Annotated in this window: 43 protein-coding genes (2 of these 43 running past the window's edge); 14 read left to right on the top strand and 29 right to left on the bottom strand. The window is 71.0% G+C overall.

Annotated features, from left to right (window positions below; genetic code table 11):
* The 3 genes from cysI to RAB71_RS06285 all read left to right on the top strand — a co-directional run.
* Window positions 1-1,599, top strand: partial view of an assimilatory sulfite reductase (NADPH) hemoprotein subunit gene (gene cysI / locus RAB71_RS06295; protein ID WP_010341782.1) — the 3' portion only. 126 nt of this gene lie to the left of the window's left edge; 1,599 of the gene's 1,725 nt are visible here — the last part of the coding sequence; its start codon lies off the left edge, out of view; its stop codon occupies window positions 1,597-1,599.
* A complete protein-coding gene (locus RAB71_RS06290) occupies window positions 1,596-2,336 on the top strand; it encodes a phosphoadenylyl-sulfate reductase (protein WP_010341781.1) in 741 nt (246 codons plus the stop codon). The genes cysI and RAB71_RS06290 overlap by 4 nt, the downstream gene beginning before the upstream one ends.
* 391 nt (window positions 2,337-2,727) lie before the next feature.
* Window positions 2,728-3,699, top strand: coding sequence for an IS110 family transposase (locus RAB71_RS06285; RefSeq protein WP_353940090.1), 972 nt, complete (start codon window positions 2,728-2,730; stop codon window positions 3,697-3,699).
* Window positions 3,700-3,875: 176 nt separating this feature from the next.
* Here the strand turns inward: RAB71_RS06285 and RAB71_RS06280 are convergent, their stop codons facing one another.
* From RAB71_RS06280 to RAB71_RS06270, 3 genes are all read right to left on the bottom strand, one after another.
* A complete protein-coding gene (locus tag RAB71_RS06280) occupies window positions 3,876-5,324 on the bottom strand; it encodes a PepSY domain-containing protein (RefSeq protein WP_041500468.1) in 1,449 nt (482 codons plus the stop codon).
* Window positions 5,324-7,312, bottom strand: a complete 1,989-nt coding sequence (locus RAB71_RS06275) for a TonB-dependent receptor (RefSeq protein WP_010342784.1) — start codon at window positions 7,310-7,312, stop codon at window positions 5,324-5,326. The genes RAB71_RS06280 and RAB71_RS06275 overlap by 1 nt, the downstream gene beginning before the upstream one ends.
* Before the next feature lie 130 nt (window positions 7,313-7,442).
* Complete coding sequence (locus tag RAB71_RS06270; RefSeq protein ID WP_041500470.1) at window positions 7,443-7,847, bottom strand: DUF2946 family protein; 405 nt, start codon at window positions 7,845-7,847, stop codon at window positions 7,443-7,445.
* 365 nt (window positions 7,848-8,212) lie between these two features.
* Here RAB71_RS06270 and arsC point away from each other — a divergent pair, with 365 nt between their 5' ends.
* Window positions 8,213-8,638, top strand: a complete 426-nt coding sequence (gene arsC, locus RAB71_RS06265; RefSeq protein ID WP_010342781.1) for an arsenate reductase (glutaredoxin) — start codon at window positions 8,213-8,215, stop codon at window positions 8,636-8,638.
* Window positions 8,639-8,770: 132 nt separating this feature from the next.
* Window positions 8,771-9,970, top strand: coding sequence for a GAF domain-containing sensor histidine kinase (locus tag RAB71_RS06260; protein WP_029562061.1), 1,200 nt, complete (start codon window positions 8,771-8,773; stop codon window positions 9,968-9,970).
* Window positions 9,971-10,268: 298 nt separating this feature from the next.
* Here RAB71_RS06260 and RAB71_RS06255 read toward each other — a convergent pair whose 3' ends face one another.
* Together RAB71_RS06255 and RAB71_RS06250 are read right to left on the bottom strand one after the other, a co-directional pair.
* Entirely contained in the window at window positions 10,269-10,856 is a 588-nt protein-coding gene (locus tag RAB71_RS06255) for a phospholipid scramblase-related protein (protein ID WP_010342779.1), read from the bottom strand.
* Window positions 10,857-11,219: 363 nt separating this feature from the next.
* Complete coding sequence (locus RAB71_RS06250; protein ID WP_010342778.1) at window positions 11,220-12,203, bottom strand: LysR family transcriptional regulator; 984 nt, start codon at window positions 12,201-12,203, stop codon at window positions 11,220-11,222.
* A gap of 166 nt (window positions 12,204-12,369) precedes the next feature.
* Between RAB71_RS06250 and cobA the strand changes: the two genes are divergently transcribed.
* Both cobA and cysK read left to right on the top strand, forming a co-directional pair.
* Window positions 12,370-13,551: a uroporphyrinogen-III C-methyltransferase gene (cobA, locus tag RAB71_RS06245; protein WP_010342777.1), complete on the top strand. Its 1,182-nt coding sequence runs from the start codon at window positions 12,370-12,372 to the stop codon at window positions 13,549-13,551.
* A gap of 25 nt (window positions 13,552-13,576) precedes the next feature.
* Window positions 13,577-14,536 (top strand): cysteine synthase A, encoded by a 960-nt coding sequence (cysK, locus tag RAB71_RS06240; RefSeq protein ID WP_010342775.1) that lies wholly within the window; start codon window positions 13,577-13,579, stop codon window positions 14,534-14,536.
* Between the two features lie 356 nt (window positions 14,537-14,892).
* Here the strand turns inward: cysK and xdhC are convergent, their stop codons facing one another.
* From xdhC to RAB71_RS06165, 15 genes are all read right to left on the bottom strand, one after another.
* The gene (xdhC, locus tag RAB71_RS06235) at window positions 14,893-15,957 is read right to left on the bottom strand and encodes a xanthine dehydrogenase accessory protein XdhC (protein WP_104609597.1); all 1,065 of its coding nucleotides are present in this window, start codon (window positions 15,955-15,957) and stop codon (window positions 14,893-14,895) included.
* Window positions 15,947-18,277, bottom strand: a complete 2,331-nt coding sequence (xdhB, locus tag RAB71_RS06230) for a xanthine dehydrogenase molybdopterin binding subunit (RefSeq protein ID WP_010342771.1) — start codon at window positions 18,275-18,277, stop codon at window positions 15,947-15,949. Before xdhB ends, xdhC begins: the two co-directional genes overlap by 11 nt.
* Complete coding sequence (gene xdhA, locus RAB71_RS06225) at window positions 18,270-19,742, bottom strand: xanthine dehydrogenase small subunit (protein WP_104609596.1); 1,473 nt, start codon at window positions 19,740-19,742, stop codon at window positions 18,270-18,272. The genes xdhB and xdhA overlap by 8 nt, the downstream gene beginning before the upstream one ends.
* Before the next feature lies 1 nt (window position 19,743).
* Window positions 19,744-20,109 (bottom strand): hydroxyisourate hydrolase, encoded by a 366-nt coding sequence (gene uraH / locus RAB71_RS06220; protein ID WP_029561896.1) that lies wholly within the window; start codon window positions 20,107-20,109, stop codon window positions 19,744-19,746.
* On the bottom strand, window positions 20,073-21,494 hold the full coding sequence (locus tag RAB71_RS06215; RefSeq protein WP_029561895.1) for an FAD/NAD(P)-binding protein: 1,422 nt from the start codon (window positions 21,492-21,494) through the stop codon (window positions 20,073-20,075). The genes uraH and RAB71_RS06215 overlap by 37 nt, the downstream gene beginning before the upstream one ends.
* A 17-nt stretch (window positions 21,495-21,511) precedes the next feature.
* Window positions 21,512-22,003, bottom strand: coding sequence for a 2-oxo-4-hydroxy-4-carboxy-5-ureidoimidazoline decarboxylase (gene uraD / locus RAB71_RS06210; protein ID WP_010341518.1), 492 nt, complete (start codon window positions 22,001-22,003; stop codon window positions 21,512-21,514).
* The gene (gene hpxZ, locus RAB71_RS06205) at window positions 22,000-22,380 is read right to left on the bottom strand and encodes an oxalurate catabolism protein HpxZ (RefSeq protein ID WP_010341517.1); all 381 of its coding nucleotides are present in this window, start codon (window positions 22,378-22,380) and stop codon (window positions 22,000-22,002) included. The genes uraD and hpxZ overlap by 4 nt, the downstream gene beginning before the upstream one ends.
* Window positions 22,377-23,267 (bottom strand): allantoinase PuuE, encoded by an 891-nt coding sequence (gene puuE, locus RAB71_RS06200; protein ID WP_010341516.1) that lies wholly within the window; start codon window positions 23,265-23,267, stop codon window positions 22,377-22,379. Before puuE ends, hpxZ begins: the two co-directional genes overlap by 4 nt.
* Entirely contained in the window at window positions 23,264-24,460 is a 1,197-nt protein-coding gene (locus tag RAB71_RS06195) for an alanine--glyoxylate aminotransferase family protein (RefSeq protein WP_236614882.1), read from the bottom strand. Before RAB71_RS06195 ends, puuE begins: the two co-directional genes overlap by 4 nt.
* Before the next feature lie 52 nt (window positions 24,461-24,512).
* On the bottom strand, window positions 24,513-25,757 hold the full coding sequence (locus tag RAB71_RS06190) for an allantoate amidohydrolase (protein WP_010341514.1): 1,245 nt from the start codon (window positions 25,755-25,757) through the stop codon (window positions 24,513-24,515).
* A gap of 614 nt (window positions 25,758-26,371) precedes the next feature.
* Window positions 26,372-27,295 (bottom strand): LysR family transcriptional regulator, encoded by a 924-nt coding sequence (locus RAB71_RS06185; RefSeq protein WP_010341513.1) that lies wholly within the window; start codon window positions 27,293-27,295, stop codon window positions 26,372-26,374.
* A gap of 145 nt (window positions 27,296-27,440) precedes the next feature.
* Window positions 27,441-27,821 (bottom strand): tetratricopeptide repeat protein, encoded by a 381-nt coding sequence (locus tag RAB71_RS06180; protein WP_010341512.1) that lies wholly within the window; start codon window positions 27,819-27,821, stop codon window positions 27,441-27,443.
* A 26-nt stretch (window positions 27,822-27,847) separates the two neighbouring features.
* Window positions 27,848-29,428: a gamma-glutamyltransferase family protein gene (locus tag RAB71_RS06175; protein ID WP_010341511.1), complete on the bottom strand. Its 1,581-nt coding sequence runs from the start codon at window positions 29,426-29,428 to the stop codon at window positions 27,848-27,850.
* Window positions 29,428-30,885: an AtzE family amidohydrolase gene (locus RAB71_RS06170; protein ID WP_010341510.1), complete on the bottom strand. Its 1,458-nt coding sequence runs from the start codon at window positions 30,883-30,885 to the stop codon at window positions 29,428-29,430. The genes RAB71_RS06175 and RAB71_RS06170 overlap by 1 nt, the downstream gene beginning before the upstream one ends.
* A gap of 192 nt (window positions 30,886-31,077) precedes the next feature.
* Window positions 31,078-32,178 carry a nucleoside hydrolase gene (locus tag RAB71_RS06165; RefSeq protein WP_010341509.1) on the bottom strand — a complete coding sequence of 367 codons (1,101 nt, stop codon included), beginning with the start codon at window positions 32,176-32,178 and terminating at the stop codon, window positions 31,078-31,080.
* Window positions 32,179-32,435: 257 nt separating this feature from the next.
* Here RAB71_RS06165 and RAB71_RS06160 point away from each other — a divergent pair, with 257 nt between their 5' ends.
* Complete coding sequence (locus RAB71_RS06160; protein WP_010341508.1) at window positions 32,436-32,951, top strand: isoprenylcysteine carboxylmethyltransferase family protein; 516 nt, start codon at window positions 32,436-32,438, stop codon at window positions 32,949-32,951.
* A 22-nt stretch (window positions 32,952-32,973) separates the two neighbouring features.
* On the opposite strand, the gene RAB71_RS06155 is transcribed toward RAB71_RS06160, so the two are convergent.
* A complete protein-coding gene (locus RAB71_RS06155; RefSeq protein ID WP_010341507.1) occupies window positions 32,974-33,471 on the bottom strand; it encodes a hypothetical protein in 498 nt (165 codons plus the stop codon).
* A 125-nt stretch (window positions 33,472-33,596) separates the two neighbouring features.
* Between RAB71_RS06155 and RAB71_RS06150 the strand changes: the two genes are divergently transcribed.
* From RAB71_RS06150 to RAB71_RS06140, 3 genes are all read left to right on the top strand, one after another.
* On the top strand, window positions 33,597-34,139 hold the full coding sequence (locus RAB71_RS06150; RefSeq protein WP_010341506.1) for an O-acetyl-ADP-ribose deacetylase: 543 nt from the start codon (window positions 33,597-33,599) through the stop codon (window positions 34,137-34,139).
* 245 nt (window positions 34,140-34,384) lie between these two features.
* Window positions 34,385-36,082 (top strand): ShlB/FhaC/HecB family hemolysin secretion/activation protein, encoded by a 1,698-nt coding sequence (locus tag RAB71_RS06145; RefSeq protein ID WP_010341505.1) that lies wholly within the window; start codon window positions 34,385-34,387, stop codon window positions 36,080-36,082.
* 13 nt (window positions 36,083-36,095) lie between these two features.
* A complete protein-coding gene (locus RAB71_RS06140; protein ID WP_052471009.1) occupies window positions 36,096-42,092 on the top strand; it encodes an MBG domain-containing protein in 5,997 nt (1,998 codons plus the stop codon).
* Between the two features lie 197 nt (window positions 42,093-42,289).
* Here RAB71_RS06140 and RAB71_RS06135 read toward each other — a convergent pair whose 3' ends face one another.
* Complete coding sequence (locus RAB71_RS06135; protein WP_010341503.1) at window positions 42,290-44,362, bottom strand: sensor histidine kinase; 2,073 nt, start codon at window positions 44,360-44,362, stop codon at window positions 42,290-42,292.
* A 67-nt stretch (window positions 44,363-44,429) separates the two neighbouring features.
* Between RAB71_RS06135 and RAB71_RS06130 the strand changes: the two genes are divergently transcribed.
* A complete protein-coding gene (locus tag RAB71_RS06130) occupies window positions 44,430-45,113 on the top strand; it encodes a response regulator transcription factor (protein ID WP_041500428.1) in 684 nt (227 codons plus the stop codon).
* Between the two features lie 126 nt (window positions 45,114-45,239).
* Here the strand turns inward: RAB71_RS06130 and RAB71_RS06125 are convergent, their stop codons facing one another.
* From RAB71_RS06125 to RAB71_RS06095, 7 genes are all read right to left on the bottom strand, one after another.
* Window positions 45,240-46,244, bottom strand: a complete 1,005-nt coding sequence (locus tag RAB71_RS06125) for a class I fructose-bisphosphate aldolase (protein WP_010341500.1) — start codon at window positions 46,242-46,244, stop codon at window positions 45,240-45,242.
* 118 nt (window positions 46,245-46,362) lie between these two features.
* Window positions 46,363-47,772 (bottom strand): HD-GYP domain-containing protein, encoded by a 1,410-nt coding sequence (locus tag RAB71_RS06120; protein WP_010341499.1) that lies wholly within the window; start codon window positions 47,770-47,772, stop codon window positions 46,363-46,365.
* A gap of 104 nt (window positions 47,773-47,876) precedes the next feature.
* A complete protein-coding gene (pyk, locus tag RAB71_RS06115) occupies window positions 47,877-49,343 on the bottom strand; it encodes a pyruvate kinase (protein ID WP_010341498.1) in 1,467 nt (488 codons plus the stop codon).
* A 244-nt stretch (window positions 49,344-49,587) separates the two neighbouring features.
* Window positions 49,588-50,238, bottom strand: coding sequence for an HAD-IA family hydrolase (locus RAB71_RS06110; protein ID WP_010341497.1), 651 nt, complete (start codon window positions 50,236-50,238; stop codon window positions 49,588-49,590).
* Window positions 50,235-51,410 carry a phosphoglycerate kinase gene (locus tag RAB71_RS06105; protein ID WP_010341495.1) on the bottom strand — a complete coding sequence of 392 codons (1,176 nt, stop codon included), beginning with the start codon at window positions 51,408-51,410 and terminating at the stop codon, window positions 50,235-50,237. Before RAB71_RS06105 ends, RAB71_RS06110 begins: the two co-directional genes overlap by 4 nt.
* Window positions 51,411-51,614: 204 nt before the next feature.
* Window positions 51,615-52,979 carry a DUF3999 domain-containing protein gene (locus RAB71_RS06100; RefSeq protein WP_010341494.1) on the bottom strand — a complete coding sequence of 455 codons (1,365 nt, stop codon included), beginning with the start codon at window positions 52,977-52,979 and terminating at the stop codon, window positions 51,615-51,617.
* Window positions 52,976-55,720, bottom strand: coding sequence for a DUF2339 domain-containing protein (locus RAB71_RS06095; RefSeq protein WP_104609595.1), 2,745 nt, complete (start codon window positions 55,718-55,720; stop codon window positions 52,976-52,978). Before RAB71_RS06095 ends, RAB71_RS06100 begins: the two co-directional genes overlap by 4 nt.
* A gap of 256 nt (window positions 55,721-55,976) precedes the next feature.
* Between RAB71_RS06095 and RAB71_RS06090 the strand changes: the two genes are divergently transcribed.
* Window positions 55,977-57,053, top strand: a complete 1,077-nt coding sequence (locus RAB71_RS06090; RefSeq protein WP_029561892.1) for a methyl-accepting chemotaxis protein — start codon at window positions 55,977-55,979, stop codon at window positions 57,051-57,053.
* Between the two features lie 294 nt (window positions 57,054-57,347).
* On the top strand, window positions 57,348-57,671 hold the 5' portion of the coding sequence (locus RAB71_RS06085) for a hypothetical protein (protein WP_234006595.1). It continues 132 nt past the right edge of the window; 324 of the gene's 456 nt are visible here — the first part of the coding sequence; the start codon lies at window positions 57,348-57,350; the stop codon falls past the right edge of the window.

Raw genomic sequence — 57,671 nt, 5'->3', positions numbered from 1 at the left:
GGCAGCTACCAGCAGGACGACCGCGACCTGCGCGAGGAGCGGCGCCGGCAAAAACTGGAGCCGGCCTACCAGTTCATGATCCGCACGCGCACCCCGGGTGGGGTGGTGGAGCCGGCGCAGTGGCTCAAGCTCGACGCCATCGCCACCACCTACGGCAACCACTCGCTGCGCATCACCACGCGCCAGGCGTTCCAGTTCCACGGGGTGATCAAGCGCGAACTGAAGGCGACCATGCAGGCGATCAACGCCGCGCTGATCGACACGCTGGCCGCCTGCGGCGACGTCAACCGCAACGTGCAGGTCGCCGCCAATCCGCTGGCCTCGCAGGCGCACGCCACGCTCTACGCCGACGCCGCGCGCGTGTCCGAACACCTGCTGCCCAACACCCGCGCCTACTACGAGATCTGGCTGGACGAGGAGCAGGTCGCCGGCAGCGGCCAGGAGGACGAGCCGATCTACGGCAACGCCTACCTGCCGCGCAAGTTCAAGATCGGCTTCGCGCTGCCGCCGATCAACGACGTCGACGTGTTCGCCAACGACCTCGGCTTCATCGGGGTGCTGGACGCCGACGGCACGTTGGTCGGCTACAACGTCAGCCTCGGCGGCGGCATGGGCGCCAGCCATGGCGATGCCGAGACCTACCCGCGCGTGGCCAACGTGGTCGGCTTCATCGACCGCGCGCAGTTGCTCGACGTCGCCACCGCGGTGGTCACCACCCAGCGCGACCTGGGCAACCGCACGGTGCGCAAGCGCGCACGCTTCAAGTACACCATCGACGACCATGGCCTGGACACTGTGGTGGCGGAGATCGAGCGCCGCGCCGGCGTGCGCCTACAGGCCACGCGCGACTTCGCCTTCGAGCACAACGGCGATCGCGAGGGCTGGCAGGCCGGCGAGGACGGCCGCTGGCATCTGACCCTGTCGCTGCCGGCCGGGCGCATCGCCGACCATGCCGACGGCGCGCAGCACCTCAGCGGCCTGCGCGCGATCGCCACGCAGCTGCGCGATGCCGGCGACGGCGCGCACTTCCGCATGACCTCGAACCAGAACCTGGTGATCGCCGGCATCCCCGCCGCGCAGCGCGAGGCGATCGACGCCCTGGTGCGCGCGCATGCGCTGGACGCCGGCAACCGCGCGCCCACCGCGCTGGCGCGCGCGGCCATGGCCTGCGTGGCCCTGCCCACATGCGGCCTGGCGATGGCCGAGGCCGAACGCTACCTGCCGGCCTTCGCCGCGCAGCTGCAGCCGTTGCTGGCCCGCCACGGCCTGGAGGACGCGCCGATCCTGCTGCGCATCTCCGGTTGCCCCAACGGCTGCTCGCGGCCGTACCTGGCCGAGATCGCCCTGGTCGGCAAGGCGCCGGGCCGCTACAACCTGATGCTCGGCGGCGACCACCGCGGCCAGCGCCTCAACACCCTGTACCGCGAGAACATCGCCGAGCCGGAGATCCTCGCCGCGCTGGAGCCGCTGTTCGCGCGCTATGCCAGCGAGCGGGAGAAGGACGAGCGCTTCGGCGACTTCCTGCACCGCAGCGGCGTGGTCGCCCTGCCCGCCTATCCCACCCACCGCCACCTGATTCCGTCGGAACTGCACGCATGAGCGCTCTGCCCGCCGCCTCCCAAGACGCCTCCGCCAACGCACCGGTGCCGGCCCTGGATCTCGATGCCGCCAATGCGCTGCTGGCGACGCTCTCCGCGCCCGAGCGTGTGGCCTGGGCGTTGCAGCACGGCCCGGCCGAAGCGGCGCTGTCGTCCAGCTTCGGCGCGCAATCGGCGGCCACCTTGCACCTGCTGACCCGGCAGCGCCCGGACATCCCGGTGATCCTGATCGACACCGGCTACCTGTTCGCCGAGACCTACCGTTTCGCCGACGCGCTGACCGAGCGGCTCAAGCTCAATCTCAAGATCTACCGCCCGCTGGTCAGCCGCGCCTGGATGGAAGCGCGCCATGGCCGCCTGTGGGAACAGGGCATGGTCGGCATCGAGCAGTACAACAACCTGCGCAAGGTCGAGCCGATGCGCCGCGCCTTGGACGAGCTGAAGGTCGGCACCTGGTTCACCGGCCTGCGCCGCAGCCAGTCCGACAGCCGCGCGCAAACCCCGTTCGTGCAGAAGCGCGGCGAGCGCTACAAGATCAACCCGATCGCCGACTGGAGCGATCGCGACCTGTGGCAATACATGCAGCAGCACGACCTGCCCTATCACCCGCTGTGGGAACAGGGCTACGTCTCCATCGGCGACTTCCACACCACCCGCCGCTGGGAACCGGGCATGCGCGAGGAAGACACCCGCTTCTTCGGCCTCAAGCGCGAGTGCGGGATCCACGAGGATCTGTAAGGCACCCGGCACGCGTTCGGCCTTTCTGTAGCCGCGCCGCCAGCCGTGCCGTACGTTACCGACCGCACCGCGTCATTTTTCGTAGGAGCGGCTTCAGCCGCGACCGGGCAATCCCATGAACGCCCGGTCGCGGCTGAAGCCGCTCCTTGTATCTGGACATGTCGCCCCTAAACAGGCGTTATGTCTTCCGACTGATCATCGGAGGAGGTGCGGGAGGTCCAGTCGCTCCTAAAGCTTCGAGCTTGCATCGTAGATCGGCTCCGCCCTCCACATGCTGGCCCTTGTGTGTCCGAACGGTATCCAGAGTCCGCCCCCGGGCGTGAACTCGCATCGACAAGGCAGGACCGGGCTCAGCGCCGATCATGACCCTGACACGATGGAGGAATCGCGTATGTCTCCCGTCATCGGCATCGACGTCGCCAAACGCAGTTTCGATGTGGCCATCGATCTGACCAATGGCAAGCACCGTACCAAGGCCAAGTTGTCCAACGATGCCAAGGGCTTCCAGGCCCTGCAGGCATGGCTGCAGACGCATGCGCAGCCCGATAGCTGGATCGCCATGGAGGCCACCGGCACCTACCACCAGGCGCTGGCCGAGTTCCTCCACGCACGCGGCTATCGGGTGTGCGTGCTCAACCCGGCGCAGACGGCCGCGTACGCACGCAGCCAGCTCAGCCGGGTCAAGACTGATCGCAGCGATGCCAAGCTGATCGCCAGCTATGCCTTGCGTCACCGCGAACAGTTACGCCGTTGGCACCCTGATCCGCCGGCGCTCAAGCAGCTCAAAGCGCTGGTGCGCCGGCGCCAGGACCTGCAACAGATGCTGCAGATGGAGCGCAACCGGCTGGAGGTCGCTCCGGCCCAGGTAAAGGACTCGATCCAGGTCCATCTGGCCGATCTGCAACACCACATCGCCCAGATCGAGCAGGCCATCGATGACCATATCGACCAGGATCCGACCTTGCGTGGGCAGCGCGAGTTGCTGGTGAGCATCCAGGGGATTGCCGACACCAGCGCGGCCTTGATGCTGGCCGAACTTGGCGATGTGAGGCGCTTCGCCAATGCCTCGGCGGTGACCGCCTTCGCGGGCCTGAATCCGTGTCTGCAGGAGTCGGGCGAGCGCAAAGGCCACGTCTGCATCTCGCGCACCGGCTCGCCCCGCCTGCGCGCGGGCCTGTTCATGCCGGCCCTGGTGGCCATGACCCACAACCCGATCATCCGCACGCTGAAACAGCGGCTGAGCGAACGCGGCAAAGCCGGCAAGCAGATCGTGTGCGCCGCCATGCGCAAGCTCCTGCACCTGGCCTACGGGGTTCTCAAATCGGGCACGGCGTTCGATCCGAAAAGGGGCCTTGCCTGCTAGGGGGCAAGACGGTATCTACACGGATAACCCTTTGTCTCTGGCGCAAGTGCTGACACCAGCAATGACCGCTGACCCGCCCCTTGTGGGAGGGACTTCAGTCCCGACTGCACAAGATCGGATACGCCGATGACATCGCTTGTCGCAACGGAATCACCGTAGCTTCCGACCTCGATCCGCTAAGCCCCCACCACCGGCTCGCGCCGCAGCACCAGCGCCCAGTCCAGCGCCAACATCAGCAGCAAGGACAGACCGACCAACGGGAACAGCAGCCCACCCAGCACCAGCAACGCCACCACGCCGCGCAGCGTGCGCCGGTCCGCCGGCAGCGGCGGCACCCCGAGCCCACCCCGTGGACGCCGCTTCCACCACATCGCCGCCGCGCTGACGCACAACAGCACGATGCCCAGGCACGCGCCGATCAGCACGAGTTGGTTGAGCACTCCGTACTCCTGGCCCAGGTGCACGTTGATGCCCCACTCCAGCGCCTTGGCCAGCGGCCCGTAATCGGCATAGCGCATGTCCAGCAGCACCTGGCCGCTGTACTGATCCAGGTGGATCACCCGCTGCTGCGCCAGGTCCGGCGGATACACCGACGCGGTATAGACACCGCGCACGCCGCGCGGCAGCGCGACGCTGTAGCCGGGCGCGATGCCGCGCGACTGGAACCGCGCCACCGCCGCATCCAGGCCGATCGCGCCGGCTGCCGGCGCCGCATCCGCCATGCCGGCCATGCCGCCGTGGTCGCCGTGGTCGCCGTGGTCTACTTGGCCATCATGCGCGGCATGCGCCGCATGCGGATCCACGGGCAGCGACGACTGCGGCAGGCGCGCCTGCCGCAGCGACCACGCCGGCACCTCGCTGTCGCTCAGCCGCTGTGTCGACATCGGCACATCCACGCGCAACCCGGCCGGGTAGCCATAGTGGTGGCCATTGGCCAGGCGATTGACCTGCGCGCCCCAGAACCACGACCACGGCATCCCGGTCAGCGCCAGGAACAGCAGCGCCACGCCGACCAGGCTGCCGGTGAGCGCGTGCAGATCGCGCCAGAACACGCGCTGCGGCGGCCGTCCGCGCACCGTGGTCACGCCGCCGCGACGCCCGCGCGGCCACAACAGGTACACGCCGGTCAGCACCAGCAGGATCGCCCAGCCGGCGGCCACCTCGATCAGCGCATTGGCGAACCAGCCGACGTAGTCGAGGCTGTGCAGGCGGCGGATGGTCCAGGCCACGGTGCCGTGTTCGGGCAACCGGCCCAGCACCCGTGCCCGGTACGGATCCACGTACACCACGGCGTGACGGCCATCGGCGGTGGCGATGGTCACTTCCGCCGAGGCATCGCGCTGTGGCGGCGTGGTGTAGCGCAGCGCCTGGCCGGGTTGCGCGGCCAGGGCCGCGTCCAGCAACCGCTGCGGGCCCAGCGCCTGCGCGTGCGCCGGCACCGGCACGGTCTTCAGCGCATGGTGGAAGTAGCGGTCGATCGGCTGCTGGTAGACGAAGGCCGCTCCGGTCAGTGCCAGCCAGACCAGCAGCGGCAGCACCAGCAGGCCGGCATAGAAGTGCCAGCGCCACACCGCGCGGTAGAAGCGCGCTGGCGCCGCCTCGGCGGCAAGGGTGCGCGCGGCCATCACCAGCCCCAGCTCAGCGTGGCGTACAGCGCGCGGCCATCGCCAGGCGAGTAGCCGGACGACCCGCTGTCGTACCAGGCGTAGACGTAGTGCCGATCGGTCAGGTTCTTCAGTTGCAGCGAGACCTCGCGCTGCGGACGCCAGCGCCAGGTCGCGCCGAGATTGGCCAAGGCGTAGCCACCGTAGCGGCCCAGTGTGTTGGTGCGCTCCACGTAGTAGTCGCCCTGCGCGTTGCCCCAGGCCGACAGCGTCAGCCTTGGCGTGGCCTGCCAGCCGATGCCCGCCGTCGCAAGGTAATGCGGCACGTTCTCGATCTCCTTGCCGCGGGTAGCCGGCGCGCTCGGGTCGGGAGTGACGATCAACGCGCGTTGCCGGGAATAGGCCAGCCACAGCGTCCAGCGTTCGTCCGGACGCAGGTTCAGTTGCGCGTCCCAGCCGCGGCGCAGGGTCTTGCCCACGTTGCCGACCTCGCCGGTGCCGACGCTGCCGTTCACGCCGAGGATGGTGGCCACTTCATCGGAGGCGCGCTGCTCCCAGTAGGCCACGCGTGCGTCCCAGCGCTGCTGCGCGCCGGCGAACTTGAGGCCGCTCTCCCAGCCGTCGTTGTAGGACGGCGCCAGGTTGCGCGCCTGGGTGCGGTAGGCGCCGTTGCCGCTGCCGATCTGAAAGGTGCGACCAATGTTGGCGTACAGGCTGGCCTGCCCAGTGAGCGCGTACACCGCGCTCAACTTGGGTTGGCGAATCGTGCCGTAGGCGTAGGTCGGATAGCGCGCACCGCTGGCGAGGTCGCGGAACTGCCCGCCGACCCGATCCACCCGGTAGCCCGGCACCAGTTGCAGGCGCGCGGTCGGACGCAGCACCGCCTGCACGTAAGCGCCTTCGGTGTGCAAATCGAAGTCCCAGTCGCGCAGCGGCGCGGTGCGCACGCGCGCCACCGTGCGATAGCGCTGGGAGATGTTGTCCTGCCACTGCGCGTCGACCCCGCCCTCCAGCGCGAAGGCGTCGGCACGGGTCAACGCCGGGCGCCAACTGAGCTTGGCCAGCACGCCGCGCTGGCGCTCGTCGGTATCGCGCTCCTGCTGCGCACCGGCCGCGGTGAAGCGCACCCAGCGCTGATTGTCGTAGCGGTTCCAGTACGCCTTGGCGCTGCCCTGCACGGTCTCGGCCAGGCGCGCGTCCAGATGCAGCGACACCTGCGTGGTGTGGCGCTGGCTGCGGTCGTCGCGCGCGTAGTCGGGGGAACTGCGCGGCGCACGCTGCGCGGTCGCGTAGTCCAGGTATCCCGCCTCCAGCGCCGTGTTGCGGTAGTCGCGCGCGCTGAGTCCGGCACGCCAGCGCCCGTCCGGATCGGTGTAGAACCACTTGCCGGAGAACGCATGCTTGCGCGCGTCGGCGTGGTCGCGGTAGCCGTCGCTGTCGCGCCAGGCGGCGAAATAGTTCTGGCTCCAGGCACCGCGCTCGATGCCCTGCGTCGCCTGTATCTCGCGGGTGCCGAAGCTGCCGACGGTGACGCTGGCGCGGCCGTCGTTACCGCCGCTGCGGGTCAGCACGTCGACGCTGCCGGCGATCGCGTTCAGGCCGTAGCGCGGGTCGTTGGTGCCGCGCACGATCTCGATCGCGGCGATGTCCAGCGGAAACACCGCATCGAGGTACGGCATGGCGCCGGCATTGTCGTTGCTGGGCACGCCGTCGATCAGCAGCTTGACCGCATTGACCCGGCCCTCGCCGTTGAAGCCGCGGAAGGAGAAACGCCCGGCGTCGGTGCCCATCTTGAACTGGGTCACCTGCACGCCGGGCGCGCGCATCAGCAGTTCCCAGCTGTAGTCGACGTGCTGGTCCTGCAGCAGGTCGCCGCCGAGGATGTCGACGGAACTGAACACGCTGCGCGCGCTGGAACCGGCGGCGAGCGGCGAGGTGGCCTGGACCTTGCCCAGGGTCAGCACGGAATCGCCGGCGCCTGGCGGCGCATCGGCGGCCAGGGCAGGCATGGCCGCTGCGAGATACACACAGCAGCATGCCGCCACGGGCGGCATGGAAGAAAAGCGGAACATGGCGAAACTCCATCGGCACGAGGACATGCCGCAGCGATGCCGCGGCACGGAAACGGCAACCCGTGGATCAGGAGAACAGCGGTGGCCCGCGTGGCGGGTGTGCGCGACGTGCGATGGCCGTGACGACACGGCTGCGCAGCGCCGCCCTCGGCGCTGAAGGGCAGCACCAGGGCAGCAGCGCCAGCAACAGCGCCACCCACGGCAACAGACGCGCGGCGAGCAGGCAGTAATCGCAGGCCGGCGCGTGCGCCAGGCCGGCATCGTCGTGGTGGCCGCCATGCGCCGCCGAGACGGCTCCCGCCAGTGCCGCCAGGCGCAGGCCGCCGCTGGTGCACAGCGCCTGGTCCTGCAGTGCGGTCGCCTCGGCCCGTGCCTGGCGCCACTGGCTGATCGGCGGGGCCAGCAGCAACAGGCCGAGCGCCAGCGCGGCGAGCGCGGCCCAACACGACGGCAACTGGCGGAGACGGACCATCGGCGCATTCTAGAGGGTGCGCCGGCCATTGAAACGCGTGCGACGCCGTGTGCGGCGAAGTGACGCATGGCGCAGGACCGGCCGCGTCCTAAGTCGGCAGGCCGCAGCCCGCCATCGCAGTTGCTGCCTCCGTCCGACCATGGCCGCAGCACCGTCGCCTCGCCGCTGCCAGACGCCCGGCTAGGTGGTCCATCCGTTGCCCGGCCGCACCATGCCGTCTCCGCAGATCGAAGACAGACCGGCCGTTCCCATCCCGCGACGATCGCCGCCCTTGCATGCCGCCGCGATTGCGGCACCATCGGCCGCGGCCGCGTGGAGGATCCGCAATGGCCACCCTTGTTCCGTCCCACTCAGCGAGCCGCCCCATGCCCACGATCACGATCTACCACAACCCCGCCTGCGGCACCTCGCGCAATGTGCTGGGGCTGATCCGCAACAGCGGCGTCGAGCCGACCGTGATCGAATACCTGAAGACCCCGCCCGACCGCGCCACCCTGCAGACGCTGGCGGCGGCCAGCGGGCTGCCGCTGCGGGAGCTGATCCGTCAGAAGGGCACGCCCTACGCCGAACTGGGACTGGACGACCCGACACTGGACGATGACGCGCTGCTGGAAGCCATGCTGCAGCATCCGATCCTGCTCAACCGGCCGATCGTGGTCAGCCCGCTGGGCACCCGCCTGTGCCGGCCCTCGGAGACGGTACTGGAGATCCTGCCGTCGCCGCAGCGCGGCGCCTTCGCCAAGGAGGACGGCACACCGCTGGTCGACGCGCAGGGCCGCTGGGTGGGCTGACCAGGCGCGCCGCCGCGCCAGCCGATTCGCTAAGCCCGGGTGCAACCCACGCGAGCGCCATGTGAACGCCGCGTCGGCATAAACCGTGACAGGTACCATAGACTGCGTGCCTTTCCACCCGAGTCGCGCTGCATGTCCCTTGTTGAACCCGCCGCCGACCCGGTGTACTGCGCGGCCAAGCCGCGCAACGAAGCGCTGCGCCTGGACGCGCTGCACAGCTACGCGATCCTGGATACCCCGCGCGAGCCTGCATTCGATGACATCACCCGGCTGGCCGGCCTGATCTGCCAGGCGCCGATCGCGGTGGTCAACCTGATCGACAGCGAGCGCCAGTGGTTCAAGAGCGAGATCGGGCTGGGCACGCGCGAGACCCCGCTGGCGACCTCGCTGTGCGCGCACGCCCTGCTCGAGGACGACCTGCTGCTGGTGCCGGACACCCGCGAGGACCCGCGCTTCGCCTGCAATCCGCTGGTGACCGGCGACATGCGCCTGCACTTCTACGCCGGCGCGCTGCTGAAGACCTCCGACGGCCTGGCCCTGGGCACGGTGTGCGTGCTGGACCGGCGCCCGCGCCAGCTCAGCTACGAGCAGATCGAAGCGCTGCGCGCGCTGGCGCGGCAGGCCATGGGCCAACTGGAACTGCGCAAGGCGCTGCACCTGGCGCAGGAATCCAACCACTACCGCAGCCGCCTGATGGCCATCGCCGGCCACGATCTGAAGACGCCGCTGCGCACCGCGTCCTACGCACTGAGCAAGCTGCAGCGCCAGCACGACGCCGCGCAGGATGGTTCGCTGGAGACCGCACGCGCGGCCCTGAACCAGGTCGCCGTGGGTCTGGACCAGCTCGCCACCAATGCCGCCGCCGGCGAGCTGCGCCTGCCGGCGCTGCAGACCCTGGCCCTGGCCGACGTGCTGGCGCCGATTCTGGCCACCTGGCAGCCGCAGGCCGCGGCCAAGGGCGTGCAGCTGCGCAGCGTGCCGACCTCGCTGCGCGTGCGCAGCAGTACCGCCCTGCTGTCCACCTTGCTGGGCAACCTGCTGGGCAATGCGGTCAAGTACACCGCGCAGGGCAAGGTGCTGATCGGCTGCCGGCGCCGCGGCGACCAGGTGGCGGTGGAGATCATCGACCGCGGCATCGGCATGGATGAAGACGGCCTGCGCACGCTGTTCCAGGCCTTCCGCCAGGCCGACCCGCGCAGCGACGGCCTCGGCCTGGGCCTGTGGATCGTGCGCCGCGCCGCCGAGACCCTGGGCTGCACCGTGGAAGTGCGCAGCCAGCCCGGCCAGGGCAGCCGCTTCACCGTGCTGCTGCCGGCGGCCGCGGACGCCTGAGGCCTGAGCCTCGCTGGCGCAGGTGCACTTGTGCTGGCGCCCGCACCCTCATCCGCCCCTTCGGGGCACCTTCTCCCGAAGGGAGAAGGAAGAGGTCAATAGCAGCCGCGCAGCGTTGAGTGGCCAAGGCTCGGCAGGGACCCGTGAGGGACCAAGGTCTTCGGGCAGCCTGCCGTCGGGACTGAAGTCCCTCCCACAACGGGCTCTCACACTCAGTGCGAGGGGCCAGGGTGCAGCAGCCGCGGGAATCCAGCTTTTGCGCTTCCCCAATCCCAATTCCCCATTCCCGGCTTCAAAGTCACTCCTTCAACACCATATCGATGCACAACACCGCCGCCATGATCAGGATCCGCCGCGGATCCTCGGCCGGCACGCTGTCGGCGATCGACAGCATGTAGTTGTCGGCGCTGGTGAACAGCTCCTTGCCGAGCCCGGCCCACTTCTTGGACACCTGCGCCAGTTCGCGCTCGCCCTGCACGAAGCGGAAATCCCAGCTGGTCCACTTGCCGCGCAGCGTGCACACCGGCGCGCCCTGGGCATCGAGCACATCGAACTTGCCGCCGATGGAGAAGAACTTCTGGCTGAAGGAACCGACCAGCCGATCGTGCTCGTCCAGCACCTCCACCCGGGACAGGAACAGCGAGAAGCCGCGCTTCACCGTCAGCACCTTCTGCCCTTCGGGAGTCCGCACCTCCACCTGGAACGGGGTCATGCGCTTGTAGTCGGAGAACCGGAAGATCTTGGTGAACAGGCCCAGGTTCGGCTCGCGGCATTCCAGCAGCTTGCGGTTGCTGTGCGGATCGAACACGTCGTAGTTGTTGGCGGCCTTGAACATGCCGACCTGTTCCTTGACGAAGAACAGGTTGTGCTGAAGAACAGGATGCATCGGGCGTCCTTGCGTTGGGAAAGTCGACGCGCCCTGGGCGGCGGCCGCACAGCAGCGGCGTGGTGCCGGCAGGCGCCGGCACGCCCAGGGTCGCGGTCTGCCGGGTGGCAGAAGGGGCCGCATGATAGGGGGCGGCTCGCGCTGCGGCAACGCGCACGGCAGTCAACCACGCCAGTGCGGGGTTTCCATTCCAGCATTCCAGTGCAGGCCGCGATGCCGTTGCCCTTACTTCTTTTGCCCGGAAATCTGCATAAGCCAATCGACGCATCGAGCACGAGGCACCGCTGTTGCCATTCCCTAATCCCGATTCCCGATTCCCGGCTTCACCGCCATTCCCCATTCCCGATTCCCGACTCCCGGCTTCTAGCTAGTAATGGTCTGGGTCAGATCTTCCCAGCTCGGCGGCGCAGGCCAGTCCGGCTGCTGGTTGCCTTCCATCACCCGGCGCAGGTCGCGGGTGTCGATCTGCGGCGCCAGCACGTGCACCAGTTCCAGCGCGTAGTCGCGCAGCACGCGGTCGCGCGGCAGCACCGCCCAGGCGATGCACTCGGGAATCTCCGGCGGCGCCGGCCACGCGCGCAGGTCGGTGTCGTTGGCGCTCACCGCCATTTCCGCCAGCAACCCCACGCCCAGACCGGTACGCACATAGGTCTTGATCAGGTCGGCGTCGAGCGCGGTCAGCGCGATCCGCGGCTCCAGCCCGAGCCGGCCGAACGCGCGCTGTAGCGAGGAGCCGGAGCGCGTGGAGGATTCGTAGCTGATCAACGGCTGCGCCGCCAGCGCGGCCATGTCCGGCACCCGCTTGGGTACGTCCAGCGCGTGCCCGCGCGGCACCAGCACCAGCCGCCGCCAGCGGTACAGCGGCACGGCGATGCCGGCGGCCGGGGCGGTGCCGGCGGTGCTGACGATGGCGATGTCGGCATCGCCCTGGCTGAGCAGATCCAGCGCCGCGCTCTCGGCCGCCTGCTGCAGGTGCACGCTGACCTGCGGATAGGCCTGCTTGATCTGCGCCACCGCTGGCGGCAGCACGAAGCGCGCCTGGGTGTGGGTGGTGGTGAGGGTCAGCTGGCCCTGGCTCTCGCGGCGCTGGTTGGCCGCGTAGGTGCGGATGTTGTTGGCTTCGGCCAGCACCGCGCGGGCGCGTTCGATCACCTCGCGCCCGGCCGGGGTCACCGTTTCCAGGCTGCGGCCCTTGCGCACGAACAGCAGGAAGCCCAGTTCGTCCTCCAGTTGCTTGAGCTGTTTGGACAGCCCCGGCTGGGTGGCATGCACGCGCGCCGCCGCCAGGGTGATGTTCAGATCGGCATCGGCAATGGCGACGAGGTAGCGGAGTTGGGTCAGCGTCATCGGGACGAGGGCGAGGCGCCGCCTGGCGGGACGCTCGACTGTAGTGGAATTCGGCCTTTCACCTTATAACCGAAAGCTATCTGCGATGGGCATGAAGTCATTTCCTGGGGCTATGAGCCGGCGCTACGGTCGTCGCTCCCGCCTGCCCCGCGTTGCGAGACATCCTGTGAGCCCTGCCCCGATTGCCCTGTATCCGGACCTGCACGATCGGGCCGTGCTGGTGATCGGCGGCGGCACGGCCGCCGAACGCCAGGTGCAGGCGCTGCTGGCCGCCGGCGCCCTGCCACGGGTGGCCGCGCCGACCCTGACCCCGCCATTGCATGCGCTGTCCGCGCAGGGCCGGCTGACCTGGCTGTGCGGCGCCTTCGACAACGCCTGGCTGGAGAGCGTGTGGTTCGTGATCGCCGCCAGCGAGGATCCGGCGCGCAACCGGCAGGCGCTGCAGGCCGCTGCGGCCCGGCGGGTGCTGGCGCAAGCCGTGCCGGCCGCGCCGGCGTCCGCCGCAGATCCCGCCGAAGCCGCCGCACCCCAGGCGCTGCTGCTGCGTCCGGGCAGCGTGACCCTGGTCGGCGCCGGTCCCGGCGATCCCGGCCTGCTCACCGGCAACGCGCTGCATGCCCTGCGCCAGGCCGACGTGGTCCTGCACGACCGCCTGGTCAGCGCCGCGATCCTGCAGCTCATACCGACAGGTACCGAACGCATCGCCGTCGGCAAGTCGGCCGATGGCCACAGCGTCGCCCAGGAGCAGATCCACGCCCTGCTGCTGGAACACGCGCGGCGCGGACGCCGGGTGGTGCGACTGAAGGGCGGCGACCCGTTCGTGTTCGGCCGCGGCGGCGAGGAACTGGAATACCTGCGCGCGCATGGCGTGCCCTACGCGGTGGTACCCGGCATCACCGCCGCGCTGGCCTGCGCCGCCTACGCCGGCATCCCGCTGACCCATCGCGACCACGCGCAATCGCTGCGCCTGGTCACCGCGCACTGCAAGGCCTCGCTGGACACCCTGGACTGGGCCGCACTGGCGCAGGAGCGGCAGACCCTGGCGGTGTACATGGGCGTGGCCGGCCTGGACACGGTGCGCACGCGCCTGCTCGCCGCCGGTCGCGCCGCTGGCACGCCGTTCGCGCTGGTGGAGAACGGCTCGCGCGCCGAGCAGCGGGTGGTGCGCGGCACCCTCGCCGACCTGCCCGACACCGCCCGCGCGCATGCGGTGCGCGCGCCGGCGCTGCTGATCCTGGGCGAGGTGGCTGCGCTGGCCGACACCCTGCACTGGTTCGGCGCCGCGCCGCTGCGCGCACCCTCACCTTCCCCGAAGCCGGCCGTGCCTACCCTGGCCCACGCCGCCTGACCCGCACTTTCCGGAGACCCCACGCATGGCCATCTACGACAACATCCTCGATACCATCGGCCACACCCCGATCGTCAAGCTGCAACGCCTTGCGCCGGCGCACGTGGACCTGTACGTCAAGGTCGAGGCGTTCAATCCCGGCGGCTCGGTGAAGGACCGCCTGGCGCTGGCGATCGTGCTCGATGCCGAGGCGCGCGGCCTGCTCAAGCCCGGCGACACCATCGTCGAGGCGACCTCCGGCAACACCGGCGTGGCGCTGGCGATGGTCGCCGCCGCGCGCGGCTACAAATTCGTGGCGACGATGGTGGAGACCTTCTCGATCGAGCGCCGCAAGCTGATGCGCGCCTACGGCGCCAAGGTGATCCTGACCCCAGCCGCCGAGCGCGGCAGCGGCATGGTGCGCAAGGCCGAGGAACTGGCCAAGCAGCACGGCTGGTTCCTGGCCCGGCAGTTCGCCAATCCTGCCAATCCGGCCTACCACCGCAGCACCACCGCCGCGGAGATCCTGCGCGATTTCGCCGGCCGCCGGCTCGACCACTTCGTCAGCGGCTGGGGTACCGGCGGCACCCTCACCGGCGTCGGCGAAGTGCTGCGGCTGGCCCGCCCGGACGTGCACATCACCGCCACCGAGCCGGCCGGCGCCGCCCTGCTGCAGGGCCAGGAGTGGAAGCCGCACAAGATCCAGGGCTGGACCCCGGACTTCGTGCCCGAGGTGCTCAACCGCGAGGTCTACGACGAGGTGCTGAGCGTCGAAGACACCGACGCCATCACAGTGTCGCGCCGCCTCGCCGCCGAGGAAGGCATCTTCACCGGCATCTCCGGCGGCGGCACCGTGGCCACCGCCCTGCGCGTGGCCGAGACCGCGGCGCCCGGCGCGGTGATCCTGGCGATGCTGCCGGACACCGGCGAGCGCTACTTCTCCACCCCGCTGTTCGCCGACATCAACGAAGGCAGCGACGACGACTGGTTGGCCGGCCTGCCGTAAGCGTCATGGCGACGCGGGGGATGCAGCCGCGTCGCCATGCCGTTGCGGCACGTCAGCCAGAGGCACGGCAGGGTCGACTTCGGTCACGACGCAGTACGCCATCGGACGCGCATCGCTTCGTTCGTCGCGGCTGAAGCCGCTCCTACGGGGTGGCGTGCGGCGCGCTCGCCGGGTGCATTGTGGGAGGGACTTCAGTCCCGACGCAGTGCACCGTCGGAACGCGCGCCGCTTCGCTTGTCGCGGCTTAAGCCGCTCCTACAGTGGCTTGCGGCAAGCTGGCTACGACATTGTGGGAGGGACTTCAGTCCCGACGCACTGCGCCATCCGAAAGTGCACCGCTTCGCTCGATTGCGACGTCATCGCGCAGCGAGCGCGGACTGCAATGGAAGCGACGCGTCGTCCTCCACGGGCGGACGACGCTGCGCGTCCAGCGCCGACACGCACTGCAGCAATTGCGCGGCTACCGCGATCGCGATCACCGCCGGCGCCTTGCCGTCGATCCCGGGCAGGCCGATCGGACAGGTTAGCCGCGTCTGCGCCGCCGCGCCCAGGCCGTCGTGGCGCAGCCGCGGCAGGAACCGCGCGCGCTTGGACGCCGAGCCGATCAGGCCGACGAAGCCGGCACGGCCGGCCAGCGCCGCGGCGGTGAGCCGGTAGTCCAGGGCATGGTCGTGGGTCAGGATCAGCAGCATCGCGTCGGTCGGCGCGTTGCGGGCACGCGCGAGCAATGCGGCTTCATCCAGATGCTCAGCACCATCGGCAGCGGCGGCCAGGTCCGCGCGCGGATCGGCCCAGTCCAGGGCGAACGGCAGCTCGCGCAGCGCACGCGCGATGGCGATGCCGACGTGGCCGGCCCCGAACAGGAGCAGCGGCGTGCGCGGTGGGCCGATCGCCTGCTGCAACAGCGCCCCGGCCGCGGGCGCCGGCGCACGCAGCGACAGCGACTGCGGCGGCGCGTCGTCGATGGCGTGCGCGATGCCGCCCACCTGCAACCGGGTCGACAGCGTGCGTCCCAGCGTCGCCTGCCGCAGCCAGTCGCTGCGCGCCGGATCCAGCCGCTCCAGCAACAGGCGCACGCGGCCGCCACAGCACTGGCCGAGCAGGTCGTCGGCCCGCGCTTGCGCCGCGCAGGCCGCGCACTGGCCGCCGCAGGCCGCCGCACGCGCCGGCGCCGCCGCGCCCAGCGTGTAGTCCTGCACCTGCCAACTGCCCGGCGGCTGCGCCAGCAGGTCGCGCGCCAGCGCACAGGCACGCCACTCGAGCATGCCGCCGCCGATGGTGCCGATGCTGCCGTCGACGCTCACCAGCATGCGCGTACCGGACTCGCGCGGGGTCGAGCCGGCCGTGGCCAGCACCGTGATCAGCGCGGTCGCGCCGCGCGCCAGCGCCGCTTCGGCGTGCAGGCTCCAGTCAGCGCGCATCGGCCGTACGCCTCGCGATCGCGGCCAGGATCCGCTCCGGCGTGGCTGGCGCGTCCAATGCGGGCACGCCGCTGCCTGGCGCCGCCGCGGCCACCGCCTGGGTCAGCGCCGAGAACACCGAGATCGCCAGCATCAACGGCGGCTCGCCCACCGCCTTGGAACGGTGGATGGTCGGCTCGTCGTTGCGTCCGCCGTCCCACAGGTCGATGCGCATGCGCGCCGGGCGATCGCCCGCGGTGGGAATCTTGTACGTGGACGGCGCATGGGTCAGCAGCCGGCCGTCTGCGCCGTAGACCAGTTCCTCGGTGGTCAGCCAGCCCATGCCCTGGACGAAGCCGCCCTCGATCTGGCCCAGGTCGATCGCCGGGTTCAGCGAGCGGCCGACGTCGTGCAGCACGTCCACTGCCAGCACCTTGTGTTCGCCGGTCAGGGTGTCGATCACCACTTCGCTCAGTGCCGCGCCGTAGGCGAAGTAGTAGAACGGGCGGCCGCGGTGGCTGGCGCGGTCGTAGTGGATCTTCGGCGTGGCGTAGTAGCCGCTGGCGGCCAGCGAGATGCGCGCCATGTGCGCCTGCCGGCACAGCGCGCCGAAGTCCAGTTCGACGCTGCCGGCCACGACCTTGCCGTCGGCGAAGCGCACCTGCGCCGGCGTCACGCCGCCGCGCTCGGCGGCCAGCGCGGCCAGGCGCGCGCGGATCTCGCTGGCCGCGTTGTAGGCGGCCATGCCGTTGAGGTCGGTGCCCGAGGACGCCGCGGTGGCCGAAGTGTTGGGCACCTTGTCGGTGCGCGTGGCGGTGATGCGCACGCGCGCGGTGTCGATGCCGAACACGTCGGCGACGATCTGCGCGACCTTGATCATCAGGCCCTGGCCCATCTCGGTACCGCCGTGGTTGAGCTGGACCGAGCCGTCGGCATAGACCAGCACCAGTGCGCCGGCCTGGTTGAGATGGGTGGTGGTGAAGCTGATGCCGAATTTCACCGGAGTCAGCGCCAGGCCCTTCTTCAGCACCCGATGGCGCGCATTGAACGCCGCCACCGCCGCCTGCCGTGCCGGATAGTCGGCGCGCGCGGCCAGTTCCTCGATCAGCGCCGGCGCGACGTTGTCTTCCACGGTCATGCCGTACGGGGTGACGTTGCGGTGCGGCGCCGCGTACAGGTTGGCCCGGCGCACCGCCAGCGCATCGCGGCCCAGCGCGGCGGCGACCGCGTCCAGCACGCGTTCGATCGCCAGCATGCCCTGCGGTCCGCCGAAGCCGCGGAACGCGGTGTTGGATACGGTGTGCGTGCGCAAGCGGTGCGAGACGATCTCCACCACCGGCAGCCAATAGCAGTTGTCGGCATGGAACATCGCGCGGTCGTTGATCGCCAGCGACAGGTCGGTGGTGGCGCCGCAGCGCGAGGCCAGCTCCAGGCGCAGCGCCAGGATGCGGCCGTCGTCGTCGAAGCCGACCTGATAGTCGATCTGAAAGTCGTGGCGCTTGCCGGTGATGCGCATGTCGTCGTCGCGGTCGTAGCGCAGCTTGGCCGGGCGACCGGTCAATGCGGCGACCAGCGCGCAGGCCGCCGCCGGCGCCGCCGCCTGGGTCTCCTTGCCGCCGAACGCACCGCCCATGCGCCGCACTTCCACGGTCACGTCGGCGCTGTCTAGGCCGAGCAGCGCGGCGATCAGGTGCTGCACCTCGCTCGGATGCTGGGTCGAGGACAGCACGTGCACCTGGCCCTGCTCGCCGGGCAGGGCCACGGCGATCTGTCCTTCCAGGTAGAAATGCTCCTGCCCGCCGATCTCCAGCGCACCGCGGCAGCGCCGCGGCGCCGCTGCCAGGGCCGCATCGACGTCGCCACCACGGGCCATGCGCTGCGCCGGCTCCAGCACCGCACCGGCGGCACGCGCGTCGGCGATGCTCAACAGCGCCGGCAACGGCGCGTACTCGACCCGTGCCAGGCGCGCCGCGCGCCGCGCCGCGGCATGGCTGTCGGCGGCGACCACGAACAGCGGCTGGCCGTGATAGAGCACGGTGTCGCCGGCGAACAGCGGATCGTCGTGCGCGACCGGGGCGACATTGTTCTCGCCGGGAATGTCGGCGGCGGCGAATACCGCCACCACGCCGGGTGCTGCGCGCACCGGTGCCAGGTCCAGGCGCAGCAGGCGTGCATGCGGATGTTCGCTCAGGCCGAACGCCAGGTGCAGCAGGCCGGGCGGCTCGGGCAGGTCGTCGATGTAGCGGGCCTGGCCGCTGACATGCGCCGGTGCGCTGTCGTGGCGCAGCGCGCGGTGCACTTGCGACAACGCGGCGGTGGCAGCGCTCGGACCGTCAGCCATCGGCCAGCTCCAGCACCGACAGCGGCTCGTGCGGATGCGCGTGCCCGATCCACAACCGCTGCAGCAGGTTGGCCGCGACCGCCAGGCGGTACCCGGCCGAACCGCGCACATCGCTGAGCGGGCGGAAGTCCTGCGCCAGCGCCGCGGCGGCGGCCTCGACCGTGGCCGCACTCCAGGGCTGCCCGAGTAAGGCCTGCTCGGCGCCGCGCGCGCGTTGCGGCGTGCCGGCCATGCCGCCGAAGGCGATGCGCGCCTGACGCACCGTGCCATCGCCGATGCGCAGCGCGAACGCGCCGCAGACCGCGGAGATGTCGCTGTCGAAGCGCTTGCTCAGTTTGTCCACGCGGTACAGCAGGTCCGCGGGCGGCCGCGGCACGTCTACGTGCTCGACGAACTCGCCCGGCTGCAGGGCCTGGCGGCCGTAGGCCAGGAAGAAGTCCTCCAGCGGCAACGTGCGCCGCACATCGCCGCGGCGCAGGGTCAGGCTGGCGCCGAGCGCGATCAGCGCCGGCGGCATGTCGCCGATCGGCGAGCCGTTGGCGATGTTGCCGCCGATGGTGCCGGCATTGCGTACCTGGGTCCCGCCGATGCGCCGCAGCAGTTCGCCCAGCGCGGGGTGCAACGCCGCCAGCGCGGCCTGCGCCTCGCTGTAGCGCACGCAGGCGCCGATGCGCAGCCCGTCCGGCGTCTCCTGCAGCCGGCGCAGGTCGGGGATGTCGCCGATGAACACCACATCGTCGAGCACGCGCTGCTGCTTGGTCACCCACAGGCCGACATCGGTCGCGCCGGCGACCAGGCGCGCGTCCGGACGCTGCAGCAGCAAGGCGGCAAGCGCGTCGGCGCTGCGCGGCGCGGTGGCGCGGCGCGCGCGCCCGGTGGCGGCGTCGGCATGGGGCTGCGCCAGCGCGGCGGTGCGGCGCAGCGCGCGCAGGCCTGCCAGCGTGGCCGCATCGTCGCGCGGCACCGGCGGCACCGCCGCGCCGGCATCCAGGATCGGACCATAGCCGGTGCAGCGGCACAGGTTGCCGGCGATCACGTCCGACAGCGCCGCTTGCCCGGTACCAAGCGCGCCGATGCTGCGCGCGTACAGCGACATCACGAAGCCGGGCGTGCAGAAGCCGCACTGCGAGCCGTGGCGCTGCACCAGTTCCTGCTGCACGGCATGCAGCGCGCCACCGACGGCCAGGCTTTCCACCGTCAGCAGCGCCTTGCCGTCGAGCATCGGCACGAACAGGATGCAGGCATTGAGCGCACGCCAGCGCACCTGCTCGTCGCCGTCGGCGCCATCGCCAGCAGCCAGTTCGCCGACCAGGACCGTGCACGCGCCGCAATCGCCTTCGGCGCAGCCCTCCTTGCTCCCGGTGCGGCCAAGCCGGTAGCGCAACAGGTCGAGCACGCTGGCGGTCGGGTCCGCCGCGTCCAGTTCCATCACCTGTCCGTCGAGCAGGAAGCGCACCGTGTCCATCTCAGCTGCCCCGGTAGGTGGAGTAGCCGAACGGCGAGACCAGCAGCGGCACGTGGCAATGCCCCGCCTCGGCCAGGCCGAACGCGATCGGCACCACGTCCAGAAACGGCGGCTCGGGCAAGGCGACGCCGCCGCTGCGGAAGTAGTCGCCCACGGCGAATTCCAGCCGATAGCGTCCCGCCGTCAACTCCAGCGCGCGCAGCGCCGGACAGCGCCCGTCGGCGTCGGTGACGTCCGCATGCAGCAACGTCTCGCCGGCGAACAGGCGCAGCGCCACGCCGGCGGCGGGCAGCCCGCGACTCAGGTCCAGCACATGGGTCGACAGGCTGCTCATCCGACGGCTTCCTCCAGGTGCGGCATCGGCCATTGGCCGACGAATTCGGGTTCGGCGTAGTCCATGTACGCGGCAAGCATCGCCTCGCGCTCGTCCAGGAACAGTTGGTCGGCGACCGCCTTCACCAGCCGCGGCAACGCGTGCTTCAGCCCGGACAGCGCCGCTGCCGACAGGCCCAGGCTCAGCAGCGCCGAATAGTTGAACGCGAACAGGCCGTGCAGCGCCGCCGCGTGCGCCGGGGTGCGCGGCAGCAACTCGAAGCCGGGGCCCAGGTAGGGATGCGCATCCAGCAGCGGCAGTTCCTGTCCCGGCGGAGGGCGGTAACGGTCGCGCCAACGCGCGATGCCGTCGGCCACCTCAGCCAGTTCCGGGCGCAGCGCCGGGTCGGTGACCAGGCCGGTGGACAGCACCACGAAGTCGAACGGCAGGCGCCCGTGCGGCGTGGTGACCAGCACGCCATCGGCGGTCTCGGCCACGTCCTGCCACGGGCTGCCCAGGTGCAGGTGGAAATTGGGCCAGGCCGCGGCGCGTTCGAAGGTGTCGTTGGTCGGCGGCTGATTGCGCCGGAAGAAGCTGGTCATCATCGCGTACTTGTCGGCATCGGGCAGTGCGGCGAAGCGCGGAATGATGCCGCTGCGTTCCATGTGCCGGATCGGATTGACCCGCGGCAGCGCGTTGCGGCGCACGAACACGTGCACCTCGCCGACGCCGGCGGCCAGCGCGTGCTGGGCGTTGTCGAAAGCCGAGGCGCCGCCGCCGAGGATGCCGATGCGGCGCCCGGCCAGCGCCGCGTAGTCGATCGCCTCGGAGGTGTGCGCGTAACGCGCGCGGGCCAGCTTGCCGGCCACCAGCGACGGCACATGCCATTGCCCGCCGCCCTGGATGCCGGTGGCCAGCACCACCTTGCGCGCCAGCAGCGTGTCGCCGCCGTCCAGGTGCAGGCGTTGCAGGCGCCGGGTCGGCAGCGGCTCGATGCGCAGCAGCCGCGCCTGGTTGCGCACCGGCAGGCGCAGCACCTCGCGGTACCAGCGCAGGTAGTCCATCCAGTCCGCGCGCGGGATCTTGCCCAGCGCCTCCCAGGCCGCGGCGCCGTGCCGGGCTTCCCAGTAGGCGCGGAAGGTCAGCGACGGCATGCCGAAGTCCAGCGCACTCAGCTCCTTGGGCGTGCGCAGGGTGACCATGCGCGCGTAGGTGACCCATGGCCCTTCCTGGCCGGCCTGGTTCTCGTCGATCACCAGCAGGTTGGAGATGCGCTCGCGCAGCAGGCCGAAGGCCGCACCCAGCCCGCTCTGGCCGCCGCCGACCACGACCACGTCGTAGACGTGCTCGCCGTCGTGCTGCTGCGCGCGGGTCCAGTCGGGCCCGCCGTGGCCGAGCCACTGCAGTTCGCGCGCGACCTGCGCCGACAGCGCCTGCAGCCCGCCTGCCGCGGCGCTCACGACAGCGCCTCCAGGCGCAGTCGCGCGATCTTGCCGATCTCGTCGAGGGCGGTGGCGATCTCGGCCTCGCGCGTGTTCGCCAACCGCGCCTGCATCGCGGCGAGGATGCCGGCCTTGTCGGTCAGCCGCACGCAGACCACGAACGGAAAATCGAAGCGCGCGCGGTAGGCGGCGTTGAGCGCGTGGAACCGGGCGAACTCCTCGGCGCTGAGCCGATCCAGCCCGGCCCGCGCCTGCTCGGCGGCCGAGGCGGTGGTCAGATCGCCGTCGATCGCGGCCTTGCCGGCCAGTTCCGGATGCGCGCGGATCAGCGCCAGCTGCTCCTCGGCGCTGGCTGCGTGCAGCACCTGCAGCAGGCCGGCATGCAGATCGGCGAACGGGCGCCGCGCCGCGGCGCGCTGCACCACCCACGGCGAATGCTCGAACAGCGCATGCAGCCGCGCGACGAACGCGGCCTCGGGCAACGCATTCCAGTCGACGCCGCTCATGCGTGGTCCCCCTGCAGCGACACATGCGCCGATACCACCTTCCAGCCGTCGGCGAAGCGCACCCAGCTCTGGCTCTGGCGGCCGCGGCGCGGGCTGCCGTGGCGCTGGAACTCGGCATCGGCGGTGGCGAAGTCGCGCCCGTAGGCGACGATCTGCACGCGCAGCAGCCGCCGTTGCGGCGAGCCGCCGCGGCCGCGCCGGAACGCGCGGATGGCGTCGGCGCCGTACAAGGCCTCGCCGACGCCGTAGCGCACCGTGGTCGGCGCATCGTGGAACAGCCGGTCCAGCGCGGCGACGTCGTCGTCCATCAGCGCGCGCTCGTAGGCGGCGAACGCCGCCTGCACTTCGGCCAGCACCTCGGGCGCGTTGAGGATCATGCCGGATGCACCCGCTGCCAGTGGCGGGCGATGTCGATGCGTCGCGCGATCCAGGCCTGGCCGCTGGCCAGCACGTGGTCGAGGAAGCGGGCCAGCGCCAGGGCGCGCGCCGGGCGCCCGGCGATGCGCCCGTGCAGACCCACCGACATCATCCGCCCGCCCTCGGTGCACAACTGTTCGAAGCCGTCGCGCAGGTAGCGGAAGAACGGTTCGCCGTCGGCGAAGCCGTTGTAGGCGACGAACTTCATGTCGTTGGCGTCCAGCGTGTACGGCACCACCAACTGCGCGCGCCCGTGGCGGCGGTCGTAGTACGGCAGGTCGTCGGCGTAGCTGTCGGCGTCGTAGACGAAGCCGCCTTCCTCCGCCACCAGCCGCGCCGTGTTGGGACTGGTGCGCCCCTGGTACCAGCCCAGCGGGCGCGCACCGGTCACCTGCGTGTGCAAGGCGATCGCCGCGGCGATGTGCGCGCGCTCGGTCGCCTCCGGCACCTGCTGGTAGTCGATCCAGCGCAGGCCGTGGCTGGCGATCTCCCAGTCGGCCTCGCGCATCGCCTTCACCGCCGCGGGATTGGCCGCCAGCGCCTGCGCCACGCCGAACACCGTCACCGGCACACCGCGTGCGGCGAACAGCCGCTGCAGCCGCCAGAAGCCGGCGCGGCTGCCGTATTCGTACAGGCTCTCCATCGCCATCGCGCGTGCGCCCGCGTGGCTGTGCGCGCCGACCATCTCCGACAGGAACGCCTCCGAGCCGGCATCGCCGTTGAGCACGCAGTTCTCGGCGCCCTCCTCGTAGTTGAGCACGAACTGCACTGCCACACGCGCGCCACCGGGCCACTGCGGATCCGGCGGCTGCGCGCCATAGCCTACCAAGTCGCGCGCGGCGTTCATCGCGGCGCTCCGTCGGCGTGCCAGGCGGCCAGCGCCGCGTCCACCGCGGCGCCGGACGCGCCGGCATGGCCTTCGGCGCGCAGCACCGCCTCCAGCGCGCCCAGCGTGATCAGCACCTTGTGCTTCATCGCGTTGTAGCCCATCGCGCCGATCCGCCACAGCTTGCCCTGCAACGGCCCGAACGCGGTGCCGATCTCGATCTCGAAATCCTCGCGCAGGCGCCGCCGCACCGCCTCGCCGTCGATGCCAGGAGGAATCACCACGCCGGTGACGTTGGCCATGCGGTGGCGGTCGTCGCCGAACACCTGCAACCCCAGCGCGCGCACCCCGGCGGCGACCGCGCGGCCGGCCGCCGCGTGCCGCGCGAAGCGCTCCGGCAGACCTTCCTGCAGCGCCACGCGCGCGCACTCGCGCGCCGCGTACAGCATGCTGGTGGCCTCGGTATGGTGGTTCAGGCGCTTGTCGGACCAGTAGTCCATCACCATCGCCAGGTCGAAGTAGTTCGAGCCGATGCGCACGCCGCGGCCGTTGGCGATGTCGTCGCGGACGATGCCGCGCTCGACGTGGCGGCGCGCGAAGATCGCCTCGGCCGCCTGCGCGGAGACGGTGATCGGCGCCGAACCGGACGGCCCGCCCAGGCACTTCTGCAGGCCGCCGGTGACCACGTCCACGCCCCAGGCATCGCTGGCGATCGGCATGCCGCCGATGGTCGCGGTGGCATCGACGTAGGACAGCGCACCGGCGGCACGGCACAGCGCGCCAAGGCCGTCCAGCGGCTGCGCCATCGTGGTCGAAGTGTCGCCGTGCACGCAGGCGACCAACTTCGGCGCGAAGCGTTCGATTGCCGCAGCGACCTCCGTCATCGGCACCACCTCGCCCCACGGCGCCTCCACGTTCTCCACCAGCGCGCCGATGCGGCCGAGGATCTCGCCCAGCAGCAGGCCGAAGCGGCCGAAGTTCAGCACCAGCACGCGCTCGCCCGGCGCCACCAGCGACACCAGCGCCGCCTCGATGCCGGCGCGCGCGGTGCCGTCGACCAGGAAGGTCCAGTGGTTCTCGGTGCCGAACAATGGCCGGTACAGCGCCATCACCTGGTTCATGTAGCCGGTCATTTCCGGATCGAACTGGCCGAGCAGGTCCGCGGACATCGCACGCAGCACGCGCGGATGCGCATTGACCGGGCCCGGCCCCATCAGCAGGCGTTGCGGCGGATCGATCTCGCCGAACAGGTCGGCGGACAGCGGCTCAACGGACAAGGGTGTCTCCCAGGGAATCGAGGAAGTGCAGCATCGCCGCCACCGCCAGGTCGGCGTCGGCGGGATCCACGCGTTCGGCCGGGTGGTGGCTGACGCCGCCGGCGCAGCGCAGGAACAGCATCGCGGTCGGGCACAGCGCGGCCATCACCATCGCGTCGTGGCCGGCACCGGACACCAGCCGCCGCGGCGCGATGCCCTGCGCGGCGATGGCAGTTTCCAGCGCCGCGACCAGGCGCGGCGCGCAGGGACTGGCCGGCAGGTCCTGCACGCACTGCAACTCCAACTGCACGCCGCGCGCGGCGGCGATCGCATACAGGCGCTGCGCGATCGCCTCGGCCGCGGCATCGCGAACGGCATCGGTGCCGGCGCGCACGTCGATCGAGAACTCGACCCGCCCCGGCACCACGTTGACCGCGCCCGGCGCCACCTGTAGGCGTCCGACCGTGGCCACCAGGTCCGCCGGGCCGCTGCGCGCCACCTGCTCCACCGCCAGCACGCACTCGGCGGAGGCGGCCAGCGCATCGGCGCGCAGGTCCATGCGGGTGGTGCCGGCATGGCCGGCGCGGCCCAGCAGCAGCGCACGGTAGCGGCGCTGCGCGGCGATGCCGCTGACCGCCCCCAACGCCAGCCCCTCGGCTTCCAGCACTGGCCCTTGTTCGATATGCGCTTCCAGATACGCCAGCACCTCCTGCGGCGCGCGCGCCGCACGCGGCAGCAGCGCGATGTCCAGGCCCCAGGCGGCCAGCGCCTCGGCCAGGGCGATGCCGTCGCCGTCGTGCACCTGCAGGGCCGCCGGATCCAGCGTGCCAGCCACCGCGCGGCTGCTCAGCATCGATGCCGGGAAGCGCGAGCCTTCCTCGTCGCCGAAGGCGATCACCTCGATGGCGAACGGCAGCCGCCGACCCTGCGCGTGCAGCGCGGCCACGCATTCGATGCCGAGCATGATCCCGAGCGGGCCATCGTAGCGGCCGGCGTCGCGCACGCTGTCCAGGTGGCTGCCGATCAGCAGCGCCGGCGCCTGCGCGACGACGCCTTCGTAGCGACCGAGCAGATTGCCGGCCGGGTCGATGCGGGTGTGCAGGCCGGCCTCGCCCATCCAAGCCGCCACCGCCGCCACGGCGGCGCGATGCGCCGGGCTGAGCCAGCCGCGGAACAGGCCGCGCGCGGTGTCGCTGTAGGGCGCCACGCCGAGCGCGTCGCAGCGCGCGACCGCGCGCAGGCCCGCGCTGGCCATCGGCGGCGTCAAGGCCGTGGCCGGTGCAGGCGCCGTGGCGGCGGGAGGGACGTGGCTGGCGAACATGGCACGGTCACGAAGGAAGAAAGAAGCGAGCGCTGGCGGGCACCAACCGCCATAAATCCATTTAAATTCAATGGATTGGCGGTTCAAAACGACGATTCGCAGCGGTCGTAGGGACTATACGAAGCGCCACAAATGCAGGCAAACGCCGTTTTCGCGTGGATGCATTGCAAAAAATGCAACGGGTGCAGATACCACTTGCGGCGCCTCATTGCCGACACCGCTGGGCCGGACCCTCACCCCAACCCCTCTCCCGGTGGGAGAGGGGCTAGGCGCCTCCCTTCTCCCCCCGGGAGAAGGTGCCCCGCAGGGGCGGATGAGGGTACGGACGCAGCCTCGTGCACCCGGGCTCCACGAGTCGCTTTCGCGCCGGACCCTCACCCCAACCCCTCTCCCGATGGGAGAGGGGCTAGACGCTTCCCTTCTCCCATCGGGAGAAGGTGCCCCGAAGGGGCGGATGAGGGTACGGGCGCAGCCTCGTGCACCCAGGTTGCGCGCGTCAGTGACGCGCAAGACGCACCCTGTCGCCCCGATGGGAGAGGGGCTAGGCGCTACACACCCGTGCGCGGCTCCAGGATCGCTTCCACCCGCGGCGCCAACACCTTGAGCATGGCCTGCGCCGCCCTGGACAGTTGTCGCTGCGGCGCCACGCACAGCGCCAGCGTCATTGGCCTGGCCAGGCCCTCGCGCAAGGGCACGAATGCCAGGCGCCCGTCGGCCAGGTCGGCGAGCACGTCCAGTTGCGACAGCAGGCCCACGCCGACGCCCTGGCGCACCAGCGCGCGCAGCGTGCGCACGTCGTTGCAGCGGATGCAGCGGCGCGTGTCGATGTGCTGGCGCTGGTACACCGCCTTGGCATGCTCGTTGACGATCAGCGGCGCCGCCGGCAGCAGCAGGCGATGCTCGCCGAGCAGGTCGTTCAACTGCAGGCTCGCCCTGCCGCTGAGCGGATGCCCCACCGGCATGCAAAGGCCCAGCGGGATCTCGGCGAAGGCGACCACCTCCAGGTCGATGCCGCTGACCGGATCCAGCAACAGCCCGACATCCACCTCCGCGGCGACGACCTTGTCGGCGACCTTCTGGTTGTCCTCGGTCTGCAGGTTGAAGGTCAGGCCCGGGTGCGCGTCGATCAGGTGCGCCAGGGCATCGACCACGATGCCCTCGCTCAAGGCATCGATCATCGCGATCTCGACGTGGCCGCGGCGCAGCCCCTTCAGTTCGTCGAACAGTTCCAGCGTGCGCTGGTAGCTCTTCTCCCAGCGCCGCATGTCCACCAGCAGCAATTCGCCGGCGCTGGTCAGGCGCAGGCCACCCGGCAAGCGCTCGAACAACTGCACGCCCAGCTCCTGCTCGGCCTTGAGGATCTGCCGGTCGATCGCCGACGCCGACACGTGCAGCGCCTCGGAGGCGCGGCGGATGCTGCGCCAGTGCGCCACTTCCATGAAATAACGGGTGAAGCGGGAAAAGGTCAGCATGGCGGCTCGAAGTCCCTGTGTACCCAACACGCGGCGCGGATGCGGCGAGAGCGGCGCGCCAGGGCCATGGTACGGAAGCGCTCCCGCCGGCGTGGCGTGCGCGGTGGTGCGACGCAGACGTGGATGGCCGTGCGCACGCCGCGGCTCATTGCGCCTGCGGATCGAAATAGGCTTCCCAGGTCGCCGCCAACCCCGCCCGCGTGCCCGCCTGCCGAAACCGCTGCATCGCCTGCGCGCCGTCGCCGCGGTTGAGCAGCGCCACGCCGAGATTGAAATAGGTGTGGCGGTCGTCCGACTGCAGCCGCACGGCGCGCTGCAACGCGTCGACCGCCTCGGCGTAGCGCCCCAGGTCGCACTGCACCGCCCCCAGGCCGGTGAGCAGTGCGGCATCGTCCGGCGCTGCCGCCAGCGCGGCCAGCAGCAGCGACTCGGCCTGCATCAACGCCGCGGTCCCGCCCTGCGGATCGGTCATCGCCGCATGCACCAGCGCGCTGGCACGCATCAGGGCGTCGCGGCCGGCGTGCATGCCGGCATCGGCAGCAGGCAACGCGCCTACCACCCTGCCACCGCCCCATCGCTGCGCGGGTCGCTGGCGCCGCTCAAGGTGCCGTCGGCCTCGCGCACCAGCGCGCCGGCGTGGCCCATCACCGCGGTGAACGGCGGCAGCAGTTCGACCACGTGCCCGGCCGCGCGCAAGGCCTGCACCACGGCGGGGTCGAAGCGATCCTCCAGTTTCAGCGTGGTGCTGTCCTCGCCCCAGGTGCGGCCGAGCAGCCACCGCGGCGCGCTGACCGCCTGCTGCAGCGGCACGCCGAACCGGGCGTAGCGGCTGAACAGCGCCGCCTGGGTCTGCGGCTGGCCTTCGCCGCCCATGGTGCCGTAGGCCATCAGCCGGCCGTCGTCGAAACGTGCCAGCGCCGGATTGAGCGTATGGAAGGGTTTGCGCCCGGGCGCCAGCGCGTTCCAGCCGTCGGCCGCGAGACGGAAGCTGCAGCCGCGGTTCTGCCAGACGATGCCGCTGCGCGGCAGCACCAGCCCGGAACCGAATTCGAAATAGGTGGACTGGATGCAGCTGACCGCACGGCCGGCGCCGTCGATCGCACCGAACCAGACGGTGTCGCCGGCCTGCGACGGCTGCGGCCACGGCAGCGCGCGCGCCGGATCGATGCGCGCGGCCATCGCGTCGAGCGCACCGGCATCGTCGAGCAGCGCCTGCGCGTCCAGGGTCATCCAGGCCGGGTCGCCGACGTGCGCATCGCGGATCAGGAACGCCTGCTTGGTCGCTTCGACCAGGCCGTGCAGGTGCGCGTAGCCATCGGCCCGGTCCACGGCCAGGCGGTCGAACAGCGCCAGGATCAGCAGCGAGGCCAGGCCCTGGGTCGGCGGCGCGTGGTTGTACAGGCGCGCGCCGGCGACCGCAACCGACAGCGGCACGCTGGCCTCGGCCTGGTGCGCGGCCAGATCGGCGGCGCGCAGCGGGCTGCCTAGCGCCTGCAGATCGGCGGCGAGGTCGGCGGCGAGCGCGCCGCGGTAGAAATCGTCCAGGCCGGCCGCGGCCAGGCGCTGCAGGGTGGCGGCCAGTTGCGGCTGGCGCAGCAGTTCGCCCTCGCGCAGCGGCCGCCCGGCGGCCTCGAAGATCGCCGCGTAGGCACCGGGCTGGGCGCGCAGTTCGGCGCCTTTGGTCGCGGCGACGGCACTGCCGCCGAGGGTGACCGGCACGCCGGCCGCGGCATGCTGGATGGCGTCGTCGAGCAGGCGCGCCAGCGGCAGCCGCGCCTCGCTCTGGCGCAGGGCCAGCGCCCAGCCGGACACGGTGCCGGCGACGGTGTTGGCCGCGCCCGGACCGCGCCATGGAATCGCCGCCTGCCCGGCATAGTGCTGCAGCGTGGCGCCCTGCGCGGCGCGGCCGCAGGCGTCGATCGCATGCACGCGGCCGTCCGGTTCGGCGATCAGCCAGAAGCCGTCGCCGCCGATGCCGGTCATGTGCGGATAGACCACCGCCAGGCAGGCTGCGGTCGCCACCGCCGCCTCCACCGCGGTGCCGCCGTCGCGCAGCACGTCGCGCCCGGCCTGCGCGGCGAGATGATGCGGGGCGACCACCATGCCGCGCCGCGACCGCAGGGTGTGCAGCATCAGCGCGGCTCCAGCGACGGCGGGGTCGCGCCGATCAGGCCGGCGCGTTCCAGTTGCGCGGCGAGCGCGAACAGGCGGTCCTCGCGCCCTGGCGCAGCGATCAGTTGCACGCCCAGCGGCAACTGCCCCGGGCGGTACAGCGGTGCGGCCAGCACCGGGCAACGCGCCAGGCCCAGCGGCTGGGTGAACACGCCGAGATTGGCGCGCGCCGACACCGCCGCGCCGTCGATCTGGATCGTCTCCTGGTCGATGCGCGGTGCCGCGCACGGCGTGGCCGGCGCCAGCAGCACGTCGACCTCGTCCCACAGGCGCTGCATCGCCTCGGCGAACCAGGCGCCGAAGCGCTGCGCATCGGCGATGGCCGCGGCCGGCAGTTGCAGCCCGGCGAGCAGGCGATCGCGCGTGGCCGGATCGAAGCGGTCGCCATGCGCGGCCAGCGCCTGGCGATGGCGATAGCCGCCCTCGGCCGCGGTCATCACGAACGCCGCCGCGCGGGCGCGTTCGGCCTGCGGCAGTTCGCGCCAGGCGTTGCCGCCCAGCGCGTCGTGCAGCGCGGCCAGGCCGGCGTCCAGTTCCGGATCGAGATTGCGTCGGAACCAGCCGTCCAGGCGCGCCACGCGCAAGCCGACGGCGTCCCGCGACGGCAGCGGCTGCCCACGCATGGCCTCGTACACCACACGCAGGTCGGCGACCGTGGTCGCGAACGGCCCGACCACGTCGAAGGCCTCGACGAACGGGAACACGCCGTCCATCGCCAGGCTGCCATGGCTCGGGCGCAGGCCGTAGATGCCGCACAGCGCCGCCGGCACACGGATCGAGCCGTTGGTGTCCGAGCCCAGCGCGAACGGCACCCAGCGCGCCGCCACCGCCGCCGCCGAGCCGCCGGAGGAACCGCCGGCCAGACGCTGCGGATCGTGCGGATTGGTGGTGGTGCCGTAGTGCGCGTTGACCGTGGCGAAGCCGTAGGCGAACTCGTCCATGTTGGCGGTGCCGACCAGCACTGCGCCGGCCTCGGTCAGGCGCCGCAGCACCGCCGCATCGCACGTGGCCGGCGCCGCGTCGGCGCGCAGCGCGGCGCCGGCGGTGGTCGCCAAGCCGGCGACATCGAACAGGTCCTTGACCACGAACGGCACCCCGGCCAGCGCACCGCCGTCGCCGCCACCGGCCAATGCCGCCTGCACGCGCGCCGCATCGGCCTCGGCGCGCGCCGGCAGCGGCCGCGTCACCGCGCACAACTGCGCATTGCCGCGGTCGATCTGCGCTAGCGCCTGCTGCGCGTGTCGCCGTGCGGCGCTGCCGTCGGCGCGCGTGGCCGCCACCATTGGCGCGACGACCCCGCCCTCCTGCGACGCTGGCGGTGGCGGCGGCGCCGCGAAGTCCTGCAGCAGGTGCGCGTAGCCGCGCAGCAGCTCGGCGTTGCGCTGGATACCGGCCTGCCAGGTCGCTGGGATCTGCATGAGCTCGTCTCGATGGAGGGGGAACGGTGCACGCTGTCGATCGCCAGCGTCGCCTGCAACGCGCGGTTCGCGCAACCCGCCCGAGCAGCGGGCATGTCCTCCAGCGACGCGTCCGTCACCCTTCGGCCTGGCGCGGACGGCGCCAGCGTCACGCAGCGCAGCGCCCGACCGGCCGTGGGCCGATGGCCCGCCCTACGCAGGCAGCGGCGCGCCCAGCGCCGGCGGCTGCGGCGCGGTCAGGCGCTCCACCAGCAACTGTTCGATCGCGTCCACGTCGACCTCGCGCACCACCTGCTGCGCCTGTTCGCCCAGGCCCGGCTGGTAGCCCGGCGCCCACGACAGGATGTCGCCGTAGCCGGCGCCGAACTCGGTGTTGGTGTCCACGTACAGGGTCTCGCTGACCGTGGCCAGTTCCGGGCGCAGCCACACCGCGGTGGCCAGTTCGTCCCACATCGGGAAGCCCGGCTCGCGCCGGCGCAGCGCGTGGCCGATCGGCGTGTCGGCCGCGCTCATCCGCGCCAGCAGCTGCGGGGTCAGTTCGGTGGCGGTGGACGGATCCACCGGCACCATCACCATGCGCCGCCACGGCGCACGCATCACGATGCTGGCTGCCTCCGGATCCCAGCGGATGTTGAACTCGCGCCGCGGCGAATTGACGAACTCGCGCGCGAACTGCGCCGCCGACACGCTGTCGCGGCGCTGCCGCGGATTGAGGCTGCCGCCCATGTACACCAGTTCCTTGGCCAGGCTTGCGAACTCGGGGTCGAGCCGCTGCGCCAGGGCCAGGTTGGTCAACGGCCCGGTGGCGACGATGCTGACCTCGCCGGGGAACTCGCGCACCTTGCGGATCATGAACAGCGCCGCCGGCTCGCTGGCCGCCTGCACCACCGTGGGATTGCCCAGCGGCAGGTCCGGGACCACGTCGTGCGCGTGGTAGCGCGGCGCGCTCTGCACGGTGTCGTGCTCGACCCATTGCCGGGTCCACGCGCCCTTCCACAGCAACTTGCCGTACAGCGCCTCCCAGCGCTCGGTGGCCAGTTCGCTGTTGAGCAGCGGGAACACCGGGCCGGGCAGCACCGGCACCTCGCCGCGCCCGGCGATTTCCAGCAGACGGCGCGTATGCGCCAGCGCCTCGTCGCGCCAGATGTTGCCGCTGACCACCGAGATGCCGAGCACCTCGACCTCCGGCGATTGCAGCAACAGCAGCTGCGCAGGGGTGAAGCCGTCGATGTCGTCCTCGAGGATGACCCGGCGACGCGGGATGGTGGCGGTGCTGGCGGAAGCGATTGGCATGAGGCGGGACAGTGGGTGGCGGAAAGGGAAACGACCGGCGCGTCGGGCGCGATCGACGCGGAACGACGCGACACGTCGAAACGCAAGCGCCGGCGACGTGCCGCGCGGGCGCTAGGGTAATCGGGTTTGCGCGCACTGCCACGCACGACGAGGCGCTGCCGGGTCGCGCCCGTGCCCATTCGTGACGCGCTCGCGCGCGTCCGCCGGGGGCAGCCGCGTAAACTTGCGCGGCCGTAACCGAACCAGGCAAGGACCGCATGCACGAACGAACCGACCGAACCGAGCAAGCGCCTGCGCGCGCACAGGCGCGCGTGCCGTTGCTGGTCCGCACGACCTCCCCGGCGCACTTCCTGCTGGCGCTGCTGCTCGGCGCCAGCCTGCAGCACGCGCTGCCGCTCCCGCTGCCGCAGGGCGCCGCACTGGCCTGGCTGCAACTGGGCGGCGGTGTGGTCGCGCTCGCCGGCCTGCTGCTGGCGTGCTGGTGCTTCGTGCTGTTCGCACGCGACCGCACCACCCTGCTGCCCGAGCGCGCGCCCTCGCACCTGGTCTGCCACGGCCCGTACCGGCTGACCCGCAACCCGATGTACGTCAGCCTGACCCTGAGCTACCTCGGCCTGAGCGTGCAGATCGGCTGGCCGTGGTCGGCGCTGTTGCTGCCCTTGCCGTTGCTGGCCTTGCAGTGGGTGGTGATCCCCTACGAGGAAGCGCGCCTGCGCGAGCGCTTCGGCAGCGCCTATGCGCGCTACTGCACGCAGGTCGCGCGCTGGCTGTAGCCACCGGCCCGGGCGGCACGCCTCAGCGTGCCAGCCACCAGGCCGCCGCCGCGGCCAGCAGCAGCGCCAGCAGCACCCAACGCCAGGCGCCGCCGCGGTCGCCGGCGACCACGGTCGAGGCGGTGCCCAGCGTCGGTGCCGAGCGCAGATGCCGCTGCACCATCTCCAGCGCCTCGCGCAGCGACATGTCCGGATACTGCTCGAACACCAGCTTGGCCGCCTTGCGCCGCTCGCCGCGAAGCAGCGCCAGTTCCGCCGCCGGTGGCAGGCGCCGTTCCTCGGTCGGCGTTTGCGCCGGGGCCGACGTTGCCGGTATCGCGCCTGCCGCGGCAGTGGACGCGTGGCGGTCGAGCAACTCCGTCACCGAGCGCGCCGCGCCGGCCAGCAGCCAGGCATCGACCTGCTCCTTCGCACTGCGCAGGTCCATGCCGCTGTGCGCGCGCAGCAGCTTGATCGCCTTGATGATCTGGCCCTGGGCGAGGGCCTCGGCGACCTGTGGCGGCGGCGGGTTCGGGTTCATGTCGCAGGTGCTGAGATGGAGGCGCGTCAGTCTTGCCGCTGGCCGGTTAAGCGGCCGTGGCAGCGCGCGGCGGCGGTGGAAACACCCTCACGCATCCATCATTCGGCTCCCCTAAAGATCGGCGCATGAAGATCGAAATCTGGCAAGGCGACATCACCCAGCTCGACGTGGACGCGATCGTCAACGCCGCCAACGAGTCCCTGCTCGGTGGTGGCGGCGTGGACGGCGCCATCCACCGTGCCGCCGGCCCGGAATTGCTGGAAGAATGCCGGCGCCTGCCGGAACTCAAGCCGGGCGTGCGCTGTCCGGTCGGCGAGGTGCGCGCCACCGCGGGCCATCGGCTCAAGGCGCGGCATGTGCTGCATACCGTCGGGCCGGTGTGGCGCGACGGCGCCCACAACGAACCGGCCCTGCTCGCCAACTGCTACTGGCGCACGCTGCGCCTGGCCGAACAGATGGGCCTGCACTCGGTGGCGTTCCCGGCGATCAGCTGCGGCGTCTACGGCTACCCGCTGCATCAGGCCGCGCGCATCGCGGTCGCCGAGACCGACGCCTGGCAGCGCGCGCACGCGGTGCCGAAGCGGATCATCCTGGTGGCCTACAACGACGCCACCGCCAAGGCGTATCGGCAGGCGCTGCGCGACGCGCAGTGCGCCACCGCCGCCTGAGCGACCGTCCGCTGGCACCACCACGCCAGACATGGGCATTTGGCCTACACCGGGCGTAGGCTGCCTCGGATCCCGGGTATCTGCTCACTGATTGACGTTGCGGGGCGCTGCGGGGTGTCGGTGTTTCCCCGACACCGTGTCGGGGGACGCTGCAAAGAGTGATTGCGCGCTCAGATTTGCTCAGATTGACCCGCGGCGGGAAGGCTACAGTGCGCGAGCCTCAATCCTAACGCCGCCTTAACATCATGACGATCTCCTGCCGCCCGCGCCCAAGCACGCTGGCGAATGCGCTGTTTGCGCTCCCGTGGGCCGCCGGCCTGGCCTTGACCCTGACCTGCGCGACGGCACTTGCCCAAGAGGCCGCCCCGGCCGCCGGCATCACCACCAACGCGGCGGCGCCGATCGCGGTGCAGGCGATCCGGGTAACCGGCGTCGGCGCGCATCCGCGCGAGCGGATCGACCCGGCGCGCCTGCAGGCCCTGGCCGACGCCCGCCTGCGCGCGCTCGGCGGCGGCACGCTACCGGCCCGGCTCAGCTTCGCGCAGCTGCAGCAGATCGCCGACACGCTGACCCAGGCCTATCGCGACGCCGGCTTCCTGGTCGCCCGCGCGTATCTGCCGGTGCAGACCCTGGGGCCGGACCAGGTGGTCGAGATCCGCGTGGTCGAAGGCCGGATCGGCAAGATCACCGTCGAGGGCGCGCGCCGCTACGACGACCGCCTGATCGCCAGCCCTGCCCTGGCCCTGCAGGGCCAGATCCTGCGCCAGCAAGATCTGCAGTCGGCGCTGCTGTATGCCCGCGACCTGCCGGGCGTTTCCGCCACCTCCGTGCTCAAGCCCGGCGCCAACCCCGGCGAGACCGACGTGGTGATCCAGGCGCGCGAGGAACGGCCGCTGCAGGTCAGCGTCGGCGCCAGCAACTACGGCACCCCGAGCATCGGCCGCTACCGCGCCCAGGTGGGTGTGGACTGGAACAACCCGCTGGGCCTGGGCGACCACCTGTCCGCCAGCTACGCCTATGCGCTGGATCCGGCCAATACCTGGCAGGGCAGTCTCGCCTACCAGGTGCCGATCGCCGGCGTCGACGGCCTCAGCGCCAGCGCGTCGTACACGCGCAGCGTGGTCAACCTCGACAACGGCGCGTTCGCCGCGCTCGACATCCAGGGCCCGACCCAGCAGAGCGCGCTGGGCCTGGACTGGAAGTTCGTCAATTCCGATGCCTGGCGCGTGCAGAGCTGGCTGCACCTGGTCAAGGAAAGCTCGCGCCTGCAGGGCCTGGGCGTGCTGTTGTCCAAGCAGAAATTCGACGTGGCCGAACTCGGCACCAGCGTGCGCCACGACGACCGCCGGCTCCACGCCATCGACCTGCTGCAGCTCAGCGTGCGCGGCGCGCTCGACGACGATTCGCCGCAGACCGATTACCTGTACGCCCGCCACGACCGCCACTTCACCGTCGCGCGCCTGAGCTACACCCGGCTGCAGGGGCTGACCGCCACGCAGCGTCTGCAGCTGCGCGTCAACGGCCAGTACAGCGACGACACCCTGACCCCGCTGGAACAGTTCTCGCTGGGCGGACCGACCAGCGTGCGCGCCTTCCCGCTCGGCGCCGCGCTCGGCGACCGCGGCTTCGACTCCGGCCTGGAGTACCAGGTGGACGCACCGGGCTTCGCCAGCGCCGCCTCGCCGTTCGGCGGCCGCGCCTGGGGCCAGTTGCTGACCGCCAGCGTGTTCTACGACTACGGCCGGGTCTACCCGAACGGCGCCAACCGCGCGGTCTACGACAGCGTCACCACCTTCGAGGGAGCCGGCGTCGGCCTCAGCTTCCGGCTGCCCGACTGGCACGGGCTCTCGTTCGATCTGGCCGCGGCCAAGCCCACCGGCACCACCAAGCCGGGCGACGGCAAGGATGTGCGCTACTGGGCCCGCTTCGGCCTGACCTTCTGACCTGGGGATCCCCATGAACCGCATCTACCGCCTCGTCTTCAATCGCCACCTCGGCGTGCTCCAGGTCGCCTCCGAAGTCGCCACCGGCCATGCTGGCGCCACCGGCGCGAGCGGCGCCGCCCGCCTGGCCGCGCCACTGCTGCCCTTCGCCCTGGCCTGTGCACTGGCTGCACCGGCCTACGCCAGCGGCGTGCCGTCGCTGTCCAGCGCCACCGGCGCCACCGTGTCGCAGAACGGCGGCACGCTGCAGATCGACCAGAACGCCGCCAAGGCGGTGCTGAACTGGAACAGCTTCAACGTCGGCAAGGACGCCAGCGTGGTGTTCCTGCAGCCCTCCAGTTCGGCGGTGGCGCTCAACCTGATCGATGCCAGCCGCGGCGTCAGCGTCATCGACGGCAGCCTGCGCGCCAACGGCAACGTGTTCCTGATCAACTCCGCCGGCATCCTGTTCGGCAACCACGCGCAGGTGAACGTCGGCGGCCTGGTCGCCAGTTCGCTGGGCCTGGCCGGCGACGATGACCACGGCTACCTGCTCGCGCGCGGCGACCATGGCGCCGCCAGCGTGGTCAACCAGGGCAGCATCAACGCCGGCAACGGCGGCTCGGTGAACCTGGTCGGCAACCATGTCGCCAACCGCGGCAGCATCACCGCCGACGGCGGCGCCATTCGCCTGCTCTCGGCCGACCAGGTCAAGGTGACCATGGACGCGGCCGGCGCGATCGGCATGCAGATGGTCGCGGCCGCCAGCCAGTCGGTGGACGGCGCCGCGGCGGCGGTGGAGAACAGCGGCACCCTGCGCGCCAACGGCGGGCAGATCCTGCTGCAGGCCGGCAGCACCGGGTTGTCGCAGCTGCTGGTCAACAATACCGGCACGCTCGAAGCCACCGGCATCGACACGTCCGGCGGCAGCGTGCGTCTGGTCGGCAGCGGCGGCGACGTGGCCAGCAGCGGTCGCATCGATGTCTCCGGTACGCAGGGCGGCAGCGTGCAGCTGCTGGCCGATGGCGCGGTAAACGTCGCTGGCCGCATCGATGCCAGCGGCACCGGCGCCGGCGGCAGTATCCGCATCGGCGGCGGCTACCAGGGCGGCGAACAGTTGCAACATGCCAGCGCGGCCACCGTCGCCAGCGGTGCGATGCTCGACGCCAGCGCGACCGGCCAGGGCAACGGCGGCTCGATCGTGGTCTGGTCCGACGGCCACACCGCGGTGCACGGCGCGCTGCATGCCGACGCGGCCGGCAGCGGCAACGGCGGCCTGCTCGAAACCAGCGGCCACACCGTCGACTTCTCCGGTATCGCCGTCGGCGCCAAGGGCGCCGGCCCCGGCAGCGCCGGCACCTGGCTGGTCGACCCGGAAGACCTGACCGTGGACAGCGCGGCGGCCAGCACCATCAGCGGCGCGTTGAACGGCGGCACCAACGTCACCCTGATCGCCTCCATCACCAACGCCAGCGGTCCGGGCAACGTGAGCAGCGGCGCCGGCGACATCAACGTCAATGCGGCGATCGGCTGGAACGGCAACTCCACGCTGACCCTGGACGCGTACCACAGCATCTATCTCAATGCGCCCATCACCGCGACCGGCGCCAACGCCGGCCTGGTGCTGAACTACGGCGGCTATACCGACAACGGCACCGTCGGCGGCTCCGGCGACTACTACGTCAACACCCCGGTCTCGCTCGGCGGCGCGCACGCCAGCCTGGCCATCAACGGCCAGGCGTACACGCTGATCCACTCGCTGGCCGACGCGGCCACCTACTTCAACAGCCCCGGCGCCTACGCGCTGGCCCAGGACATCGACCTGGCCGGCGTCACCCGCAGCAGCGCCCTGGTCTCCTCCTTCCAGAGCAAGCTGGCCGGCCTGGGCCACAGCATCAACAACCTGACCATCTCCGGCGCCAGCGGCTACGTCGGCCTGTTCGGCACCACCAGCAGCAACAGCGTCATCCGCGACCTGCACCTGGGCAATGTCTCCATCTCCGGCGGCTACTACGTCGGCGGCCTGGTCGGCTACGGCCAGGGCGCGATTAAGAACGTCACCGTCGATGGCAGCGTGACCGGAAGCTCCGGCGGCGTCGGCGGATTGGCCGGCTACAATCTGGGCTTGATCGACGGCAGCGCGTTCGCCGGCAGCGTCAACGGGCAAAGCGCCGTCGGCGGCGTGGCAGGCAACAACGTCAGCGGCACGATCCGCAACACCCACAGCACCGGCAGCGTGACCGGCAGTTCCTCCAACACCGGCGGCCTGGTCGGCTACAACGACGGCGGCAGCCTCACCAACACGTATTCCACCAGCAACGTGAGCGGCACCAATTATGTCGGCGGGCTGGTCGGAACCAACCAGAACGCCGGCACGATCAAGAACAGCTATGCCAGCGGCAGCGTCATCGGCACCAGCTCCATGGTCGGCGGGCTGGTCGGCATGAACTACCAGAGCACCATCGCCAATACCTACGCCACCGGCAGCGTCACCGCACCGACCTCGGTCGGCGGACTGGTGGGCGTCAACAATCCAGGCAGCGCAGCCGTCACCTCCGCCAGCGTCAGCAACAGCTACGCCACTGGCGCGGTCAGCGGCACCAACAATGTCGGTGGGTTGATCGGCTCCAATGCGGGCAGCGTCACCAATGCGTCGTGGGACGTCGGCAGTACCGGCCAGGCCAATGCCATCAGCAGCGGCGGCGGCGGCAGCGCCACCAACCTGACCAGCTTCGGCAGCGGCAACCGTTACAGCCACACCACCTACGGCAATCTCGGCACCTGGACGCTGCTCGCCGGTACCAGCAACGTCTACGTCGCCAGCGATGGCGTCGGCAGCCCGGCCTGGATCATGATCGAGGGGCAGACGCGCCCGTTCCTGGCGAGCGAATACAGCACCACCATCGGCAACGCACACCAGTTGCAGCTGATGGCGTACAACATGGCGGCCAGCTACAGCCTGTCCGCCGACATCGATGCCAGCCAGACCGCCGGCAGCAACGCCAGCGGCATGTGGAGCAGCGCCGGCTTCAGCCCGGTCGGCGACAGCAGCAACGCCTTCACCGGCAGCCTCAACGGCGCGAACCGCACGATCTCCGGGCTCACCATCGCCCGCAGCGGCGCGTCCTACGTCGGCCTGTTCGGCAATACCGGCGCCGCCAGCCAGATCGGCAATCTCGCCCTGACCGGCGCCACTGTCACCGGTACCGCCTACGTGGGCGGCATCGCCGGCTTCAATGCCGGCACCCTCAGCGGCATCCGCGTCAACGGCAGCATGAGCGGCACCGGCAACTTCATCGGCGGCCTGGCCGGCTACAACAACGCCGGGACGATCGCCGGCGTGCAGACCAGCGGCAGCGTGGTCGGCAGCGGCGGCGCCTACAGCGGCAACTATGTCGGCGGACTGGTCGGCAGCAACGCCAACGGCACGATCGGCGCCTCGTCCTCGTCGAGCACGGTCTCCGGCGGCAGCAGCGTCGGCGGCCTGGTCGGCAACGACTACCAGGGCAGCTATACCAACGCCTTCGCCACCGGCAACGTCAGCAGCACCAGCACGACCACTGGCAACAACGTCGGCGGACTGATCGGCAATGCCATCCAGAGCACCCTGCAGAACGTCCACGCCACCGGCAATGTCACCGCGACCACCTCGAGCGCTGGCGGCCTGGTCGGCATGGCCGGCGCCGGCAGCATCCAGAACGCGTATGCCAGCGGCAACGTATCGGGAACCCAGAGCATCGGCGGCCTGGTCGGACGCAGTTCCGCCGCGATCGACACGGCCTATGCGACCGGCGGGGTGATCGGCACCTCGTCCGAGATCGGCGGCCTGGTCGGGACCCTGGACCACGGCAGCCTCGCCTCGACCCATGCCACCGGCACCGTGTCCGGCGGCAGCTTCGTCGGCGGCCTGGTCGGCTACAGCGACAGAGGCAACGTCGGCGCGTCCTATGCCACCGGCGCCGTGTACGGCAGCAACTACCTCGGCGGGCTGATGGGCTACAACGACGGCGGCAGCATCGGCAATGCCTACGCCACCGGCAACGTCTCCGGCAGCATGTATGTCGCCGGGCTGGCCGGCTACAACGACAACGGCACCATCGCCAACACCTATGCCAGCGGCGATGCCACCGGCACGGCGTATGTCGGCGGACTGGTCGGCGTCAACTACAACAACACCGTGCGCAACTCCTACGCCACCGGCAACGTTTCCGGCACTGGCGCGGTCGGTGGCCTGGTCGGCTCCAATTCCAACGGCAGCATCGTCGCCAGTTTCTTCGCCACCGACATCGGCGGCAATCCGCGTAACGTGGGTCTGAACACGGCAGGCAACAGCGTCGGCACCATCGACGCGATCAGCGGCGGCAGGTCGTGGAGCGCGCTGAACACGCTCTCCACCTTCACCGATGCCGGCTGGGCGATCGACGACCGCGGCGGTACCGGCCTGACCTGGCGCCTGTACGAACACATGGGCACGCCGCTGCTGCGCAGCTTCCTGACCCCGCTGACGATCAGCGGCAGCGTCTCCGGCCTCGACAAGACCTACGACGGCAACGGCGTCAGCGGCACGCTCGCGTCCTACACGGTCGGCAGCGCCTTCGACCCCAGCCTGCTGTTCGGATCGTCGCTGCGCTACGCGACCGCAGACAATGGCGTCGGCAGCTACACCACCGGCAACGGCACGCTGCAGATCGGTGGCCTGGCGTCCGTGCAGCAGGGCTACGACATCAGCTACGTGGTCTCCGGCGGCATCGCCATCACCCCGGCGACGCTGACGGTAACGGCGACCTCGGGCTCCAAGACCTACGGCAACACCGCCAACCTCAGCGGCTACAGCGTCGCGGGCCTGTTCGGCAACGACACGGTGTCCGGCGTCGCGCTGAGCAGCGCGGGCGCGGGCAGCGGCGCCGCGGTGGGCAACTACGCCATTACCGCCTCCGGCGCCACCGGCGCAGGGCTGTCCAACTACGTCATCACCTATGTCGACGGCAGCCTGCGCGTCGATCCGGCCACCCTGCGCATCGTCGCCAGCGACGCCAGCAAGACCTACGGCGGCGCCGCCACCCTCAGCGGCTACAGCGTCGCCGGCCTGCTCAATGGCGACACCGTCTCCGGCGTAGCGCTGGGCAGTGCGGGCGCCGGCGCCGGTGCCGCGGTGGGCAACTACGCCATCACCGCCTCCGGCGCCACCGGCGCAGGGCTGTCCAACTACGTCATCACCTACGTCGACGGCAGCCTGCGTGTCGATCCGGCCACCCTGCGCATCGTCGCCACCGACGCCAGCAAGACCTACGGCGGCACCGCCACCCTCAGCGGCTACAGCGTCGCCGGCCTGCTCAATGGCGACACCGTCTCCGGCGTGGCTCTGGGCAGTGCGGGCGCCGCTGCAGGCGCCGCGGTGGGCAACTACGCCATCACCGCCTCCGGCGCCAGCGGCGCAGGGCTGTCCAACTACGTCATCACCTACGTCGATGGCAGCCTGCGCGTCGATCCGGCCACGCTGCGCATCGTCGCCAGCGACGCCAGCAAGACCGTCGGCAGTACCGCCACCCTGACCGGCTACCGCGTCTCCGGCCTGCTCAACAGCGACACCGTTTCCGGCGTCGCCCTGAACAGCGACGGCGCCGGCAGCGGCGCGGCGGTCGGCAACTACGCCATCACCGCCTCCGGCGCCACCGGTGCGGGGCTGTCCAACTACGCCATCACCTATGTCGATGGCCTGTTGAACGTGGTCGCCGGCAGCGGCGATGGCGGCGGCATCCAGTTGCCCACCACGACGGTGCAGGCGATCAACACCTCGGTCGCCGCCGCCACCGTGACCAGCGATGCCGGCAGCACGCCGGAGACGAGTCCGCAACAGGCCGACGAAACGGCGCGGGAGCTGGCCGCCGCGGCACGCACCGGCAGCAGCGGTACGGTGACGGCCGCCACCGACTCGATCCTGATCGTCGACGGCGGCATTCGCGCCCCGGCCGTCGCCTGCAGCCCGGGGGCGTCCGACGCCTCCGCGGACAGCTGCATCATCCGGCAGTAACCGGGAACCACCTGACGGCACCGCGCGGCGGTGTCGTCAGGTCACCGCGCTGCCTTCCTCACCGCACTGCCTTCCTCACCGCCCTCGCCGACCAAAGCGCCGCGCCAGGCGCTCCACGACCGGGACCGGGCGCAGCCGCGCCCGATCGCTTTTGCTGTTGGCGCAAACCGCGCATCCAGATGCGCGCCCGCACACGATCAGCCGTCGCTCGGCGGCGGCAACCGCGGCAACGCGCGCTGTCCATCCGGACGACGCGGCAGCAGCAACACGAAGCAGACCGATTCGTCCGGCGCCTGCGTGACCAGCTGCACCGAGCCGCCAAGCCGCTCCGCGATCCGCCGGACCAGATACAGGCCGAGCCCCGCGCCCGGCGCATCCTGCGCGTTCTCGCCGCGGTAGTACTTCTGGAACAGCCGCGCCTGTTCGGCGGGCGCAATGCCTTCGCCCGGGTTGGCGACCTCCAGCCGCAGGCCTTCGCCACTGCTGCGCACGCGCACGCGGATGGCCATGTCCTTGGGGCAATGGCGGTCGGCGTTGGCGATCAGGTTGCGCAATGCCACGCGCAACAGCCCGGCATCGGTGAGCAGGCCGTCGTCGTCGGTGAGGATCTCGCAGACCACGCGCTGCGGCGGAAAATCCCGGCACAACTCCTCCAGCAGCGTGCGCAGCGCACACGGCCGCAGCCGCAGTTCCGATGCCGCCTCGCCCATGCGGTCGTCGGCGAGATACTCGTCCACTAGCGCCAGCAGCCGTTGCGCGGCATCGCGGATGTTGCCGCAGCGCGCGCGGTTGCGTTCCGGCGGCGCATCCAGCTTGCGCGCCAGCTGCTGCGCCGAGGTCATGATCACCGCCAGGGGCGTGCGGAACTCGTGCGACACCATCGCCACGAAATCGCGCTGGTCCTGCGCGACCTGGCGTTCGGTCTGCAGCAAGGCGCGCAAGTCGTCCTCCAGCGCCTGCCGCCGGTTGATCTCGTTGCGCAACTCGGCGGTGCGCAGCGTCACTTCGTGCTCCAGCGCCTGGCCGTGCCTGCGCGCCAGCTTCACCGCGGCATCGGCGTGCCGCCGTTCGCGCAACCGGCGCTGCCGCTCGTAACGGCCGATGAGGAACACGCTCAGCAGCGTCATGTGCAGCATGGTGCCGAACGTGGTGGCGTACTGGGTCCAGGCATTGACCGGGACGAAGCCGAGGTTGCGCAGGAAGCCCAGCATCACCCCGAGGTAGAACGGAAAGAACGCGAGCACGAAGAACCACGCCGGCCGATAGCGGCGCCACAGCAGGTGCAGCCCCAGCCCCGCCAGCAGCAGGATCTCCAGCAGGCCCAGCGCCTGCACCGGTTGCATGCCCCAGGCGTAATGGCCGGCGAGCACGGCCACCGCGCCGGCAAGCGCGACCGCCCACAGCGCGCACGTGCCCCAGCGCACCAGTTGCGGATGAAAGGCGCGCAGGTTCAGTTGCCGGCAGGCGATCTGGAATCCCACCGGCAGACTGCAGGCGATGCTAATGCCCAGCAGCGTGTCGCTCCACGCCATCGGCATGCCGGTGACCTGCTGCACCAGGCCGATCGACAGCGCCTCGTTGAGCACGCAGCCGCCAAGATAGGCCACGAACAGGCCACTCATGCGCGCGCGCGTGGCGAGCCAGAACAGCACGTGCAGGCACAGCAGCAGCAGGTAGAAGCCGAAATACAGGCCGAACTGCAGTCCTTCGCGCCGCGACTGGTTGTCGAACGGCAGCCGTTGCCATACGTCCAGACGGGTGACCAGCGCGTTCTTGCTGCGCAACCGCAGCAGCACCTCGTAATCGCCCGCATGCGTGGGCGCAAACTGGAAGACCGGGCTGCGGTAATCCACCGGCCAGTCGCGTCGCGGCAGGCGCTCGCCGCTCTCCCCGAGCGCCCGCCAAGCGCCGCCGGCCGGACGCACATAGGCCTGCACGTCATCGAGCAAGGCGTTGCTCAATCGCAGCATCCAACCGCCCGGCGGTACACTTTCGACATGAACAGGCAGACGCAGCCACACGGCACCGTCGGCGAATCCCGCGTTGAGGCCGGCGGGCAGCCGCGTCCAGCCGCCCGCCGCGGCGGCCTGCGTGGCGTCGAGTCGGCCGTGCGGATCGTCCAGGCGCTGCAGGTATCCGCTCGCATCGTGGTGCGCGGAAGTCAGCGGCAGCGCCGCGGCCGGGGATGGCGCCGGCTCGGCGGCCACGCACACGCCCATTGCCGCCACGAGCCATGCGCTCACCAGCCAGCGCCACCATTGCGCCATCATTCGCCATACCGCACCGTTGCCAGCCGATGACGTTACAGCAAACCGCACTGCGCGAGGACTCGCCGCCATGTCCGAAGTGATCCTGCTCGAGGACGAGCCGGTGCTGTGCGAGGAACTCGGCGAGTTCCTGCAGGATCTGGGCTATATCGCCGTCTGCGTGGACAGCATCGCCGGCTTCCGGCAACGATTCGACCCGGCGCGCCACACCATGGCCGTCATCGACGTGGGCCTTCCCGATGGCAGCGGCCTGGAGTTGATCCGCGAGCTGCGCCGCGCCGGTCATCGGCTGGGCATCGTGGTGTTCAGCGCGCGCAATACCGCCAGCGATCGCATCGCCGGGCTGGAGTTCGGCGCGGATCACTATCTGGGCAAGGGCATCGACCTGGACGAGTTGGCCGCAACCCTGGCCGCGCTCGGCCGCCGCCTGGCGCTGCCGCCACCGGCGGCGCGCTGGGTGCTGGAACTGGCCGCCGCCCGCCTGAACGTGCCCAACGCACCGCCGGTGCCGCTGTCGCGCCAGGATCTGCTGGTGCTGGCGTGCCTGATGCGCCATGCCGGCGAGAGCGTGGGCCACCGCGAGATCGCCGACGCGCTGGGGGTGAACTTCCTCGAGTACGACCGGCGGCGGCTGGACACGCAGATGTACCGCTTGCGGCGCCGCGTGGAGGAGATCAGCGGACGCCCGTTGCCGGTGAAGACCTTGCGCAACAGCGGCTATCGCTTCCACGCGCCGGCGGCGATCGCCCCCTGAGGGCCGCGGTGCGGCGCGGCCTGGTCACCGATGCGCAAGCGCCACTGCCGGCTCCCGCAAGTCGCCGAGCCCCGAAACGAAAAACGCCGGCGATGCCGGCGTTCTTCGTAGGCGTTGCGGGGGCGATCAGCCCTGCCACTTGCCCAGCGCGGCCAGGCCGTTTTCCTTGGCGCGCTCGTACACCACCTGCTGCGCCTTGGCGAAATTGCCCTTCATGTCCTGCGCCCACAGCTTCAGCGCGGCCTGCTGCATGGCGCGGCCGTAGGAGAAGCTCAGCGGCCACGGCAGGTTGCCGAGCTGGTTCATCGCGTTGAGGTGCGCGGTGGACTGCTCGTCGGTCTGGCCGCCGGACAGGAACACGATGCCCGGCAGGATCGCCGGCACGGTGCTCTTGAGGCACATCACGGTGGACTCGGCCACTTCCTCGACGCTGGCCTGCTCGTCGCAGTCCTTGCCGGCGATGACCATCGAGGCCTTGAGGATGGTGCCTTCCAGGACCACGTTCTGCTCGTACAGCGCGCCGAACAACGAACGCAGCGTGGCTTCGGTGACCTCGTAGCAGGTCTCGATGTCGTGGTCGCCGTCCATCAGCACTTCCGGCTCCACCATCGGCACCAGGCCCTGCTCCTGGCACAGCGCCGCGTAACGAGCCAGCGCATGCGCGTTGGTCTCGATGCACACGCCGGAGGGGATGTCCTCGCCGATGGTGATGACCGCACGCCACTTGGCGAAGCGTGCGCCGAGCTTGTAGTACTCCTCCAGGCGCGCGCGCAGGCCATCCAGGCCTTCGGTGATCAGTTCGCCCGGCATGCCGGCCAGCGGATGCGTGCCCTTGTCGACCTTGATGCCGGGGATGATGCCGTGCTCGGCCATGTACTTGGCGAACGGCACGCCGTCCTTGGTCTTCTGGCGGATGGTCTCGTCGTACAGGATCGCGCCGGAGATGTGGTCGCTCAGCTTCGGCGTGGTCAGCAGCAGCTCGCGGTAGGCACGGCGGTTCTCTTCGACATTCTCGATGCCCACGCCGGCGAAGCGCTTGGCGATGGTGCTGGTGGATTCGTCGATCGCGATGATGCCCTTGCCCGGGGCGACCATTGCCTGTGCGGTTTCGGCAAGCTGTTCGATGCTCATACGGTTCCTGATGGCTGCAACGGGGGAACCCCCAGTATACCGGGCCGGCCTGCATGCATTCCGTTACCGCCGGCATTGCAAGCGGTTACAGGCGTAGACCGCGCATGTTCACGGCACTTCAGGCAAGCGCATCCGTCATCGCGTCACACTGCACATGCGCATCGCCCTGCGCTGTCTTCAGCGGTGCTGCGTCCGCGGCCGTCGCCTGCACGGGCGCGCCCTGCGCGGCCGGCAGTGCGATGGCGAGCGCATCGAGCAACGGCTGCCAGTCCTCAGCGCTGCGCGCGCGGCGGTGCGCCAGCAACGCGGCATGGCGGCGCAACCCCGGCAACTGCCAACGCAATTCGCAACAGACGCGATCGACCTCCTCGGCCGCCTCCGGCGCGGCGATAAGCCACGGCAGTTGCTCGACCATCTTGCCGGCGCCGGAATCGTGGATGGCCATGATGTAGCCCACGATCAACAGCAGCAGATGCTGCAGGGCCGCGCGCTCGTCCTCGCGCAGGTCGCCGCCGCGCTGCAGGCGCAGGGCTTCGTCGCGCGCCCGCTCCAGGCCGTCGAGCAAGGCCGCCACCACTTCGCGCAGGTGCTGCGGATCATGCGTCGACGCCGGCTCCGGCGCGCAGTCGCGCAGGCGCTCGCTCAGCAGGTCGACCACCTCGCGCGGGAACTGCCCGGGCACCACGCGCAGCGCGATGCGCATCCGCGCCAGCGCCTGCGCATGGCCCCGCTCGCGTTCGAACAAGCCATCCAGCGCTTCGGCGCAGGAGATCAACCGGCCCAGGGGCGAGAGTACCGACGCACCGACCGGGTAGCCGGAACCGTCGATGCGCTCGTGATGCTCGCGCGCAGCGGCGGCCTGCTGCGCCGAATACACGCCGGATTCGCCGAGCAGCGCGGCGCTGATCACCGGGTGCACGCAGTGCATGCGCCACTGCGCGAAGTCCTGCTGCGCCTCCGGCAGTTCCAGCACCGCCGGATCCACGTACATCTCGCCGAGATCGTGCAGCAGGCCGACTTCCGCGGCCTCGCGCATCGCTGCGTCCGAGCGCGACAGCAGCGCCGCCAGCCAGGCCACCAGCATCGCCACCCGCACCGCATGCGAGAACGCGGCCGGCCGGGTCTGGCCAAGCGTGGTCAGCAAGGTACCGGGCGCGCCCAGCGTGCGGGCGCGGGCCAGCATGGCCATCACCGGCTGCGCCTGCTCGCCCAGCAACTGCCGCAGGTGCGGGTGTTCGTCCAGTTCGCGCTGCGCGGCCAGTTGCACCTCGCTCGGGCGCAGCTCCTCGCAGAACGCCAGCGAGGATTCGAGCGGACGCAGCAGGCGCCGCGCGATCAGGCGCTCGCGCAGGCCGGCGTTGATGCGCTGGCCCTTGGCGACCAGCAGGATGCCGCGGCGATCACGGATGTCTTCGGTGACCACCAGCTCGCGCGTGGCCGAGGCCTGGATCAGGTGTTCAAGGCAATGCGTGCCGGGGCGTTCAGGCAGGTCCAGCCCGAGTTCGGCGTGCGCGCTTGGGGACGTCATGGGGGTGTCGCACGATCAGGGAACGGGGGGCGCCGCGCCGTTCCATGCGCGATCGAACAAATGTTGCCGACGGCGCGGCGGCCGAAGCCGCCACGCCGAGTCCTTCAGAGTTCGCCCAGGCCGCTGGCGCGGCCGTCCGGGCCGACCTCGAGCAGGCGCAGGGTGTTGGTCGCGCCGTGGGTTTCCATGTGCTCGCCGCTGGTGAACACCACGCGGTCGCCCGGCGCCAGCAGGCCGGCCTCGACCAGCACGCGGATCGCGCCGCGCGCGGCCTCGCGCGGGGTCAGGCCGCGGCTGTCGAAGTTGATCGGGAACACGTCGCGCATCATCGCCATGTGCCGGCGCGCGCCGTCGTGGCGGGTCACCGCGAAGATCGGCGCCTTGGCGCGGAAACGCGACAGGTAGCGCGGGGTGCCGCCGGATTCGGTCATCGCCACGATGGCGCGCACGCCCACGTGCTGGGACAGGAACATCGTGGCCATGGCGATGGCCTGGTCGGCGCGCTCGAGGTTGCGCGGCGCCATGCCGAAGTCGGTTTCGGTTTCGAACTGGCGCTCGGCACCCAGGCAGATGCGCGCCATCGCCTCGACCGCGCGGATCGGATAGGCGCCGGCGGCGCTCTCGGCCGACAGCATCACCGCATCGGTGCCGTCGATCACCGAGTTGGCCACGTCCAGCACTTCGGCGCGGGTCGGGATCGGGCTTTCCACCATCGACTGCAGCATCTGCGTGGCGGTGATCACCACTTTGTTCTGCGCCAGCGATTCCTTGATGATCTTCTTCTGCAGGCCCGGCAACTCGGCGTCGCCGATCTCCACGCCCAGGTCGCCGCGCGCGACCATCACCACGTCCGAGGCCTCGACGATCTCGCTCAGGTTCTCGATCGCCTCGGTACGCTCGATCTTGGACACCAGCGCCGCGTCGCAGCCGTGCGCGCGGGCGATGCGCCGCGCCTCGTTCATGTCCTCGGCGTTGCGGCAGAACGACACCGCGATGAAGTCGACGCCGATCTTGGCGACGATGCCGATCAGTTCCTTGTCGCGCTCGGTCAGCGCGCCCAGCGACAGGCCGCCGCCCTGCTTGTTGAGCCCCTTGCGATCGGACAGCACGCCGTCGTTGAGCACGCTGGTGACGATGCGTTCGCCCTGCACTTCGACGACCTTCAGCTGCATCAGGCCGTCGTCCAGCAGCAGCACGTCGCCCGGGGCCACGTCCTGCGGCAGGCCCAGGTAGCTGACGCCGACCTGGCTGGCGTCGCCCGGCGCGGCATTGGGGTCGGCGATCAGGTCGAAGCGGTCGCCGAGCTTGAGCGAGACCTTGCCCTGGGCGAAGCGCTCGATGCGGATCTTCGGGCCCGGCAGGTCGGCGAGGATGCCGATCTCGGCACCGACGCGGGCCGCGGCGGCACGCACTTCGGCGGCGCGCTTGGCCTGGCCCGACGGATCGCCGTGGCTGAAGTTCAACCGCACCACGTTGACGCCGGCGCGGAACAGATCCTCGAGCACGCCCGGCGGGTCGGTGGCAGGACCGAGGGTGGCGAGAATCTTGGTGCGGCGCTGACGTTCGATCATGATGGCATCCTTGGAAAAAGCGCTCAAAGCTAGCACACGCGCCCCTCACACAGCATGGCATTTCGGCATAGACGCACGCGCGGTCCGGCATAGGGAGCGGACAATGCGGGACAGTATGTGGTCATGTCGCGCCAACCGGCGCCGGCCCGCGGGCGCCACAGATGAGATGACATCAGGCCACGCGCCGTGCGTGGCCAGGGCCATGTGCGCCGGACGCACCGGCGCACGTGCCCATTCAGGCGGCTCAGGCTGCAACCAGCGCCGGCAGTTGCACCGGCGTCTGCGCCAGCACATCGGCGCCGGCCTGACGCAGTTCCTCGGCATCGCCGAAGCCCCACAGCACGCCGATGCTGCGCATGCCGTGGTGGCGCGCACCGTCGATGTCCATGCGCCGGTCGCCGATCATGCGGCAGTGCGCCGGCACGACGGCGAGCCGCCGCAGCGCCTCGGCGATCAGGTCCGGCTTGGCCCGGCGCGCGCCGTCGTCGCTGGCGCCGACGATCTCCTCGAAGCGAGCGCCGAACGGCAGCTGCTCGACGATGCGCCGCGCGAAGCGCTCGTTCTTCGAGGTCACCACCGCCAGGCGGTGGCCGGCCGCGGCGATCGTTTCCACCGCCGCACCGATGTCCGGGAACACCGTGTGCTCGCGCCAGCCGTGGCTGTCGTAGCGGCTGCGGTACAGCGTCAAGGCCTGCTCCACCAACACCGCATCCCCGCCGAAGTGCTGCTGGAAGCTGTCGCGCAGCGGCGGGCCGATCCAGGCGCGCAACTGCGCCGGCGTCGGCAGCGGCTGGCCCAGTTCGGCGAAGGCATGGCGCAGGCTGCCGACGATGCCGGCCTCCGAATCGACCAGCGTGCCGTCCAGGTCGAAGAACAGGACGTCGGCGGCGCTCACGCGCCGCGCGCCTGCAGCGCGGCCACCGCCGGCAGGGTCTTGCCCTCCAGGAACTCCAGGAACGCGCCGCCGCCGGTGGAGATGTAGCTGACCTGCTCGGCGATGCCGTACTTGTCGACCGCGGCCAGGGTGTCGCCGCCGCCGGCGATGGAGAACGCCGACGATGCGGCGATCGCACGCGCCAGGGTCTCGGTGCCCTTGCCGAAGGCGTCGAACTCGAACACGCCGACCGGGCCGTTCCAGACCACGGTGCCGGCCTTGGCGATCAGCTCGGCGTAGTGCGCGGCGGTCTGCGGGCCGATGTCCAGGATGAGATCGTCGTCGGCGACGTCGGTGACCGCCTTCACCGTGGCCTCGGCGTCGGGCATGAACTGCTTGGCCACCACCACGTCGCTGGGCAGCGGGATCGCCGCGCCGCGCGCGTTGGCGTCGGCGACGATCTTGCGCGCGGTGTCCAGCAGGTCCGGTTCGCACAGCGACTTGCCCACCGCGTGCCCGGCCGCGGCAATGAAGGTGTTGGCGATGCCGCCGCCGACGATCAGCTGGTCGACCTTGTCCACCAGGTTGGACAGCAGTTCAAGCTTGGTCGAGACCTTGCTGCCGGCGACGATCGCCAGCAGCGGCTTGGCCGGCTGTTCCAGCGCCTTGGCCAGCGCGTCCAGCTCCGCCATCAGCAGCGGGCCGCCGGCGGCGACCGGCGCGAACTTGATCACGCCATGGGTGGAGGCCTGCGCGCGGTGCGCGGTGCCGAAGGCGTCCATCACGAACACGTCGCACAGCGCCGCGTACTTCTTCGCCAGCGCCTCGTCGTCCTTGCCCTCGCCGACGTTCATGCGGCAGTTCTCCAGCAGCACGATCTGCCCCGTCTGTACGTCCACGCCATCCACCCAGTCGCGGATCAGCGGCACGTCCACGCCGAGCAGCGCGGCCAGTCGGACGGCCACCGGCTCCAGCGAATCCTCCTGGGTCCACACGCCTTCCTTGGGCCGGCCCAGATGCGAGGTCACCATCACCGCCGCGCCCTGTTCCAGCGCGTGCTTGAGCGTCGGCACCGAGGCCAGGATGCGCTGTTCGGAGGTGATCAGGCCATTGTCGATCGGCACATTCAGGTCTTGCCGGATCAGCACGCGCTTGCCGGACAGATCGAGATCGGTCATTCGCAGGATGGACATGTAAGTGCTCGCTTTCGTGGGGTTGCAAAGGGAAAACCGCGCCATCGGTGCAGTGTCGGCGTCGGCATCGTAACGTCGGGTGCAGGAGCGCCGGCCGATCGCCGCAACGGCGAAACCCCCATTGTCCGGCGTCGGCCGCACAGCGGCAAATCGGTGCATTGACGCGCGCACGGCGCAGCGTGCGCGCGATCGCCGTCCTGCGGGTCAGCCCGCGCCGTCGGCGGCGGCGGGTTTGCGCAGCAGGCTCAGCGCGAAACCGACCACCAGCAGCGCGCCGCCGATCAGCAGCGCCCACAGCAGCCAGGTCTTCCAGTCGCGCGGCGGTGGCGGTGCCTGCAACGCCGCGGCGCCCGCCAAGGGTTGCGCTGCGCCGAGGCTGGCGGTGGCCGGCGTCCATTGCAGCCCGCGCTGGGCATGCAGGGCCTGCAATGCGGCGGCCAGCGGCGCCGGCGCACGCTGGGTGCGCGCACTGCCGGCGGCCAGCGCATACGGCGGCGCACCCTGCGCCAGGAACACCAGCGTCTCCGGCTGGTAACCCAGGCGCAGCGCCGGCCGCTGCCGGCCCGGATCCTGCGCCGCCAGCAGCCGCCAGTAGCGGTCGCGCACCGGCGCGGTCAGCGCCTGCGGCGGCGAACGACTGCCGCCACCGACCTGGTAGGCCAGCCACGGACCGGCGCGATCCTGCCAAGGCGCCTCGGCGCTGTCGCGGCTCTGCACGCGCCATTCGATGGCGTTGTTGCCGGGCAAGGCGATGTCGATGCGCGTCACCGGATAGCGCCCCGGCGACACGAACGCATAGCTGTGCTGCGCGGGATCGCTGCTCGCCGCGTCCAGTTGCTGCCAATGCCAGTTGGCGGCGACCGGTGCCGGCGCCAGCTCGGCTTCCACCCCGGTCAGCGGCGGCGCGTTGGCGTCGGCCAACGGCAGCAGGCGCAGATAGCGCACTTCGCGGCCGATGGGGATGCGCAGCTGCTGCAGGCGGTGTCCCTGGTTGCTGAGGTCGACCAGGGTCGCCTCATCCACCACCACCTCCCAGTCGCGCAGATCGTCGCTGCCCTCGACGCGGTAGCGGGCCTGCTGCGGCTGCGCGGCGGCGGCCCATTGCAGCGACAGCGCGCGCAGTGGCGCGTGCAGTGCGCTGGCATCGACCAGCCAGCCGGCAGCCGCTGCGTCGCTGCCGCCGCCCGCCACGCGGGTCTGGATGCGGCGCACGCTGCCGTCGCGGTCGCGCTCGGCGATCAGCTCCAGGTCCGCTGCACGCCCGTCGCGCGCGGCCGGCAACGGAAACCACGGCAACGGCTGCCGGCGCGGCGCGGTCTCGGCCTGCTCGGCGGCGAACAGCGTGGACGGCACCGGATCGCCCGCGGCATTGAACACCTCCACGTCGCCCAGCGAGGCGCGCTGCGCGCTGCGGTAGACCGCATCTTCGAGTTGCACGCGATAGGCGCCGGCATCGGCGTCCTGCAGGGTCAGCGGCCACTGCTGGGCGTAGTCGTCGCGCTGGCTGGCAGCGAACGCGCACAGCGGCAACCCGGCCAGCAACAACGGAAACAGCGCACGTCGGATCATGGGATGGCCTCCTCGGCCGGTTCGGCGGCGCGCGGCGGTGCCGGCGCCAGATAGCCCACCACCGTACACAACAGCCCGTACGCGATGAACGAGGCGATGCCGGCGACGTTGCCGAGATTGCCGCGATCCACCAGCAACAGCTTGCCCAGCACCACCGCCATCAACACCGCGCCGGCCAGCCACAGGCCGCGCTGGCCGCGGCGCGAGCCCAGCACCCAGCCGAGCACGCCCAGCACGCTCCAGACCACGGTCAGGCTGGTCTGCGCCACACCATCGCCGAGCACGCCGGGCCACGGCACCGCCGCCCAGTAATGCACCGCATGCAGGGTGACGCTGGTGATCCACAGGAAGCCGGCAGCGGCCAGCAGATGGGTGCGCCACGGCCGTAGCAGCGCCGGCAGTTCGGGGCTGCGGGTCCAGCGTACGCCCAGGACCAGCAGCGCCAACTGGCTCAGTTCCAGCGGATTGAGCAGCGGCACCCAGGGCAACGGCGCGCTGCTGCCGGGCAGGCCCAGGCTGTACAGCCAAGCCACCGTCAGCAGCCCGAAGTAAGTGCTCTGCAGCGCGCTGCGGCACGGCGCGAAGGCCGCGCCCAGCGGCGCCGCCAGCCAGTTCCAGCGCCACAGCGACAGCGCCGTCGCCAGCAACCAGGGCGCCAGCAACAGCATCCAGCGCCAGCCGGCGGCGAGGTCGCTGTGCAGCGCGATCCAGGTGCACAGCAGCCCAACCACGCTGGGCCACACCAGCCACCACACGAACTGCGCCGCGCGCGCCACGCCGCCCCCGCTGTCGCGCAGGCACAGCAGGCTGCGCACGCCGAGCACCGCGAACAGCGCCCAGGCCCAGGCGCCATGCCCGGCGAACGGCTGCCCGTGCGCATCGGCCTGCCAGGCCGCCAGCGGCAACGCCAGCGCCAGGCCGCCCAGCGTGGTCGCAGCCAGCGCCGGCGCCGGCCAGCGCCGCTGCGCTTCGGCCGCGAGCCAGCCGCTGACCGCCGCCCAGGCCAGCAACACGTCCGGCCGCGCGTCGGCGTCGACGAAGCGCAGGATCTCGGCGACGCCGATCCCGCACCACCAGGCCAGCCCCCACAGGTAGTAGCCCAGCGCCGGCATGGCGGCGCGCGCACGGCGATAGCACCAGGCGCTGGCGAAGCCGGCCAGGGCCAGCAGCAGCGCGCTCATGCAGGTGGCATTGGCCACGGCCTGGCTGTCCTGCACCGCCGCGTCCAGGCCCAGGGTGAAGCCCAACGCGGCCGCCATCTGCAACCCGGCGCCGCTGAGCTGCGGCAGCCAGCGCCGCTGGCGCAGGCCCAGCCACACCAGCGCCGCCCCCTCCAGCGCGAACACGCTGGCGGTGGCCCGCGCCGACAGGGCCAGCGGCACCGCCAACGTGGCGAAGCCCACCGCCAGCACCGCATACGCCTGCCCCAGCAGGGCGAAGCGCGCGCGCCGGATCAGCGCGGCGGCCAGCAGCGCATAGAGCGCCGCCAGAGCCAACGCGCACAAGGCCAGCGGCAAGCGCTCGCCGCGCAGCAACCCCGCCTGCAGCGAGAACGCGATCAGCGGCGTGCCGAACAGCAGGCTGCCGTCGATCAGCGCGCTGCGCGCGGCCTCCTGCCGCCGCGCGTACAGGATCGGGATCAGCAGGTAGAAGGCGAAGAACAGCAGCAGGAACGGCTCGGTGCTGGCGAACTTCTCCGGCCGGTACTGCAGCACGCCCCACAGCGTGCCGATGCCGAAGGTGAAGCCGAACCCGAGCAGGTTCAGCACCCGCCACGGCCGGTACCAGGCGATCGCGAACACCGCCGCGTTGAGCAGCGCGTAGTAGGAGAACAGCGCCACATGGTTGCCGCTGCCGGTGGACAGCCACAGCGGCGCGAGGAAGCCGGCCAGCGTGCCCAGCACCGCCAGGGTGCGCGATTCCTGCGCCACCGCCAGCACGCACATGCCCGCGACCAGGGCGATGCTCAGCGCCAGCGCCGCCCCGGCCGGGATCAGCCCGGACAGCTTGAACGCGGCGAACACGGTCAGCAGCAACACGCCGATCGCCCCGCCCTGCAGGGCCAGCGCGAAGCTGCGCTTGCGCATGCGCTGGCGCCAGCCGAAGGCCAGGCCCGCCAGCGACGCGGCGGCAATGCCGGCATAGCGCAGCTCGATCGGCATGCGCAGCCAACCCTGGTCGCCGGCGTACTTGAGCAGCGCGGCGACGCCGGCCAGCAGCACCAGCATGCCGATCTTCACCGGCACGTTGCCCTCGGTGAACCAGCGCTTGACCCTGCTCACCAACCGCTCGATCGGGTCAGGCCGGTGCGGGGCGGCGATCGCGGCCGCCGCGGCGGCGCGCGCCTGCACTTGCGCCTGTTGTTGCTCGGCGCGCTCGACCGCGGCAGCCAGCGTCGCGAAATCGTTGGTGTGCTGCGGCATCGGCAAGGGCGGCGGCAGTGGCGGCGGCGCGCCCGCGTCCTCCACGACAAGGGGCGGACGCGCGGGCTCGAACGACGCCGCGATCGGCGCGTCCTCGGCCTGCGTCTCGGCATCGACGGCGGATTCCGTGTCCCCGGCCGCGGCGGCAGGACCGGCCCAGGCCGCCGCAGGCGCCACCGGGGCGGCCGCCATCCGCGCGACCTGCGCCTCCAGCGCGGCGAGCCGCTGGCGCAGGCGCGACTGCCCCACCAGGGCCACGATCAACAGCACCGGCATCGCCAGCACCGCCAACACCACCAGCACGACCAACATCTCCATTCGACTCGCATCTCCACGGCGGTGGCGCGGCGCCTGTGACGCGCACCAGGTGTCCGGCGGCGCCGGACCTGGCGCAGATGGTAGACGAGTTCGGTACCGGCATCGGCCCACAGGCGAGGCCGCAGCCCAGGCAGGGCAAGCCTCGGCGTTCCGACGAACGGTCTTCACAGCACCCTCAAGTCGATGAATCGACAGCCGCTACACCCCTTACCGCGTCGTCCGTCTGCTGTTCCCTCCCACCCCACCGGCAGCATGAATGAACCTACCCGCCCACCCCGCAGAAACGGGGATCGATGACCATATCCGCGCCGTCGTCGGCCTCTCCGACCAATTGCTCGGCCAACTGCGCCGCTCCTTGCAGGGCATCGACGCGATCAACCGCACCACCCACATGATCTCGATGAACGCGCGCATCGAATCGGCGCGCATCGGTGCCGCCGGACGCGGCTTCAGTGTCATCGCGCAGGAAATGGACGGGCTGTCGCGACGCGTGGCCGAGGCCACCCAGGACCTGGACAAGGTCGCCGCGCGCACCAGCGCGGAGATGCGGCAGACGCTGAGCCAGCTGCAGGACGACGTGCGCCGCACGCGGCTCAGCGAACTGGCCCTGAGCAACATCGACCTGATCGACCGCAACCTCTACGAACGCAGTTGCGACGTGCGCTGGTGGGCCACCGACGCCGCGGTCGTGGCGGCAGCGCGCACCGACAGCGACGCCGAGGCGCTGGCCTACGCGTCGCGGCGCATGGGCCAGATCCTGGATTCGTACACGGTCTACTTCGATTTGATCCTGGCCGGCAGCGATGGCCGCATCCGCGCCAACGGGCGGCCGCGGCAGTTCGCCTCGGTCGGCAGCGACGTCTCCACGCAACCGTGGTTCGAGCAGGCCATGCGCACCCGCAGCGGCGAGGACTTCAGCTTCCAGGGCGTGCACGCCAGTGCGCTGGCCGATGGCGAGCGGGTCCTGGTGTACGCGTGCACGGTCCGCGAGGGCGGCCGCATCGATGGCCGCGTGCTGGGCGTGCTGGGCATCGTGTTCCGCTGGGACGCGCTGGCGCAGACGATCGTGCAGCGCACGCCGCTGTCCGAATCCGAATGGGGCCGCAGCCGGGTCTGCATCGTCGACGCGCAGGGCCAGGTGCTGGCCGACTCGGCCGGGCGCATGCTGCAGGACCGGATCGACTTCGACGGCCGCGACGCCTTGTTCAAGCAGCCGCGCGGCGCCGTGCTGATCGACCTGGACGGCCGGCCGCACTGCATCGGGCATGCCGCCTCGCCCGGCTACGAAACCTACCGCACCGGTTGGCACTCGCTGATCCTGCAGGCCCTGTAGCGCGCCCACGCCGCACTGGCGCCATGCCCAAAAAGCGGCAGCGGATCACGGGGCAACGCATGCCCCGTGATCCGCTGCGTACGCAGCGGCACGCCGCATCGCGCTCGCGATCCCGCCATCGGCCTTGCCGGCAGGGGCGTCGTCGTTGCCTGAATGTCGCGGCCTGCTGTATTGACGACGTCATTTCGCCATGCCTAAGCTCGTTGCGCCGCGCTGAAGCCGTACCGACGCATCTCGACGCGACCGGTGCCCTCTGGATTGCAGACGCCACTTCCCAGGTAAACGGACATGACCATGAAACCCTTTCGCACCCTGCTGATCTCGGCCATGCTGGCCGCGTCCTTCGCTGCTCCCGCCCTGGCCGAAAAGGTCGACAATCCGGAGCTCTACACCCCCGATGCGGTGAAGAAGAACATCGTGATCGGCAAGACCACCAAGGAGCAGGTGCGCGCGATCTATGGCGAGCCCACCTACGTCTCCAGGACGTCCGGAAAGGAAGGCGGCTACGAGAAGTCGTGGAGCTATCGCCCCAGCGAATCCCACGGCGAGAAGGCGCGCAAGACCGCCACCGGCCTGCTGAAGCGGATGCTGCCCGGTTACTACACCGGCCCGGCGATC

It is taken from the genome of Xanthomonas sacchari, from assembly GCF_040529065.1.
Lineage (GTDB): Bacteria > Pseudomonadota > Gammaproteobacteria > Xanthomonadales > Xanthomonadaceae > Xanthomonas_A > Xanthomonas_A sacchari.
This window is presented reverse-complemented; position numbering and strand designations above follow the sequence as displayed.

Coding starts and splice junctions, on each gene's coding strand:
- puuE (WP_010341516.1), bottom strand. CDS start 23,267: ATGAACGCCGCGCGCGACTTGGTAGGCTATGGCGCGCAGCCGCCGGAT.
- RAB71_RS06280 (WP_041500468.1), bottom strand. CDS start 5,324: ATGGCCGCGCGCACCCTTGCCGCCGAGGCGGCGCCAGCGCGCTTCTAC.
- RAB71_RS06275 (WP_010342784.1), bottom strand. CDS start 7,312: ATGCCTGCCCTGGCCGCCGATGCGCCGCCAGGCGCCGGCGATTCCGTG.
- cysK (WP_010342775.1), top strand. CDS start 13,577: ATGGCCATCTACGACAACATCCTCGATACCATCGGCCACACCCCGATC.
- RAB71_RS06130 (WP_041500428.1), top strand. CDS start 44,430: ATGTCCGAAGTGATCCTGCTCGAGGACGAGCCGGTGCTGTGCGAGGAA.
- RAB71_RS06090 (WP_029561892.1), top strand. CDS start 55,977: ATGAACCTACCCGCCCACCCCGCAGAAACGGGGATCGATGACCATATC.
- RAB71_RS06255 (WP_010342779.1), bottom strand. CDS start 10,856: ATGCATCCTGTTCTTCAGCACAACCTGTTCTTCGTCAAGGAACAGGTC.
- RAB71_RS06260 (WP_029562061.1), top strand. CDS start 8,771: ATGTCCCTTGTTGAACCCGCCGCCGACCCGGTGTACTGCGCGGCCAAG.
- RAB71_RS06180 (WP_010341512.1), bottom strand. CDS start 27,821: ATGCACGCCGGCCGCGACGCCCTGATGCGTGCCAGCGCGCTGGTGCAT.
- uraD (WP_010341518.1), bottom strand. CDS start 22,003: ATGAGCGGCGTCGACTGGAATGCGTTGCCCGAGGCCGCGTTCGTCGCG.
- RAB71_RS06155 (WP_010341507.1), bottom strand. CDS start 33,471: ATGAACCCGAACCCGCCGCCGCCACAGGTCGCCGAGGCCCTCGCCCAG.
- xdhC (WP_104609597.1), bottom strand. CDS start 15,957: ATGCGCGCTGACTGGAGCCTGCACGCCGAAGCGGCGCTGGCGCGCGGC.
- RAB71_RS06290 (WP_010341781.1), top strand. CDS start 1,596: ATGAGCGCTCTGCCCGCCGCCTCCCAAGACGCCTCCGCCAACGCACCG.
- RAB71_RS06165 (WP_010341509.1), bottom strand. CDS start 32,178: ATGCCAATCGCTTCCGCCAGCACCGCCACCATCCCGCGTCGCCGGGTC.
- RAB71_RS06190 (WP_010341514.1), bottom strand. CDS start 25,757: ATGGCCAGCGCGGGCCTGCGCGCGGTCGCGCGCTGCGACGCGCTCGGC.
- xdhB (WP_010342771.1), bottom strand. CDS start 18,277: ATGGCTGACGGTCCGAGCGCTGCCACCGCCGCGTTGTCGCAAGTGCAC.
- RAB71_RS06095 (WP_104609595.1), bottom strand. CDS start 55,720: ATGGAGATGTTGGTCGTGCTGGTGGTGTTGGCGGTGCTGGCGATGCCG.
- xdhA (WP_104609596.1), bottom strand. CDS start 19,742: ATGGACACGGTGCGCTTCCTGCTCGACGGACAGGTGATGGAACTGGAC.
- RAB71_RS06140 (WP_052471009.1), top strand. CDS start 36,096: ATGAACCGCATCTACCGCCTCGTCTTCAATCGCCACCTCGGCGTGCTC.
- RAB71_RS06195 (WP_236614882.1), bottom strand. CDS start 24,460: ATGGGGCCGGGCCCGGTCAATGCGCATCCGCGCGTGCTGCGTGCGATG.
- RAB71_RS06100 (WP_010341494.1), bottom strand. CDS start 52,979: ATGATCCGACGTGCGCTGTTTCCGTTGTTGCTGGCCGGGTTGCCGCTG.
- RAB71_RS06270 (WP_041500470.1), bottom strand. CDS start 7,847: ATGGTCCGTCTCCGCCAGTTGCCGTCGTGTTGGGCCGCGCTCGCCGCG.
- RAB71_RS06105 (WP_010341495.1), bottom strand. CDS start 51,410: ATGTCCATCCTGCGAATGACCGATCTCGATCTGTCCGGCAAGCGCGTG.
- RAB71_RS06170 (WP_010341510.1), bottom strand. CDS start 30,885: ATGCAGATCCCAGCGACCTGGCAGGCCGGTATCCAGCGCAACGCCGAG.
- pyk (WP_010341498.1), bottom strand. CDS start 49,343: ATGATCGAACGTCAGCGCCGCACCAAGATTCTCGCCACCCTCGGTCCT.
- RAB71_RS06175 (WP_010341511.1), bottom strand. CDS start 29,428: ATGCTGCACACCCTGCGGTCGCGGCGCGGCATGGTGGTCGCCCCGCAT.
- RAB71_RS06160 (WP_010341508.1), top strand. CDS start 32,436: ATGCACGAACGAACCGACCGAACCGAGCAAGCGCCTGCGCGCGCACAG.
- RAB71_RS06120 (WP_010341499.1), bottom strand. CDS start 47,772: ATGACGTCCCCAAGCGCGCACGCCGAACTCGGGCTGGACCTGCCTGAA.
- RAB71_RS06285 (WP_353940090.1), top strand. CDS start 2,728: ATGTCTCCCGTCATCGGCATCGACGTCGCCAAACGCAGTTTCGATGTG.
- RAB71_RS06185 (WP_010341513.1), bottom strand. CDS start 27,295: ATGCTGACCTTTTCCCGCTTCACCCGTTATTTCATGGAAGTGGCGCAC.
- uraH (WP_029561896.1), bottom strand. CDS start 20,109: ATGGCCGATGCCGCACCTGGAGGAAGCCGTCGGATGAGCAGCCTGTCG.
- RAB71_RS06135 (WP_010341503.1), bottom strand. CDS start 44,362: ATGATGGCGCAATGGTGGCGCTGGCTGGTGAGCGCATGGCTCGTGGCG.
- hpxZ (WP_010341517.1), bottom strand. CDS start 22,380: ATGATCCTCAACGCGCCCGAGGTGCTGGCCGAAGTGCAGGCGGCGTTC.
- RAB71_RS06125 (WP_010341500.1), bottom strand. CDS start 46,244: ATGAGCATCGAACAGCTTGCCGAAACCGCACAGGCAATGGTCGCCCCG.
- arsC (WP_010342781.1), top strand. CDS start 8,213: ATGCCCACGATCACGATCTACCACAACCCCGCCTGCGGCACCTCGCGC.
- RAB71_RS06145 (WP_010341505.1), top strand. CDS start 34,385: ATGACGATCTCCTGCCGCCCGCGCCCAAGCACGCTGGCGAATGCGCTG.
- RAB71_RS06150 (WP_010341506.1), top strand. CDS start 33,597: ATGAAGATCGAAATCTGGCAAGGCGACATCACCCAGCTCGACGTGGAC.
- RAB71_RS06250 (WP_010342778.1), bottom strand. CDS start 12,203: ATGACGCTGACCCAACTCCGCTACCTCGTCGCCATTGCCGATGCCGAT.